Annotated in this window: 45 protein-coding genes and 1 riboswitch (2 of these 46 running past the window's edge); of the genes, 36 read left to right on the top strand and 9 right to left on the bottom strand. The window is 72.5% G+C overall.

Annotated features, from left to right (window positions below; genetic code table 11):
- Positions 1–1,028 carry the 3' portion of an AAA family ATPase gene (locus tag AB0K51_RS05965; protein ID WP_363450971.1) on the top strand. It extends 31 nt beyond the left edge of the window, so the window shows 1,028 of its 1,059 coding nt (coding positions 32–1,059); its start codon lies off the left edge, out of view; its stop codon occupies positions 1,026–1,028.
- 43 nt (positions 1,029–1,071) lie between these two features.
- On the opposite strand, the gene AB0K51_RS05960 is transcribed toward AB0K51_RS05965, so the two are convergent.
- The 3 genes from AB0K51_RS05960 to AB0K51_RS05950 form a co-directional block, all read right to left on the bottom strand.
- Positions 1,072–3,024, bottom strand: a complete 1,953-nt coding sequence (locus AB0K51_RS05960; protein WP_363450969.1) for a discoidin domain-containing protein — start codon at positions 3,022–3,024, stop codon at positions 1,072–1,074.
- A gap of 138 nt (positions 3,025–3,162) precedes the next feature.
- The gene (locus AB0K51_RS05955) at positions 3,163–4,995 is read right to left on the bottom strand and encodes an ABC transporter ATP-binding protein (protein WP_363450967.1); all 1,833 of its coding nucleotides are present in this window, start codon (positions 4,993–4,995) and stop codon (positions 3,163–3,165) included.
- Positions 4,992–6,839, bottom strand: a complete 1,848-nt coding sequence (locus tag AB0K51_RS05950) for an ABC transporter ATP-binding protein (protein ID WP_363450965.1) — start codon at positions 6,837–6,839, stop codon at positions 4,992–4,994. Before AB0K51_RS05950 ends, AB0K51_RS05955 begins: the two co-directional genes overlap by 4 nt.
- Positions 6,840–7,133: 294 nt before the next feature.
- Between AB0K51_RS05950 and AB0K51_RS05945 the strand changes: the two genes are divergently transcribed.
- On the top strand, positions 7,134–8,543 hold the full coding sequence (locus AB0K51_RS05945) for a family 2B encapsulin nanocompartment shell protein (RefSeq protein WP_363450963.1): 1,410 nt from the start codon (positions 7,134–7,136) through the stop codon (positions 8,541–8,543).
- A 43-nt stretch (positions 8,544–8,586) separates the two neighbouring features.
- Here AB0K51_RS05945 and glgX read toward each other — a convergent pair whose 3' ends face one another.
- A complete protein-coding gene (gene glgX / locus AB0K51_RS05940) occupies positions 8,587–10,785 on the bottom strand; it encodes a glycogen debranching protein GlgX (protein WP_363450961.1) in 2,199 nt (732 codons plus the stop codon).
- Positions 10,786–10,998: 213 nt separating this feature from the next.
- Between glgX and AB0K51_RS05935 the strand changes: the two genes are divergently transcribed.
- The 4 genes from AB0K51_RS05935 to AB0K51_RS05920 all read left to right on the top strand — a co-directional run bounded on the left by AB0K51_RS05935 (position 10,999) and on the right by AB0K51_RS05920 (position 15,722).
- Positions 10,999–12,228, top strand: a complete 1,230-nt coding sequence (locus AB0K51_RS05935; RefSeq protein WP_363450959.1) for an Ig-like domain-containing protein — start codon at positions 10,999–11,001, stop codon at positions 12,226–12,228.
- A gap of 182 nt (positions 12,229–12,410) precedes the next feature.
- Positions 12,411–13,652: an Ig-like domain-containing protein gene (locus tag AB0K51_RS05930; RefSeq protein ID WP_363450957.1), complete on the top strand. Its 1,242-nt coding sequence runs from the start codon at positions 12,411–12,413 to the stop codon at positions 13,650–13,652.
- Positions 13,653–13,829: 177 nt separating this feature from the next.
- The gene (locus AB0K51_RS05925) at positions 13,830–15,020 is read left to right on the top strand and encodes an Ig-like domain-containing protein (protein WP_363450954.1); all 1,191 of its coding nucleotides are present in this window, start codon (positions 13,830–13,832) and stop codon (positions 15,018–15,020) included.
- Positions 15,021–15,278: 258 nt separating this feature from the next.
- Entirely contained in the window at positions 15,279–15,722 is a 444-nt protein-coding gene (locus tag AB0K51_RS05920; protein ID WP_363451047.1) for an ATP-binding protein, read from the top strand.
- Positions 15,723–15,946: 224 nt separating this feature from the next.
- Here AB0K51_RS05920 and AB0K51_RS05915 read toward each other — a convergent pair whose 3' ends face one another.
- From AB0K51_RS05915 to gcvT, 4 genes are all read right to left on the bottom strand, one after another.
- Complete coding sequence (locus tag AB0K51_RS05915; RefSeq protein WP_363450952.1) at positions 15,947–17,314, bottom strand: L-serine ammonia-lyase; 1,368 nt, start codon at positions 17,312–17,314, stop codon at positions 15,947–15,949.
- A 148-nt stretch (positions 17,315–17,462) separates the two neighbouring features.
- Positions 17,463–18,731 (bottom strand): serine hydroxymethyltransferase, encoded by a 1,269-nt coding sequence (glyA, locus tag AB0K51_RS05910; RefSeq protein ID WP_363450950.1) that lies wholly within the window; start codon positions 18,729–18,731, stop codon positions 17,463–17,465.
- Positions 18,732–18,744: 13 nt separating this feature from the next.
- Positions 18,745–19,119, bottom strand: coding sequence for a glycine cleavage system protein GcvH (gene gcvH, locus AB0K51_RS05905; RefSeq protein ID WP_363450947.1), 375 nt, complete (start codon positions 19,117–19,119; stop codon positions 18,745–18,747).
- 101 nt (positions 19,120–19,220) lie between these two features.
- Positions 19,221–20,357: a glycine cleavage system aminomethyltransferase GcvT gene (gene gcvT / locus AB0K51_RS05900; protein WP_363450945.1), complete on the bottom strand. Its 1,137-nt coding sequence runs from the start codon at positions 20,355–20,357 to the stop codon at positions 19,221–19,223.
- A 133-nt stretch (positions 20,358–20,490) separates the two neighbouring features.
- Positions 20,491–20,591, bottom strand: a riboswitch (glycine riboswitch).
- A gap of 138 nt (positions 20,592–20,729) precedes the next feature.
- Here gcvT and AB0K51_RS05895 point away from each other — a divergent pair.
- From AB0K51_RS05895 to AB0K51_RS05845, 11 genes are all read left to right on the top strand, one after another.
- Positions 20,730–21,497 (top strand): enhanced serine sensitivity protein SseB, encoded by a 768-nt coding sequence (locus tag AB0K51_RS05895; RefSeq protein WP_363450942.1) that lies wholly within the window; start codon positions 20,730–20,732, stop codon positions 21,495–21,497.
- Positions 21,498–21,616: 119 nt separating this feature from the next.
- Positions 21,617–22,465, top strand: coding sequence for an enhanced serine sensitivity protein SseB C-terminal domain-containing protein (locus AB0K51_RS05890; RefSeq protein WP_363450939.1), 849 nt, complete (start codon positions 21,617–21,619; stop codon positions 22,463–22,465).
- Between the two features lie 537 nt (positions 22,466–23,002).
- Positions 23,003–24,001, top strand: coding sequence for an ABC transporter permease (locus tag AB0K51_RS05885; RefSeq protein ID WP_363450937.1), 999 nt, complete (start codon positions 23,003–23,005; stop codon positions 23,999–24,001).
- Positions 24,002–24,031: 30 nt separating this feature from the next.
- Positions 24,032–25,804, top strand: coding sequence for an ABC transporter substrate-binding protein (locus AB0K51_RS05880; protein ID WP_363450935.1), 1,773 nt, complete (start codon positions 24,032–24,034; stop codon positions 25,802–25,804).
- Positions 25,805–25,920: 116 nt separating this feature from the next.
- Positions 25,921–26,919, top strand: coding sequence for an ABC transporter permease (locus tag AB0K51_RS05875; RefSeq protein WP_363450932.1), 999 nt, complete (start codon positions 25,921–25,923; stop codon positions 26,917–26,919).
- Positions 26,916–27,962, top strand: coding sequence for an ABC transporter ATP-binding protein (locus AB0K51_RS05870; protein ID WP_363450930.1), 1,047 nt, complete (start codon positions 26,916–26,918; stop codon positions 27,960–27,962). Before AB0K51_RS05875 ends, AB0K51_RS05870 begins: the two co-directional genes overlap by 4 nt.
- Positions 27,963–27,990: 28 nt before the next feature.
- Positions 27,991–29,040 (top strand): dipeptide ABC transporter ATP-binding protein, encoded by a 1,050-nt coding sequence (locus AB0K51_RS05865; protein ID WP_363450928.1) that lies wholly within the window; start codon positions 27,991–27,993, stop codon positions 29,038–29,040.
- A gap of 129 nt (positions 29,041–29,169) precedes the next feature.
- On the top strand, positions 29,170–29,958 hold the full coding sequence (locus tag AB0K51_RS05860; protein ID WP_363450926.1) for a class I SAM-dependent methyltransferase: 789 nt from the start codon (positions 29,170–29,172) through the stop codon (positions 29,956–29,958).
- Between the two features lie 26 nt (positions 29,959–29,984).
- Positions 29,985–30,899 carry a hypothetical protein gene (locus AB0K51_RS05855; protein ID WP_363450924.1) on the top strand — a complete coding sequence of 305 codons (915 nt, stop codon included), beginning with the start codon at positions 29,985–29,987 and terminating at the stop codon, positions 30,897–30,899.
- A 121-nt stretch (positions 30,900–31,020) separates the two neighbouring features.
- Complete coding sequence (locus tag AB0K51_RS05850; protein ID WP_363450921.1) at positions 31,021–31,800, top strand: ferritin-like domain-containing protein; 780 nt, start codon at positions 31,021–31,023, stop codon at positions 31,798–31,800.
- A 45-nt stretch (positions 31,801–31,845) separates the two neighbouring features.
- Complete coding sequence (locus AB0K51_RS05845) at positions 31,846–32,505, top strand: trimeric intracellular cation channel family protein (protein WP_363450919.1); 660 nt, start codon at positions 31,846–31,848, stop codon at positions 32,503–32,505.
- Here AB0K51_RS05845 and AB0K51_RS05840 read toward each other — a convergent pair.
- Positions 32,441–33,262, bottom strand: a complete 822-nt coding sequence (locus tag AB0K51_RS05840; protein WP_363450917.1) for an IclR family transcriptional regulator — start codon at positions 33,260–33,262, stop codon at positions 32,441–32,443. The two genes, AB0K51_RS05845 and AB0K51_RS05840, sit on opposite strands and share 65 nt — an antisense overlap.
- A 107-nt stretch (positions 33,263–33,369) precedes the next feature.
- Here AB0K51_RS05840 and AB0K51_RS05835 point away from each other — a divergent pair, with 107 nt between their 5' ends.
- From AB0K51_RS05835 to ilvC, 19 genes are all read left to right on the top strand, one after another.
- Positions 33,370–34,551, top strand: a complete 1,182-nt coding sequence (locus AB0K51_RS05835; protein WP_363450915.1) for a cysteine desulfurase family protein — start codon at positions 33,370–33,372, stop codon at positions 34,549–34,551.
- Between the two features lie 45 nt (positions 34,552–34,596).
- Positions 34,597–35,085: a MarR family transcriptional regulator gene (locus AB0K51_RS05830; protein WP_363450913.1), complete on the top strand. Its 489-nt coding sequence runs from the start codon at positions 34,597–34,599 to the stop codon at positions 35,083–35,085.
- A 134-nt stretch (positions 35,086–35,219) separates the two neighbouring features.
- Positions 35,220–36,599 carry an MFS transporter gene (locus AB0K51_RS05825; protein ID WP_363450910.1) on the top strand — a complete coding sequence of 460 codons (1,380 nt, stop codon included), beginning with the start codon at positions 35,220–35,222 and terminating at the stop codon, positions 36,597–36,599.
- 133 nt (positions 36,600–36,732) lie between these two features.
- Positions 36,733–37,878 carry a tRNA 2-thiouridine(34) synthase MnmA gene (gene mnmA / locus AB0K51_RS05820; protein ID WP_363450908.1) on the top strand — a complete coding sequence of 382 codons (1,146 nt, stop codon included), beginning with the start codon at positions 36,733–36,735 and terminating at the stop codon, positions 37,876–37,878.
- Positions 37,879–37,931: 53 nt separating this feature from the next.
- Positions 37,932–38,465, top strand: a complete 534-nt coding sequence (locus AB0K51_RS05815; RefSeq protein ID WP_363450906.1) for a TIGR00730 family Rossman fold protein — start codon at positions 37,932–37,934, stop codon at positions 38,463–38,465.
- A gap of 12 nt (positions 38,466–38,477) precedes the next feature.
- Entirely contained in the window at positions 38,478–39,167 is a 690-nt protein-coding gene (locus tag AB0K51_RS05810; RefSeq protein WP_363450903.1) for an SDR family oxidoreductase, read from the top strand.
- Positions 39,168–39,198: 31 nt separating this feature from the next.
- Positions 39,199–40,227 (top strand): methionine synthase, encoded by a 1,029-nt coding sequence (locus AB0K51_RS05805; protein WP_363450901.1) that lies wholly within the window; start codon positions 39,199–39,201, stop codon positions 40,225–40,227.
- Entirely contained in the window at positions 40,224–42,500 is a 2,277-nt protein-coding gene (ligA, locus tag AB0K51_RS05800; protein ID WP_363450899.1) for an NAD-dependent DNA ligase LigA, read from the top strand. The genes AB0K51_RS05805 and ligA overlap by 4 nt, the downstream gene beginning before the upstream one ends.
- A gap of 289 nt (positions 42,501–42,789) precedes the next feature.
- Positions 42,790–44,379, top strand: coding sequence for a bifunctional diguanylate cyclase/phosphodiesterase (locus AB0K51_RS05795; RefSeq protein ID WP_363450897.1), 1,590 nt, complete (start codon positions 42,790–42,792; stop codon positions 44,377–44,379).
- Between the two features lie 126 nt (positions 44,380–44,505).
- Positions 44,506–44,802 carry an Asp-tRNA(Asn)/Glu-tRNA(Gln) amidotransferase subunit GatC gene (gene gatC, locus AB0K51_RS05790; protein ID WP_014138188.1) on the top strand — a complete coding sequence of 99 codons (297 nt, stop codon included), beginning with the start codon at positions 44,506–44,508 and terminating at the stop codon, positions 44,800–44,802.
- The gene (gene gatA, locus AB0K51_RS05785) at positions 44,799–46,301 is read left to right on the top strand and encodes an Asp-tRNA(Asn)/Glu-tRNA(Gln) amidotransferase subunit GatA (protein WP_363451045.1); all 1,503 of its coding nucleotides are present in this window, start codon (positions 44,799–44,801) and stop codon (positions 46,299–46,301) included. The genes gatC and gatA overlap by 4 nt, the downstream gene beginning before the upstream one ends.
- On the top strand, positions 46,298–46,537 hold the full coding sequence (locus AB0K51_RS05780) for a hypothetical protein (RefSeq protein WP_363450895.1): 240 nt from the start codon (positions 46,298–46,300) through the stop codon (positions 46,535–46,537). Before gatA ends, AB0K51_RS05780 begins: the two co-directional genes overlap by 4 nt.
- 30 nt (positions 46,538–46,567) lie before the next feature.
- A complete protein-coding gene (gene gatB, locus AB0K51_RS05775; protein WP_363450893.1) occupies positions 46,568–48,070 on the top strand; it encodes an Asp-tRNA(Asn)/Glu-tRNA(Gln) amidotransferase subunit GatB in 1,503 nt (500 codons plus the stop codon).
- A gap of 236 nt (positions 48,071–48,306) precedes the next feature.
- Positions 48,307–48,528 (top strand): hypothetical protein, encoded by a 222-nt coding sequence (locus AB0K51_RS05770; RefSeq protein ID WP_363450891.1) that lies wholly within the window; start codon positions 48,307–48,309, stop codon positions 48,526–48,528.
- 77 nt (positions 48,529–48,605) lie between these two features.
- Entirely contained in the window at positions 48,606–51,629 is a 3,024-nt protein-coding gene (locus AB0K51_RS05765) for an AAA family ATPase (RefSeq protein WP_363450889.1), read from the top strand.
- Positions 51,630–51,837: 208 nt separating this feature from the next.
- Positions 51,838–54,813 carry an EAL domain-containing protein gene (locus AB0K51_RS05760; RefSeq protein ID WP_363450887.1) on the top strand — a complete coding sequence of 992 codons (2,976 nt, stop codon included), beginning with the start codon at positions 51,838–51,840 and terminating at the stop codon, positions 54,811–54,813.
- A gap of 263 nt (positions 54,814–55,076) precedes the next feature.
- Positions 55,077–56,927: an acetolactate synthase large subunit gene (locus AB0K51_RS05755; RefSeq protein WP_363450885.1), complete on the top strand. Its 1,851-nt coding sequence runs from the start codon at positions 55,077–55,079 to the stop codon at positions 56,925–56,927.
- 23 nt (positions 56,928–56,950) lie between these two features.
- Positions 56,951–57,475, top strand: coding sequence for an acetolactate synthase small subunit (gene ilvN, locus AB0K51_RS05750; RefSeq protein ID WP_363451043.1), 525 nt, complete (start codon positions 56,951–56,953; stop codon positions 57,473–57,475).
- 100 nt (positions 57,476–57,575) lie between these two features.
- On the top strand, positions 57,576–57,671 hold the 5' portion of the coding sequence (gene ilvC / locus AB0K51_RS05745) for a ketol-acid reductoisomerase (protein ID WP_363450883.1). Its footprint extends 903 nt past the window's final position; the window shows 96 of its 999 coding nt (coding positions 1–96); it begins with the start codon at positions 57,576–57,578; its stop codon lies beyond the right edge, outside the window.

The following is a 57,671-nucleotide window of genomic DNA, read 5'->3' as shown; positions in this document are numbered from 1 at the left end:
GCAAGTTCTACCCGCCGCACGCCGGCCACCACTTCCTGATCCGCAGCGCCGCCGACGCCGCCGAGCAGGTCACCGTGGTGGTGATGGCCGCCGACGACGAGACCATCCCGCTCGCCGACCGGGTCGGCTGGATCCGCGAGGTCTGGCAGGGCGAGCCGCACGTCCGGGTGGCCGGCACCGTCGACAACATCCCGGTCGACTACGAGGACCCCGAGATCTGGGACGGCCACGTCGCACTGATGCGCGCCGCGCTGCGGCCCGGCGAGACGGTCGACGCGGTGTTCAGCTCCGAGGACTACGGGGTGGAGCTGGCCCGCCGGTTCGCCGCCGCGCCGGTGGTGCTGGACGTCGACCGGGCCACCTTCCCGGTCTCCGGCACCAAGGTGCGGGCCGACCCGGCCGGGCACTGGGCCGACCTGGAGCCCGCGGTACGGGCCGGGCTGGCCCGCCGGGTGGTGGTGGTCGGCGCCGAGTCCACCGGCACCACCACGCTCTCCCGCGACCTGGCCGCCGCCCTGCGCGGCCGCGGCGGGGTGCACGCACTGACCGGCTGGGTGGCCGAGTACGGCCGCGAGCTGACCGCCGCCAAGCTGGCGGTCGCCCGGGCGCACGCCGCGCCGGCCGGCCGGCCCGCCCCGACCGTCGACGAACTCGACTGGGACGAACGGGACTTCGCCCTGGTGCGGCGTCGGCAGGCGGAGGCCGAGGAACGCGCCGCGCGGGGCGGCGGCCCGGTGCTGGTCTGCGACACCGACCTGCTGGCCACCGCCGTCTGGGAGGAGCGCTACCTCGGCCGCACCGCCCCCGAGACCTGGGCCGCGGCCGCCGCCCAGCCGCCCCGCGCGCTGTACGTGCTCACCTCGGACCAGGGCGTCCCGTTCGAGGACGACGGTCTGCGGGACGGCGAGCACCTGCGCGGCTGGATGACCGGCCGGTTCCGCGAGGTGCTGGCGGCGAGCGGGCAGCCCTGGATCGAGGTGTCCGGCGACCGGGCCGCGCGGGTGGCCGCCGTGCTCGCCGCCCTGTGAGCGCACCCGGTACGGCCGGGGGGCCGCACCGGGTGACGGGCCGTCAGCTGCCGTACACCTGCAGCTCGGCGACCTGGCCGGCGGGCCAGCCGGTGTTGGCGGTGAAGACCAGCCGCAGGTAGCGCGCGCTCGCCGTGGCGGGGAGGGTGAGCGTGGCGGTGTTGCCGGTCGCCGGGTCGAACAGGTATCCGGCGGCCGCCAGCAACTGGGTGAACGTCCCGCCGTCGGTACTGCCCTGCACCGCCACCGTCTGGGTGCGCGCGCCCCAGGCGGTGGCCGGCGGCACCGACAGCACGATCCGGCGCACCCCGAGCGCCGCGCCCAGATCGGTCTGCAACCACTGCGGGAAGGCGTTGTTGACGCTCTCCCAGTAGCTGTTCGGGTCGCCGTCCACCGCGTTCCCGGAGCCGTACACCTGGGTGTGCCCGCTCTCCGAGGTCGGCTTGTGCAGCGCCAGGTTGCCGGACGGGGTCGTGGTGGTCGCGGAGACCTGGTTGGAGGCCGCCGAGACGTTGCCCGCCGCGTCCACCGCCAGCACGTCGAAGGTGTACGAGGTGGCCGGGCTCAGCCCCGTCGCGGTGAACGAGGTGCCGGACGCGGTGCCGATCTGGGTGGCGGTGCCGCCCGCCACCCGCCGGATCCGGTAGCCCGTCACCCCGACGTTGTCGGTGGCCGCGTCCCACGCCAGCGCCACCGTGGTGTCCCCCTGCCCGGTCACCCGAAGACCGCCCGGCGCGCTCGGCGGGGTGCCGTCCGGGCCCGACGCGACCGGCGGGGTCGGACGCGTCGCGGTCACCGGCGCCAGGCCCTTGAGCATCCGGCCGCCGTCGCCGGTCAGCCGCAGGTAGTAGTCGGACGAGCAGAAGGTGCCGTCCTCGTCCAGTGCCAGCAGCCCCGAGCCGGCCGGCACCCAGGCCTGCGTCTCGGCGGTCTTGGCGATCTGGTTGCCCTCGTTGTACTCGTCGAACATCGAGATGTAGACGCCGGCCACCCCCGCCCGCGCCATGTTGTAGAACTGCCGCCACATGAAGTCGCCGTGCGCCCGCTGCCGGTCGCCCACCCCGCCGGGCAGCACGCACGGCTGGTAGTCCACCCCGCGCGCGTTGCAGTCCGCGAGGTCCGGCACGGTCGCCACGTTGTAGAAGTTGTCGGCGTCCCCCGCGTTGCCGATCCGGCCGACCATCCACGGCGAGAGCATGTCGAAGGCGTGGTAGACGTCGGTGAAGCCCGGGCGGGAGTCGCGGTCACCGGTGCGCCACCAGGTCGGCACCCCGCCGATCACGTAACACCCCTGCGCCTTGAACCAGTTGACCACGTCCAGGCACGGACCCGGGGCGAACGGGCGCTGGTTGTCGTTGAAGCCGAAGCCCCAGATGCACACCACCGGCTTGCCGTTCTGCCGGGCGTAGGCGCTCGACGCGGTGTGCGCCCGCATCTTGTTCGTCCAGTCCGTCTTGATGTCCGCCTGCATGGTCGTCCAGTCGGAGACGTCGTACATGACGTAGAACTTCACGCCCTGGGACTCCGCCGCGCTGCGCACCTTGCCCGCCATCGCGTCGCGGGTCGGCCCCTCGCCGCCGGTCGGGTTGAAGCGCTGCAGGGCGGCCACGTCGACGCCGTACTGCTTCATCCAGCGGAAGTGCAGGTCGACCGTCGACTGGTCGTAGGACGAGAACAGCGCGGCCGGCTGACCGTTGTTCAGGTTCGCGAAGGCCGTCCGGTAGGTGGCCGGGTACTCGCGCAGGTCCGGCCAGGCCACGATCCCGCTGTTGGACGGTGACGGGGCCTGCCCCATGTTCCGGGCCCAGTGCCACCAGCCGTTGATCGGCGCCCCGTCACCCGCGCAGGCGAACCACCCCTGGTAGCCCACCGTCACCTTGCCCACCACGTCGCCCGGCGCACTCGCCGCCGCGGCCGGGCCCTCCCCGAGCCCGACCGCGCCGACCACGCCCGCCGCCGCGACGCCTTGCAGGAACACCCGCCGTGTGACACCCATCCCGGAGCCTCCGCCCAGTCAACGAATCCCAGCGACTCGGGAGCGTAACCAGGTTGACATGGCTCAGCAATAGAGCGAGCAAGATATGAAAATGTACGACTCTGGGTCCGCAAAACACGTACACGTCGGGCTCGGGGGTCAGACCAGGCTGTCGCGCCAGGTCTGGTGGAGGGTGGCGAAGCGGCCCTCGCCGGCGATCAGGGTGGCGGGGGTGCCGTCCTCGACGATGCGGCCCTGGTCCATGACGAGGACGCGGTCGGCGATCTCGACGGTGGAGAGGCGGTGGGCGATGATCACGGCGGTGCGGCCCTCCAGGACGGTTCGCATGGCGCGCTGGACGGCCTGTTCGCCGGGGACGTCGAGCGAGGAGGTGGCCTCGTCGAGGATCAGCACGGCGGGGTCGGCGAGCAGGGCGCGGGCGAAGGCGACGAGCTGGCGCTGGCCGGCGGAGATCCGGCCGCCGCGCTTGCGGACGTCGGTGTCGTAGCCGTCCGGCAGGGCGGTGATGAACTCGTGGGCGCCGATCGCGCGGGCGGCGGCCTCGATCTCGGCGCGGGTGGCGTCGGGCTTGCCGACCGCGATGTTCTCGGCGACCGTCCCGGAGAACAGGAAGGACTCCTGGGTGACCATCACGACGTTGGCGCGCAGGTCGGGGGTGGAGAGGGCGCGCAGGTCGACGCCGTCCAGGGTGACGGCGCCGGCGGTGGGGTCGTAGAAGCGGGCGAGCAGCTTGGCGAGGGTGGACTTGCCCGCGCCGGTCGCGCCGACCACGGCGGTGGTCTGCCCGGCGGGCAGCACCAGGTCGAAGGAGGGGAGGACCTGCTTGCCGTTGGCGTAGGCGAAGTCGGTGCCGCGGAAGGCGACCTCGCGGCCCTTGCCGTCCGCGGCGGGCAGTACGGCGGGCTCCGCGGGCTCGGGGACGCTGGGCTCGTGGGCGAGCAGGCCGGCCATCTTCTCCAGGGCGGCGGCCGCGGACTGGTAGCTGTTCAGGAACATCGCCAGCTGGTCGATCGGGTCGTAGAGCCGGCGCAGGTAGAGCACGAAGGCCGTGAGGACACCGAGTTCGAGGCTGCCGTCGGTGACCAGGAAGGCGCCGAGGACGACCACGCCGGTGATCCACACGTTGGCGGTCATCCGGGACAGGAAGACGTACCGGGCCATCTCCAGCAGGCCGTCCGCGGTGGCGGTGGCGGACTGCTTGTTGACGGCGCCGAAGGCCCGGTCGTTGGCGGCCTCGCGGCGGAAGGCCTGGACCGGGCGGATGCCGTTCATGGTCTCGGTGAAGCGGACGATCAGGGAGGCCACCGCGGTGCGGGAGCGGCGGTAGACCTGCTGGGAGCGGCGCCGGAACGACCTGATGATCAGGTACATCGGCAGGAAGGAGGCGAGCGCGGCGAGACCGAGCCGCCAGTCCATCAGGACCAGCACGACGGTGATGTAGCCGACCGACAGACAGACCATCAGGAGTTCCTGCAGGCCCTCGGCGAGCAGCTCGCGCAGGGTGTCCACGTCGCTGGTGGCGCGGGAGATGATCCGGCCGGAGGTGTAGCGCTCGTGGAAGTCCAGGCTGAGCCGCTGGGCGTGCCGGAAGATCCGGCCGCGCAGCTCCAGCAGGATGTCCTGGTTGATCCGGGCGGCGAGCCGGATGAACGCCCGCTGCAGCAGGGTGGCGAGCAGCGCGCAGCCCAGGTACGAGGCGGTGACCGCGATCAGCGGGCCGGCGTCGTGGTCGCGCAGGGCGGGGATGCCGCGGTCGATGGCGAAGGCCACCAGCAGCGGACCGGCCTGCAGGGCGGCCTGCTGGACGAGCAGCGCGAGGACGGCGACGGCGATCCGGCGGCGGTGCGGGGCGAGCAGCGAGCCGAGCAGCGCGCGCGGGGCGCCGGGCGGGACGGGGATGTCCTGGTCGTCGGCGGCCGGGGGCGGCAGCTCGTCCTCATCGACCGCGGGGTCGGCGACGGCGGTGGTCATCGGGCCAACGCCCCTTCCAGTTCTGACAGTTCGCCGGACATCAGGGCCCGGTAGGCGGGACAGGAGTGCAGCAGCTCCTGGTGGGTGCCGACCGCGGCGATCCGGCCGTCGGCGAGCAGGGCGACCCGGTCGGCGAGCAGCACGGTGGACGGGCGGTGGGCGACCACCAGGGCGGTGGTGCCGGCCAGCACCTGGCGCAGAGCCCGCTCGACCAGCGCCTCGGTGTGCACGTCGAGCGCGGAGAGCGGGTCGTCGAGGACCAGGAAGCGCGGGCGGCCGACCACGGCGCGGGCCAGCGCGAGGCGCTGGCGCTGGCCGCCGGACAGGCTCAGGCCCTGCTCGCCGACCTCGGTGTCCAGGCCCTCGGGGAGCTTGTCGACGAAGCCGGCCTGCGCGGTGGCGAGGGCGTCGGTGAGCCGCTGCTCGTCCGCGTCGGGGGCACCCATCAGGACGTTCTCGCGGACCGTGGCGGAGAACAGGGTGGGTTCCTCGAAGGCGACCGAGACCAGGCGGCGCAGCTCGGCCCGCGGCAGGTCGCGGATGTCGGTGCCGTCCAGGGTGATCGCGCCGCCGGTGGGCTCGTACAGCCGGGGGAGCAGCGCGGTCAGCGTGGTCTTGCCGCTGCCGGTGGCGCCGACCAGGGCGAGCGTCTCGCCGGGGCGGACGTGCAGGTCGATGCCGGACAGCAGGTCGGGGGTGCCGTCCGGGGCGTCGGGGTAGCGGAAGCGGACGCCGGTGAACCGGATGCCGCGGTCGTCCGACACCTCGTCGGCCGCCGGGAGGTCGGCCGGTTCCGGCTCGTCCATCACCTCGAAGTAGCGGTTGGCGGCGCTGGCGGCCTCGGCGGCGAAGCCGAGCAGCCAGCCCAGCGACTCGACCGGCCAGCGCAGGGCGAGCGCGGTGGAGAGGAAGGCGACCAGGGTGCCGGCCGAGAGCTGGTCGTGCGCGACCAGCACGGCGCCGGTGGCGAGGGCCGCGCCGAGGGCGAGTTCGGGCAGGCCGACGATGACCGCCCAGAGGTTGCCGAGCAGCCCGGCCTTGCGCAGCTCGGTGTCGCGCAGTTCGGCGCTGTGCCGGCGGAACTCCTCGGCCATCGAGCGGTGCCGGCCGAAGGCCTTGAGGATCCGGATGCCGAGCACCGACTCCTCGACCACGGTGGCCAGGTCGCCGTTCTGGTCCTGGGCGAGCCGGGAGGCGGCCGAGTACCCGCCCTCGAAGCGGCGGGTGTAGAGGATCAGCGGGACGGCGGGGACCAGAGTGATCAGGGCCAGCCGCCAGTCCAGGGCGAACATCAGCGCCGTACCGGTCAGGAAGACCGTGGAGTTGACGACCAGGAAGACCAGCGGGAAGGCCAGGAACAGGCGCAGCACGAACAGGTCCGAGGTGGCCCGGGAGAGCAGCTGGCCGGAGGGCCAGCGGTCGTGGAAGGAGACCGGGAGGCGCTGCAGCTTGGCGAACAGGTCGCCGCGGAGCCTGGTCTCGACCCGGGCCAGCGGGCGGGCCACGATCACCCGGCGGACGCCGAACAGCGCGGCTTCGGCCAGGCCGAGCAGCAGCAGGGCGGCGGCGAGCGGCCACAGGCCGGGAAGGTCGTGGTGGGCGACCGGGCCGTCGACGATCCGGCGGAGCACGAGCGGGACCGCCAGCACGCTGAGCGAGGCGAGTCCGGCGGCGCCCATCGAGCCGAAGATCCGCCAGCGGGCCTCGCGGGCGTAGGGCCACAGGCGCAGCAGCGAGCGCACCGCGGACCGGTGTACCGGTACGGGTGAAGTCCGGGGGCCGTCGGTTGACGGGCCGTCGGGGTCCGCGGGGGTGTGCGGAGCGGGGTTCTGGTTCTCGGCCATCGGCGAGAGGGTAGGCACAGCCGCTGACATTTCTCACCCGGTTTTTTGCCCCTGTCGGCGAGATCCGGCCAGGCCGGGGCACCCACCGCCGTCCCCCGAACGGCCGGTGGCGGTGGGCGGACGCGACCCGGGTGCGCCGGACCCGGGGAGCGTGCGCCGCCATCAGGGGCGCGCAGGCGCACAAACCTCCGAACTCCGCACCACCCGCGCTCTCTTGCAGGCCCCCGGTGCCGATGCGGTCTGATCTCGCGCAGAGAGTGATCGCGGTGGATCACCGGACCACAGGAGACCCGCATGTCGGTCGAGACCGAGCCCGCACCCGACGTCCAGGCACCGGCCCGGCAGAGCCTGAGCACCGAGGCGGCACGCAACCTCGCCACCACGACCAAGTCCCGGCCGCAGATGCAGGAGATCAGCTCCCGCTGGCTGCTGCGCAAGCTCCCCTGGGTGCACGTCTCGGCCGGCACCTACCGGGTCAACCGCCGGCTCAACTACGCCGTCGGCCGCGGCCGGGTGAGCTTCGTCAAGGCCGGCACCGAGGTCCGGGTGCTGCCGCCGACGCTGCGCGAGGTCCCGGTGCTGCGCGGCCTCGCCGACGACGCGGTGCTCGCCGCCCTCGCCGACCGCTTCGAGCAGCGCGAGTTCGCCCCCGGCGACGTGCTGGTCGAGCAGGGCGCCCCGCGCGCCGAGGTGTACCTGGTCGCGTACGGCAAGGTCGAGCGGATCGGCACCGGCAAGTACGGCGAGTCGACCCTGCTCGCGGTGCACGCCGACGGCGACCACATCGGCGACGAGGCGCTGGCCGCCGCCGACGGGCGCTGGCCGTACACCGTGCGGGCCGCCACCGCGGGAACCGCGCTGAGCCTGTCCCGGTCGGACTTCCGGGCGGTCCTGGAGCGCTCCCCGGAGCTGCGGGCGCGGATCGCCGCGCACCGGGCCGGGCACGCCGCCGCGCAGAACCCGCACGGTGAGGCCGAGATCGGCATGTCGGCCGGCCACGCCGGCGAGCACCAGTTGCCCACCGCCTTCGTGGACTACGAACTCTCCCCGCGCGAGTACGAGTTGAGCGTCGCGCAGACCGTGCTGCGGGTGCACAGCCGGGTCGCCGACCTCTACAACGAGCCGATGAACCAGACCGAGGAGCAGCTGAAGCTCACCATCGAGGCGCTGCGCGAGCGCCAGGAGTACGAGATCGTCAACAACCCCGAGTTCGGGCTGCTCTCCAACTGCGCCTTCGACCAGCGGATCCAGACCCACGCCGGGGCGCCCACCCCGGACGACCTGGACGAGCTGCTGGCGATGCGCCGCGACACCGACTACCTGTTCGCCCACCCGAAGGCGATCGCCGCCTTCGGCCGGGAGTGCAACCGGCGCGGCGTCTACTTCTCCACCGCCGACTTCGGCGGCCACCAGCTGCCCGCCTGGCGCGGGGTGCCGATCTTCCCGTGCGGCAAGATCCCGGTCCACGGCACCAGCACCTCGATCATCGCGATGCGCGCCGGCGAGGAGAACCAGGGCGTGGTCGGCCTCACCCAGGTCGGCATCCCCGACGAGGTCGAGCCCGGGCTGAACGTCCGCTTCATGGGCGTCGACGAGAAGGCCGTCGTCAACTACCTGGTCTCCGCCTACTACTCCGCCGCGATCCTGGTCCCCGACGCGCTCGGGGTGCTGGAGAACGTCGAGGTCTCCCACCCGCGCGGCTGAGCCCGCGCGCCGGTGACCCCGGGCCCCGCGAGGGGTCCGGGGTTCAGTGCGCCTGCAGCAGCATCGCGGAGCGGCCGGTGAGCAGCACCTCGCTCACCGCGGCCGGGTCCGGGGCGTCGGGCCGGGCGGTGTCGATCACCGGGGTGTGCGGGGCGGGCAGGGTGAAGTGCTGCGGATCGGGGGCGGCGTTGAGCAGCAGCAGGAAGCTCGCGTCGCGCAGCGGGCGGCCCTGCGGGTCGCGTTCGGACATCGCGCTGCCGGACAGCCGCAGGGCGAGCGCGTGGCTGGGGGAGAACCAGTCGGCCTCGGTCATCTCGTGTCCGGCCGGGGTGAGCCAGCTGAGGTCGCGCAGGCCGTCCGGGCCGGCCGGGCGGCCGGAGAAGAACGCCCGCTGGCGCAGCACCGGGTGGGCGCGGCGCAGGTGGACCAGCCGGGCGGTGAGCTCGGTGAGGGAGCGCCAGTCGGGGTCCTCCAGCAGCGACCAGTCCAGCCAGCTGGTCTCGTTGTCCTGGCAGTACGCGTTGTTGTTGCCGCCCTGGGTGCGGCCGAGCTCGTCGCCCGCGGTGAGCATCGGGACGCCGGTGGACAGCAGCAGCGTGGTGAGCAGGTTGCGCAGCTGACGCACCCTCAGTGAGCGCACCGCCGGGTCGTCGGTGTCGCCCTCGGCGCCGTGGTTCCAGGAGCGGTTGTCGTCGGTGCCGTCCCGGTTGTCCTCGCCGTTGGCCAGGTTGTGCTTGCGGTCGTAGGAGACCAGGTCGCGCAGGGTGAAGCCGTCGTGCGCGGTGATGTAGTTGACGGAGGCGTAGGGGCGTCTGCCGCCGCGCTGGTACAGGTCGGAGGAGCCGGAGAGCCGGGTGGCCAGCTCGCGGACGTCCGGGCGGGCGCCGCGCCAGAAGTCCCGGACGGTGTCCCGGTAGCGGTCGTTCCACTCGCCCCACAGCGGGGGGAAGCCGCCGACCTGGTAGCCGCCCGGGCCGACGTCCCACGGCTCGGCGATCAGCTTGACCCGGCTGAGCAGCGGGTCCTGGGAGACCGCGGCGAGGAACGGGTGGTGCATCTCCACCCCGTCGCTGCCGCGGGCCAGGGCGGCGGCCAGGTCGAAGCGGAAGCCGTCCACACCCATCTCGGAGACCCAGTACCGCAGCGAGTCGGTGACCAGCCGGATCACGTGCGGCTGGCGGGTGTCCAGGGTGTTGCCGCAGCCGGTGTAGTCGGCGTAGCCGCGGCGGGAGCGGTCGAGCCGGTAGTAGCCGCCGTTGTCGATGCCGCGGAAGGAGAGCGCCGGGCCCATCACCCCGGACTCGGCGGTGTGGTTGTACACCACGTCGAGGATCACCTCGATGCCCGCCGCGTGCAGCGCCCGCACCATCCGCTTGAACTCGCCGACCTGCTGGCCGCGGCTGCCGGAGGCCGCGTAGCCCGCGTGCGGGGCGAAGAAGCCGAGCGTGTTGTAGCCCCAGTAGTTGGCCAGCCCGCGCTGCTGCAGGTGGTCCTCGCTGACGTGGTGGTGGACCGGCAGCAGCTCGACCGCGGTGACGCCGAGCCGGGTCAGGTGCGCGATCGCCGCCGGGTGGGCCAGGCCCGCGTAGGTGCCGCGCAGCTGCGGCGGGATGTCGGGGTGGCGCATGGTGAAGCCGCGCACGTGCAGCTCGTACAGCACCGTCTCGGCCCACGGCGTCTTCGGGCGCAGGTCGTCGTACCAGTCGTCGGCGTCGTGCACCACCACCGCCTTGGGCACGTACGGCGCGGAGTCGCGGTCGTCCCGGACGGTGTCGGCGACGTCGCGCTCGGGCCAGCCCCGTACCGCGGCGCAGACCGCGTCGTGGCTGGTGTAATGCCCGTCGACGGCCCGGGCGTACGGGTCGAGCAGCAGCTTGGCCGGGTTGTAGCGGGCGCCCGTCCACGGGTCCCAGCGGCCGTGCACCCGGAAGCCGTAGCGGGTGCCGGGCAGCACGCCGGGGAGGTAGCCGTGCCAGGTCTGGTAGGTCTGCTCGGCCAGCCGGTACCGGGTCTCCCGGCCGTCGTCGTCGAACAGGCAGAGCTCGACGCCCTCCGCGTTCGGCGCCCAGAGCGCGAAGTTGGTGCCCCGGCCCTGCGCGTCGGTCCGGAACCGGGCGCCGAGCGGCTGCCAGCCGCCCGGCCAGGGCTGCTCGGGGGCCGGCCCGGGGGCGGAGCCGTTCAGCCGGGACGCGGCCCGCGCCCCCCGGGGCGTGCCCGTACCCAGCTCCTGCCACGCCGTCATGGCACCCTCCCAGCCACCCGGGGGCCCGTCCCCGTTCTTCCAGTTGTTCCCTGCACGGTGACCTCGTCACACCCGGTCGGGCGGCGTGACGGACCGTGATCATTCCTGTGCCCCGTGGAACCGGGTGGAGAAACCATTCGGTCGTGTCCGGTGGCCGGAATCCATCGTTATGACCGGCAAAGGGGTGGAATCGCACGACGTGGAGGACCTGGCATGCGGCCCGCAGTTCGGCACTGGGCACGGCGGGCGGCGGCGGTCGGGCTGGTGCTGCTGACCGGCTGCTCCGGCGGCGGCGCGCCGCCGCCGAGCGTCGACGCGGCGAGCCCCGCGGGCCCGGCGGCCGCCGTGAGCAGCCCGGCGGTCTCCCGCGCCCAGCTCGCGCTCACCCCCGCCGACGGCGCGCAGGAGGTCCCGGTGGACGGCGCGGTGCGGGTGACGGTGACTCAGGGGCGGCTGCTGTCGGTCCGGTTGGCCGACGACAGGGGCGCCGAGGTGCCCGGCACGCTCGCCGCCGACGGCACCGGCTGGACCCCCGCCGCCCGGCTCGACGGCGCCACCCCGTACACCCTGGACGCGGTCGCCGTGGACGCCGCCGGGCTGCGCGCCGTCCAGCACGCCGCCTTCGCCACCGAGGTCCCCGAGCACACCTTCGCCGCGTTCTTCACCCCGGAGGACGGCTCCGTGGTCGGCGTCGGGATGCCCGTCTCGCTGCGCTTCTCCCGGCCGATCGCCGACCGGGCGGCGGTGGAGCGGGCGCTCACCGTCACCGCCGACCCGCCCGTCCAGGTGGCCGGGCACTGGTTCGGCGACCAGCGGCTGGACTTCCGCCCGCGGGAGTACTGGACGGCCGGCACCCGGGTCACCCTGGCGCTGCGGCTCAAGGACGTCGCGGGCGGGCCCGGCTACCTCGGCACCCAGAGCAAGGACGTCCGGTTCACCGTCGGGCGCGCCGTGGTCTCCAGCGTCGACCTGGACGCGCACACCATGACGGTCCGGCAGGACGGCCGGGTGGTGCGCACCCTGCCGATCAGCGGCGGCAGCCCCGAGCACTCCACGTACCTGGGCGCGATGGTGGTCTCCGAGCGTTTCGAGACCACCCGGATGAACTCGCAGACCGTCGGCCTCGGCGACGAGTACGACATCAAGGACGTGCCGCACGCGCTGCGGCTGACCGCCTCCGGCACCTTCGTGCACGGCAACTACTGGGCGGACCCGGCGGTCTTCGGCGAGACCAACGCCAGCCACGGCTGCATCGGCCTGGCCGACGCCAAGGGCGGCGCGCCGGACTCGCCGGCCGGCTGGTTCTACGCGCACGTCCGGGTCGGCGACGTGGTGGAGGTGCGCGGCGCGCACGGCGACCGGGTGGCGCCGGACAACGGCCTGAACGGCTGGAACCTGGGCTGGGCGCAGTGGCTGCGCGGCAGTGCGCTGACAGTTCACTGAACGGGCACCCCGCTCCCGCCGAAGATTCACTCACGGACGCCGGTTATCCTGACCCCCGCGCGCGCCCGACCCCAGCCGGGCGGTGCCGAAATCGCAACCGTCCAGGTGAAACCGAGCCCGGGCGACACACGTGTATTCGTTGTGGATACCGGGAGGGGAGCAGCGCAGTGGAGGCGGTTCAGATGTCCGAGTCCGGGATACCGGCGCGCGGGCGCGGGCGAGTGGCGCGTCGGGCCTCGATGGCCCTGCTGATGGGCGGCGTGCTGATGCTCAGCGCGGCCTGCGGCGGCGGGGGCGGCAAGGGGGGTTCGACCGACGCCAAGGGCGGCGGCTCGGCCTCCGCGGCGGCGTCCGAGGCGGCGCCGAAGGTGTCGACGGCCCAGCTGACCGTCACCCCGGCGGACGGCGCGACCGACGTGGCGCCCAAGGACGGCCTGCAGGTGTCGGTGGCCAGTGGCAAGCTGACCAACGTCGAGGTGACCGACAAGAACGGCAAGGCGGTGGCCGGCCAGATCGCCGCGGACGGCCTGAGCTGGAAGCCCACCGAGCAGCTCGCGGTCGGCACCACCTACAAGGTCAACGTCCAGGCGGTGGACTCGGCCGGCCTGGTGGCCGCCTCGACCACCAGCTTCACCACGCTGACCCCGGCGAAGACGGTCGCCACCAACGACAACATCGCCGACAACGGCACCTACGGCGTCGGCATGATCGTCTCGGTGAACTTCAGCAAGGCGATCAAGAACAAGGACGCGGTGCTGGCCGGCATCACCGTCACGGGCTCCGACGGCACGGTGGCCAAGGGCCACTGGTTCAGCACCCAGCGGCTGGACTTCCGCCCGGAGAACTACTGGAAGGCCGGCACCAAGGTGACGGTCAAGTACCGGCTGAAGAACGTCGAGATCGCGCCCGGCGTCTACGGCGACGTGGACAAGGACGAGCCGTTCGTCATCGGCCGCTACCAGGTCTCGGTGGCCGACGCCTCGACCCACATGATGACGGTCACCAAGGGCGACGGCTCCACCCAGAAGATCCCGATCACGGCGGGCAACGACGACAACCCGTCCTGGAACGGCACCATGGTGATCTCCGGCAAGGAGAAGGTCACCCGGATGAACTCCGCCACCGTGGCCAACGTCAAGGGCGAGGAGTACGACGTCCCGGACGTGCCGCACGCGATGCGCCTCACCGACACCGGCACCTACGTGCACGGCAACTACTGGGGCAACGCCTTCGGCAAGTCCAACGCCAGCCACGGCTGCATCTCGATGCAGGACGCCAAGGGCGGCGACGACAACTCGACGGCCGGCAAGTTCTTCGCCGCCTCGATGATCGGCGACGTGGTCAAGATCCAGAACTCCAAGGGCCCGACCGTCTCGGGCGAGAACGGCCTGAGCGGCTGGACCATCCCGTGGAGCAAGTGGTAGGTCGCACGCGCTTCGAACGGACGGCCCGGTGGTTCCTCGGAACCGCCGGGCCGTCCGCGGTTCGTGACCGTACCGGAACACTCGGCCTGCAACGTTCACCCCCCTTGCGCCGTCATATCAGCAGAAAGACCTGTCAGCCGACAGGCGGGCGCGTGGGGAGAGCGGACAGTGAAGTCGATGCGAGGGCGATTCGCGGTGGGAGCGGTGGCGGGCGCCCTGGTGCTGATGGCCACGGCGGGGTGCAGCGGCGGTACGGCGACGGCGCAGAGCCCGACGGCCTCCGGCACGCCGAGCCCGGCCAAGCCGACCGTCTCGGCCGCAGCCATCGCGATCGAGCCCGCGGCCGGCGCCACCGACGTCAAGCCCGCCGGCGCGCTCAAGGTCTCCGCCACCGGCGGCAAGCTCACCACCGTCAAGGTCACCGGCCCGGACGGCACCGAGGTCCCCGGCACCCTCACCGCCGACGGCCTCGGCTGGACCCCCGGCGGCAACCTCCAGGTCTCCACCGCCTACACCGTCAACGCCCAGGCGGTGGACGCCCAGGGCGTCGCCACCACCGCCACCAGCTCCTTCACCACGCTCACCCCGACCAAGGACGCCGGCGCCCACGACAACGTCGACGACGACGCCACCTACGGCGTCGGCATGATCGTCTCGGTCCACTTCGGCAAGGACGTCAAGAACAAGGACGCGGTGCTGGCCGGCATCACCGTCACCGGCTCCGACGGCACGGTGGCCAAGGGCCACTGGTTCGGCGACGACCGCCTGGACTTCCGCCCGCAGGACTACTGGAAGTCCGGCACCAAGGTGACGGTGAAGTACCGGCTGAAGAGCGTGGAGACCGCGCCCGGCGTGTACGGCGGCGTGGACAAGGACGAGCCCTTCACCATCGGCCGCTCGCAGATCTCCACCGCCGACGTCGACACCCACCGGATGACCGTGGTCCGCGACGGCCAGGAGGTCGACTCGGTCGGCTTCACCGCCGGCAAGCCCGGCTTCGACACCTGGAACGGCACCATGGTGGTCGAGGCCAAGGAGGGCACCACCCGGATGACCTCCAACGGCGTCACCCCGGCCGGCTCCGGCGACGAGTACGACCTCGAGGTGCCGCACGCCATGCGGCTCACGGACTCCGGCACCTACGTGCACGGCAACTCCTGGAGCGGCAGCCTGATCGGCCGGGCCAACGCCAGCCACGGCTGCATCGGCGTCACCGACACCAAGGACGGCAGCCCCGACACGCCGGCCGGCAAGCTCTACGACTCGACCCTGGTCGGCGACGTGGTCAAGGTGCTCAACTCCAAGGGCGCCACGGTCTCCGCGGAGAACGGCCTGAGCGGCTGGAACGTGCCCTGGGGCCAGTGGTAGGACCCGCCGGGACGGGCGGCTCGGGCGCACGGCGCTCGGCCGCCCGTTCGGTTGCTGTGGGCATATGCCAACCGAATAGTGATCGTTTGCTCATTGTCCGTACGCGGCCGCTCGCGTTCCGCAATGATGGGGCGCATGGCGGGATGGGGCGAACCGGAGCAGGCATCACATCGACTGCCGGGCAGCCGGATTGACGAGCTGTCGGAACCCGGCATCGGCGTGGTGCTGGCCGACCTGGAACGGCTGACCGCCGAGGAGATGGAGCACACCTTTCTCGGCGTGCTCAGCGACCCGGACTCCGCGGAGGAGGTCCGGCTGCCCTCCCGCCCGGAATCCGCCGGGGTGGCGCGCAGGCTCGTGCTGTCGGTCTTACAGGCGTGGAAACTCCATCAGCTCCTGGAAGCCGGCGAACTGCTGACCGGTGAACTGGTCGCCAACGCCGTCCGACATGCCGGCGGTCGCATGATCGGCCTCAAGGTCGTCCGGCGGCCGGGATGGCTGCGGATCGAGGTCCGCGACTCCTCCCGCTCCCTGCCCTGCCTCATCCTCGCCCCCGAGACCGGCTACCAGAACGGCCACGGCCTGCGCCTCGTCGACGCCCTCGCCGACCGCTGGGGCGCCGATCTCCTGCCGCGCGGCAAGGGCGTCTGGTTCGAGATGAAGGTCCGCGACCGCGACCGCGTCGCCGCCACCCTCGCCTGACCGCCCCACCCCGGAAAACGATGCGGGGCCCCTGTCCGCGGTGTTCGCGGTCCCGGGGCCCCTGCGCGTCACCGGGCGGCCAAGGGGGTGCGTGCCACGCGGTGGAAGTTGTCAGGTCGATCCGCCCGACTTGTCGACTATCGCATGCCCTTGGGTGCCAAACAAAATCGATCCCAAGGCGTGTGCTTCACTTCACCTTCACTTCAACGGCGCGATGGGGAGCGTTAGCACTCGATGACGTTGACGGCCAGGCCGCCGCGCGAGGTCTCCTTGTACTTGATCTTCATGTCGGCGCCGGTCTCCTTCATCGTCTTGATCGCCTTGTCAAGGGAGACGTGGTGCCGGCCGTCACCCCTGAGGGCCATCCTCGCGGCGGTCACGGCCTTGACGGAGGCCATGCCGTTGCGCTCGATGCAGGGGATCTGGACCAGGCCGCCGACCGGGTCGCAGGTGAGGCCGAGGTTGTGCTCGATGCCGATCTCGGCGGCGTTCTCGACCTGCTCGGGGGAGCCGCCGAGGACCTCGGCGAGGCCGCCCGCGGCCATCGAGCAGGCGGAGCCGACCTCGCCCTGGCAGCCGACCTCGGCGCCGGAGATGGAGGCGTTCTCTTTGAAGAGCATGCCGATCGCGCCGGCGGCGAGCAGGAAGCGGACGATGCCCTCGTCGTCGGCGCCGGGGATGAAGTTGATGAAGTAGTGCAGGACGGCGGGGATGATCCCGGCGGCGCCGTTGGTGGGGGCGGTGACCACGCGGCGGCCGGAGGCGTTCTCCTCGTTGACGGCCATCGCGTAGAGGGTGACCCACTCCATGGCGTTGGCCGGGCCGATGCCCTCGGCGCGCAGGGCGCGGGCTCCGGCGGCGGCGCGGCGGCGGACCTTGAGGCCGCCGGGGAGGATGCCCTCGCGGGACATGCCCGCGGCGACGCACTCCTTCATGACGGCCCAGATCTCCAGCAGGCCGGCCCGGATCTCCGCCTCGCTGCGCCAGGCCTTCTCGTTCTCCAGCATCAGGCCGGAGATGGACAGCCCGGTCTCCCGGGTGAGGCGCAGCAGCTCCTCGCCGGTGCGGAACGGGTAGCGCAGCACGGTGTCGTCGGGCTTGACCCGGGCCTCGCCGATGGCGTCCTCGTCGACCACGAAGCCGCCGCCGACCGAGTAGTAGGTCTTCTCCAGCAGCACCTCGCCGGAGGCGTCGTAGGCCCACAGCGTCATGCCGTTGGCGTGGTACGGCAGGGCCTTGCGGCGGTGCAGGACCAGGTCGGAGTCCGGGTCGAAGGGGAGCTCGCGGCGGCCGAGCAGGTTGATCCGCTTGGTGGCGCGGATCCGCTCGACGTCGAGGTCGGCCTGGTCGACGTCGACCGTGCGCGGGGAGTGGTTCTCCAGGCCGAGCAGGACCGCCTTGGGGGTGCCGTGGCCGTGTCCGGTGGCGCCGAGCGAGCCGTACAGCTCGGCGCGCAGCGAGGCGACGTCGTCGAGCAGGCCCTCCGTGTTGAGGCGACGGGCGAACATCCGGGCGGCCCGCATCGGGCCGACGGTGTGCGAGGAGGACGGTCCGATGCCTACGGAGAAGAGGTCGAAGACGCTGATGGCCACGGGGTGACGTCCTTGTCTGGTCTCGTGGAGTGGTCCGTCTCGTGGACGGAGGGCGGGGCACGGAACGGGGCACCGCGCGCACTGTCCAGTGTGCGCGGTGCCCCGGTTTGTCCGGTGGCCGCCGGGTTGGGGCGGCCGGTCGGACGGGTTACAGCTCGGGGTAGAGCGGGTGCTTGGCGGCCAGGGCGGTGACCCGGGCCTTCAGCGCCTCGGCCTTGGCCTCGTCGAAGCCCGGCAGCAGCGCCTCGGCGATGACGTCCGCGACCTCGCGGAAGTCCTCGGCGTCGAAGCCGCGGGTGGCCAGCGCCGGGGTGCCGATCCGCAGGCCGGAGGTGACCATCGGCGGGCGCGGGTCGTTCGGGACGGCGTTGCGGTTGACCGTGATGCCGACCTCGTGCAGGCGGTCCTCGGCGTCCTGGCCGTTGAGCTCGCTGTTGCGCAGGTCGACCAGGACCAGGTGCACGTCGGTGCCGCCGGAGAGGACGGAGACGCCGGAGGCGGCCACGTCGTCCTGGAGCAGGCGCTCGGCGAGGATCTTCGCGCCCTCCAGGGTACGGCGCTGGCGCTCCTTGAACTCCTCCGTGGCGGCGACCTTGAAGGCCACCGCCTTGGCGGCGATCACGTGCTCCAGCGGGCCGCCCTGCTGGCCGGGGAAGACCGCGGAGTTGATCTTCTTGGCGTGCTCGGCCTTGGAGAGGATGACGCCGCCGCGCGGGCCGCCCAGGGTCTTGTGCGTGGTGGTGGTGACCACGTCCGCGTACGGCACCGGGGAGGGGTGCAGGCCCGCGGCGACCAGGCCGGCGAAGTGCGCCATGTCGACCATCAGCAGGGCGCCGACCTCGTCCGCCACGCGGCGGAAGGCGGCGAAGTCCAGCTGGCGGGGGTAGGCGGACCAGCCGGCGATGATCAGCTTCGGCTGGTGCTCCTTGGCGAGGCGCTCGACCTCGGCCATGTCGACCTGGCCGGTCTTCTCGTCCACGTGGTACGCGACCACGTTGTAGAGCTTGCCGGAGAAGTTGATCTTCATGCCGTGGGTCAGGTGACCGCCGTGGGCCAGGTTCAGGCCCAGGATGGTGTCACCCGGCTGGATCAGCGCGAACATCGCCGCGGCGTTCGCCTGCGCGCCGGAGTGCGGCTGCACGTTGGCGTGCTCGGCGCCGAACAGCTCCTTGATCCGGTCGATGGCGATCTGCTCGACCACGTCGACGTACTCGCAGCCGCCGTAGTAGCGGCGGCCCGGGTAGCCCTCGGCGTACTTGTTGGTGAGCACCGAGCCCTGGGCCTCCATGACCGCCACGGGGGCGAAGTTCTCGGAGGCGATCATTTCCAGGGTGGTCTGCTGGCGGTGCAGCTCGGCGTCGACCGCGGCGGCGATCTCCGGGTCGAGCGCGTGCAGGGACTGGTTGAGAACCGTCATGGGGGACTCCCGGTCAGGCGCCGGTGAAGGCGGAGTAGCCGTCGGCGTCGAGCAGCTCGTCGGTGGCCTCGACTCGGACCTTGAACAGCCAACCGCCCTCGAAGGGCTCCGAGTTGACCAGGGCCGGCTCGTCGATGACCGCCTGGTTGACCTCGGTGACCTCGCCGGTGGCGGGGGAGAAGAGGTCGCTGACCGACTTGGTGGACTCGAGCTCGCCACAGGTCTCACCCGCGGTCACGGTGTCGCCCACCGCGGGGAGCTGGACGTACACGATGTCGCCGAGGGCGTCGGCCGCGTGCGCGGTGATGCCGACCGTCGACACCCCGTCCACGGCGGCGGTCAGCCACTCGTGCTCCTTGGTGTACTGCAGGTGCGTGGGGTTGCTCATGACGTCATTCTCCAGGATCGCGTGAGGGGAGGGCGCAGCCGTCCGCTGGGCGGACGGACGGGAAAAGGTCTGCTGGAAGGGTGTGCGGGGCTGACGGGACGTCAGCGGGCGCGCTTGTAGAACGGCAGCGCGACGACCTGGACCGGCTCGGCCTTGCCGCGGACGTCCACCGCGACGGTGCCGCCCGGCTCGGCGTGCGCGGCGTCCACGTACGCGATGGCGATCGGCTTGCCGAGGGTCGGCGACGGCGAGCCCGAGGTGATCCGGCCGATCGGGGCGCCCTCGGCGTCCACCACGGTGTACTCGGCGCGCGGCACCCGCTTGCCCTCGGAGACCAGGCCGACCAGCTTGCGCGGGGGGTTGGCCTCGGCCTGGGCGGCGGCCTCCTCCAGCGCCTTGCGGCCGACGAACGCGCCGCCGTTGGTGGTCTTGTCGAACCGCACCACCCGGCCGAGGCCCGCGTCGAACGGGGTCAGCTCGGTGGACAGCTCGTGCCCGTACAGCGGCATGCCGGCCTCCAGGCGCAGCGTGTCGCGGCAGGACAGGCCGCACGGGATCAGGCCCTTGTCGGCGCCGGCCTCGGTGAGGGCGGTCCACAGGTGCTCGGCGTCGGCGGGGGCGCAGAAGATCTCGAAGCCGTCCTCGCCGGTGTAGCCGGTGCGGGCCAGCCAGACGTCCTTGCCGGCCACGGTGGCGGGCAGCAGGGCGTAGTACTTCAGGCCGGGCAGGTCGGCGTCGGTGACCGAGGCGAGGATGCCGTTCGCCTCCGGGCCCTGGACGGCGAGCAGCGCGTAGGCGTCGCGGTCGTCGCGGACGGTCGCGTCGAAGCCCTCGGCGCGCTCGGTCAGCGCGTCCAGCACCACCTGGGCGTTGGAGGCGTTGGCGACCACCAGGTACTCGTTCTCGGCGGTCCGGTAGACGATCAGGTCGTCCAGGATGCCGCCGTCCTCGCGGCAGATCATGGTGTAGCGGGCGCGCAGCACGCCGAGCGCGGAGATGAAGCCGACCAGGGCGTGGTCGAGCAGCTCGCCGGCCTGCGGGCCGGACACGGTGATCTCGCCCATGTGCGAGAGGTCGAAGAGACCGGCCTTGGTGCGGACGGCGAGGTGCTCCTCGCGCTCGCTGCCGTAGCGCAGCGGCATGTCCCAGCCCGCGAAGTCGGTCATGGTGGCGCCGAGCGAGCGGTGCAGTGCGTCGAGCGCGGTCAGGCGGAGGGACACGACAGGACTCCCGGTCATCTGGAAACGGGCATGCTGGGGCGGATCTCCCCGTCTGTCGTCAAACCTGAGAGCTTCACCGCCTCCTGAACAGGATGGCGGCTTGCACCGTGGGTGGGCGCACGGCGCGGCCGTGTCCACTTTCCAGATGTGCCTCGCCCGCGCGGTAGGGGGGCCTGAGAGATTCCGGGGAGGACTTGCTCCTTCGGCGCCGGTCGCGACCAGGGGTCGTTCCGGCTCTCCCGCGCGGGTTCGAGCGGCCGGTATGAAGTTTGGGCGCCGCCATCATGGCATGCCGGAGCCCCCTCGCGGGAGTGGGGTTCGCCGCCACGCGCCGCGGACGGACCGTGCGCGCCGCTAACCTGATCGCAACCGCGGATGTGGAGGGGCGAGATGGGGTTCCCGCTGGGGCAGGTTCCGGAGGGCGGGGGCTGGCCGGCCAACGAACTGGAGCAGGTGTTGACGGCCGCGCTCGGCGACCCCGGGGCGACGCCCCGGGTGATCGAGGTGCTGGCCCGCAGCCAGGTGTGGATCCCGCTGCCGTCGGGCGCCGACCCGCAGGGCGGCTCGCTCGACCTGCCGACCCTCGAACTGGCCGGGGCGCCCTACGTCCCGGTGTACTCCTCGCAGGAGCAGTTCCTCCAGCACTGCCCGGGCTTCCCGTTCGCGATCGCCCCGATGTGGGAGTTCGCCCGCGGCCTGCCGCTGGGCATCGGCATCGCGGTCAACCCCGAGGCGCCGGTGGGCATCCCGGTCCCGCCGGAGGGCGTCGGCGAGCTGCGCCGCGGCCCGCGCGGCGAGCAGTGGGAGGCGCAGGGCGTCGTCGAGGGCGCCCGGGTCGCGCTCAAGGAGCCCGAGCCGCACCTGGAGCCGTTCGCCTTCCTGGCCGCCGCGACCACCGAACTCGCCCACGTGCCGGGCGTGCTGACCGCCCGCCGGGCCCTGGCCCGGGTGGAGGGCGAGCCCACCCTGCTGTACGTCGGGGTGCAGCTGGACCCGGTCGCCCCCGCCGACCCCGCCGAGGTCAACCTGGCGCTCGGCCGGGCGCTGGGAACCGCCCCGCCGAGCTGGGGCGTCCACCTGGTGCTGCTCGACCTGGTCGCCGACCCGGTGGTGGACTGGCTGCTCGGCCGCGTCCAGCCCTTCTACGTCCGACCCTGACCATCCATCATGGGGTCCGCACGGGGGACGGCGGCATGACGGCTGTCGGGCCCGCCCCATAGGGTTGCCCCGGCACACCGGAGCGCGGTTGGCGGCGGACGACGGAAGAGGGCGACGACGTGACGGGAGCAGCCGGCGATCCGGGCGAGATCGAGCGTGCCCTCGCAGCGGTCGCGCCTGACCGCTGGGAGGCGTACGAGGGCCTGCTGCGCGCCCTGGCCGGCGGTCAGGTCTGGATGCTGCTGTGGCACGGCAGCCCCGGCAGCCCGGACGCCCAGTACGGGAACATGGAGATCGGCGGGCACGGCTACGCGCCGTGCGTGACCTCGCCCGGGCAGCTCGCGGCCAGCGGCTGGAGCCGCGGCCACGAGGTGGTGTCCGGGCTGGAGATCGCCGGCGCGCTCTACCGCACCCGCTGGGGACTCTGGCTGGACCCGCACCGCCCCGGCGGCGGCGTCGGCGTGCCCTGGGCCGACCTGCGGCGGATCGCGGTCGGCCTGGACCGGCTGCCCGCCGGGCCGCTGCGGATCTCCGAACCGTCCGTGCAGGCGCCGCAGTTCTTCGCCGTGCTGGAGCAGCAGGCGGGCGAGGTGCGGCCGCTGCGCTCGCTGCGCCGGGCCTGGGTGCAGCCGGTGCTCGGCGAGCCCTACCTGGCGGTCGGCCTGGACCTGTACGACACCTCCGCGCCGGCCGTCGAGGCGGCCCGGGCGCTGGTGCAGCGGGCGGCCGCGCACGCCCCCGAGGGGCTGGCGGTGTCCACGGTGATGATGGCCGACGAGTTCGACCCGGTGGCGATGTGGCTGTGGGCCCACGCCCGCCCGTTCTTCGACCGGCAGTCCGGGCAAGCCGGACAAGCCGCCCCGGCCCCGCAGCCCTACCCGACCGGCTTTGGTTACGCAGCGCCACCACCGGCCGGTCCCGCCGGGGCCTGGCCGCAGGCTCCGTGGCCGGGCTATCCGGGCCGATGACAATACCCTGACACCCGCTCAGAAAACCCCCGACGCGACCTTTACCGAGGTCGGCGGGGGTTTTTTGCCAGCCCATGATCTACGCGCGAAACCCCCCGCACCACCTGGCGTTTTCCCGCCACTGGCGGGGGAACGTCAGCATGCCCCTTGACGGACATGTAACACCTGTGTGAAGAGCGTTATGCGGCCGCAACGAATGTGCATGCCGACAGATCACAGTTAGGCATCCTTCGGGATGGGGGTCTTCCGCCGGGCGCGTCCCATGACAGAGAGTGCTGCGCAATGCGGAGTGCAGGACGAACCCCACGAAGGTGAACGCACCGCCGCCACAGCATGAACCGCACGATGCGCACCTCCGTGCGGCGGCACCATGCACTTCCGCATTACGCAGTACACGGCTTCATCCCGTATGACCTGCTTGCTCACGCACTTCTGCACCGCCGCATCGGCGTCCGGCACCACCGCAACCGCTCTGCATTCCGCACCAAACGCGACTCCGTGGGCCGGCCACCGTCGGCGAGGGGAACGAACTGACTCATGACCACACCCACCGAGACCTCCGGTCCGGCCGCCGGCTCGCAGCCTGACGCCGCGTCAATTCCGGAGCCTGCCAAGAAGATCGAGGGCCGATCGCCCGGGCGCATCGCCTGGGACCGCCTGAAGCGCGACAAGGTCGCGCTCGGGGGCGGCGCCGTCGTGGTCCTGCTGATCCTGGCGGCCGTCTTCGCACCGGTGCTCAGCGCGCTGTTCGGCCACCCGGTCGACGAGCCGCACCCGGACCAGATCAACCCCGACCTCGGCCTGCCCAATGGCGCCTTCGGCGGCATCAGCGGGGACTTCCTGCTCGGTGTCGACCCCGTCTTCGGCCGGGACGTGTTCTCCCGCATCCTCTACGGGGCCCAGATCTCGCTGCTCGTCGCGCTCGGCGCGGCCGCGGTGGCGATCCTCTTCGGTGTGGTGCTCGGCATCATGGCCGGCTACTTCGGCGGCTGGGTCGACAACGTGATCAGCCGGATCATGGACGTGCTGCTGGCCTTCCCGCAGCTCCTGTTCAGCATCGCCCTGGTGTCGGTGATCCCCAACTCGGTGCTCGGCCTGGGTGACACGACCGTTCGCGTGCTGGTGCTGATGATGGTGATCGGCTTCTTCGGCTGGCCCTACATCGGACGCATCGTCAGAGGCCAGGCGATGTCGCTGCGCGAACGCGAGTTCGTGGACGCCGCGCGCAGCCTCGGCGCCGGCCGCGCCCACATCCTGTTCCGTGAACTCCTGCCCAACCTGGTGGCCCCGATCCTGGTCTACACGACCCTGATCATCCCCACCAACATCTTGAACGAGGCGGCGCTCAGCTTCCTCGGGGCCGGTGTCCGGCCGCCCACCCCGTCCTGGGGGCAGATGCTCTCGGACGCGGTCGGGATCTACCAGGCGGACCCCACCTACATGGTGATTCCCGGCCTCGCCATCTTCATCACCGTGCTCGCCTTCAACCTCTTCGGTGACGGCCTGCGTGACGCGCTCGACCCCAAGGGCAACTGAGCCCGCCCAACTCTGGAGGTTCCCCCAACCATGAAGCGAAACAGGACGCTCGCGGCGGCCGCCCTCGTGGCCACCCTCGCCCTCACCACCGCGGCCTGCGGCGGCAGCAAGGGCGGCTCGGGCAGCGACAACGCCAGCGCCAAGTCCGGTGCGGCCGGCTTCAACGCGGCGGCCGACAAGGTGGTGAACCCGTCCGACAAGAAGGGCGGCACCCTCAACCTGTGGACCACCACCGACGTCGACTCCCTCGACCCGGGCCGCGCCTACTACGCCTCGGTGTGGAACTTCGAGCGCTTCTACGCCCGCACCCTGCTGGCCTTCGACGGCAAGCCGGGCAAGGACGGCCTGAACCTCGTCCCCGACCTGGCCTCGGCCAAGCCGGAGATCTCCGCGGACGGCAAGACCTACACCTTCAAGCTGAAGTCCGGCCTGAAGTTCGAGGACGGCTCGCCGATCACCTCGAAGGACATCAAGTACGGCATCGAGCGCGTCTTCGCGCAGGACGTCATCTCCGGCGGCCCGACCTACCTGATCAACGAGCTCGACCAGGGCCAGGACTACAAGGGCCCCTACACCGACACCGACCCGAACAAGCTGGGCCTGAAGTCGGTGCAGACCCCGGACGACTCGACCATCATCTTCAGCCTGGCGAAGCCGAACTCGGACTTCCCCTACCTGCTGGCGATGGGCTCGGCCGCCCCGGTCCCGCAGAAGCTGGACACCGGCGCCAAGTTCGGTGACAAGCCGGTCTCCTCCGGCCCGTACAAGTTCAAGTCGGCCGAGCCGGGCAAGGGCTACGAGCTGGTCCGCAACGAGAACTGGGACCCGGCCTCCGACCCGTTCCGCAAGGCGCTGCCGGACGTCGTCAAGCTGACCGTCACCACCAACGCCGACGACATGGACGCCCGCCTGCTCTCCGGCGACGCCGACCTCGACTGGGCGCAGACCGGTCTGTCCCAGGCCGCCCAGGTCAAGGTCCTCCAGGACCAGGCGCTGAAGGCCCACACCGACGACCCGTACAACGGCTTCATCCGCTACGTGACCATCGCCCCGTCGGTGGCCCCGTTCGACAACCAGCACTGCCGCAACGCGGTGCTGTACGCGGCCGACACCACCGCGCTGCAGACCGCCCGCGGCGGCTCCGTGGCCGGCTCGCTGTTCGGCTCGATGCTGCCCCCGAACATCCTCGGCTCCGACGACTACGACCCGTACGGCTTCACCAAGGGCAAGCCGAACGTGGACAAGGCGAAGGAGGAGCTGAAGGCCTGCGGCAAGCCGGACGGCTTCAAGACCACCATCGCGGTCCGCGGCAACAAGCCGAAGGAGGTCAACTCCGCGGTGGCGCTGCAGACGGCCCTCAAGGCGGTCGGCATCGACGTCACCGTCGACCAGTACGACGGCAAGCTGATCTCCTCGGTCATCGGTGCGCCCGACGTCGTCAAGACCAAGGGCTACGGCCTGATCGTGATGGGCTGGGGCGCCGACTACCCGACCGGCTCCGGCTACCTGCAGCCGCTGGTCGACGGCCGCTTCATCACCAGCAACGGCAACAACAACTACGCCGGCATCAACGACCCGGAGATCAACGGCTGGTTCGACCAGGCCGCGGCGTCGACCGACCCGGCGAAGGCCGCCGACTTCTACAAGAAGATCAACCACAAGGTGATCGACGGCGGCTACTACCTGCCCATCGTCGCCGACAAGGCCCTCAACTGGCGCAACCCGCGCCTGACCAACGTCTACATCACCGACGCCTTCGGCGAGGTGGACTTCCAGGCGCTCGGCGTCTCCGACGGCAAGTGACCTGACCCTCCCCGTAGTTCGCACCGCTAGTCCGAAGGGCAGGTGAAGGCCCTGCCCGGGTCGGCCGGGACTCCCCCACCGGGGAGCCCGGTCGGCCCGTGGCAGGGCCGACCGCAGTGCTCGTTTATCTCGTCAGGCGACTGGTCAACGTCGTCTTCATGCTGCTGGTGGTCGCCGCGGTGACTTTCGGCATCTTCTTCATGGTGCCCAAGCTCACCGGGACCGACCCCGCGATGCTCTACGTGGGCAAGATCGCGGACCACGCGGCCGTCGAGGGTATCCGCCACAAGATGGGCCTCGACAAGTCGATCGTCGAACAGTTCTGGCTGTTCCTCAAGGGCGTGTTCGTCGGCCGGGACTTCAACGCCGGCACCGACATCACCCACTGCGCGGCCCCCTGCCTGGGCTACTCGTTCAAGACCGAGCGGGAGGTGTGGCCGCTCCTGCTCGACCGGGTGGGCGTGGACTTCTCGCTCGCGGTCGGCGCCTCGCTGCTGTGGCTGGTCTTCGGCACCGCCACCGGCGTCATCTCGGCGCTCCGCCGGGGCACCGCCCTGGACCGCATCACCATGACCGTCGCGCTGGCCGGCGTCTCGCTGCCGATGTACTTCACCGGCCTGGTCGCCCTCGCGGTCTTCGTGCACCAGCTCGGCTGGTTCCCGAACAACTACACCGACTTCACCGACAACCCGGTCTCCTGGTTCCAGGGCCTGGTGCTGCCGTGGGTGACGCTGGCGTTCCTGTTCGCGGCCACCTACGCCCGACTCAGTCGCGCCACGCTGCTGGACGTCCTCGGCGAGGACTACATCCGCACCGCGCGCGCCAAGGGCCTCAAGGAGCCGGTGGTCATCGGCAAGCACGCCATGCGCGCCACCCTCACCCCGATCCTGACCATCTTCGGCATGGACCTCGGCGGCCTGCTCGGCGGTGCGGTGCTCACCGAGAAGACCTTCAACCTCCGCGGGCTCGGTTACGAGGCGGTCACCTCGATCGCCTCCAGCGACCTGCCGGTGATCATGGGTGTGACCCTCTTCGCGGCCTTCTTCATCATCCTGGCCAACCTCGCGGTTGACCTGCTGTACGCCGTCGTCGATCCTCGGGTGAGGCTGGCATGAGCAACACCGACAAGCCTTTCCTGTCCGTCCGCGACCTGAAGGTGCACTTCCCGACCGACGACGGACTGGTCAAGTCCGTCAACGGTCTGAGCTTCGACCTGGAGCGCGGCCAGACCCTCGGCATCGTCGGCGAGTCCGGTTCCGGAAAGTCCGTCACCTCGCTGTCGATCATGGGCCTGCACCGCACCGGCACCAAGCGCGGCGCCCCGCAGATCTCCGGTGAGATCTGGCTGGACGGCGAGGAGCTGGTCGCCGCCGGGCCGGACCGGGTGCGCAAGCTGCGCGGCCAGAAGATGGCGATGATCTTCCAGGACCCGCTGACCGCGATGCACCCGTACTACACGGTCGGCGCGCAGATCATTGAGGGCTACCGGGCGCACCACCCCGGCGCCTCCAAGAAGGAGGCCCGCACCCGCGCCATCGAGATGCTCGACCGGGTCGGCATCCCGCAGCCCGACAAGCGGGTCGACGGCTACCCGCACGAGTTCTCCGGCGGCATGCGCCAGCGCGCGATGATCGCGATGGCGCTGGTCAACGACCCGTCGCTGCTGATCGCCGACGAGCCGACCACCGCCCTCGACGTCACCGTCCAGGCGCAGATCCTCGACCTGATCCGCGACCTGCAGAAGGAGTTCGGCTCCGCCGTCATCATCATCACCCACGACCTGGGCGTGGTCGCCGAACTGGCCGACGACATCCTGGTCATGTACGGCGGCAAGCCGGTCGAGCGCGGCCCCGCCGCCACCCTGTTCGAATCCCCCGAGCACCCCTACACCTGGGGCCTGCTCGGCTCGATGCCCCGACTCGACCGGGAGCTCCAGGACCGGCTGATCCCGGTCAAGGGCACCCCGCCGAGCCTGATCAACGTGCCGTCCGGCTGCGCCTTCCACCCGCGCTGCCCGTACGCCGAGCTCACCGGCGGCCGCTCCACCAGCGAGGTGCCCGTGCTCGCCGAGGCCGCGCCCCGGCACCACGCCGCCTGCCACCTGCCGATCGCCGAACGCCACCGGATCTTCACCGAAGAGATCGCGCCCCGGCTGTGAGCACGTACCACCCACTTGGAGACAACCGATGACGGACAGCCAGACGGCGGCCCCGCAGGCCGTCAAGGTGCCCGCCCAGGCATCCGGCCCGGACCGCGAACCGCTGCTGCGGGTGACCGGGCTGACCCGGCACTTCCCGGTGACCAAGGGCCTGTTGAAGCGTCAGGTCGGCGCGGTGCGCGCGGTCGACGGCATCGACTTCGCGGTCAACGCCGGCGAGACCCTCGGCGTGGTCGGCGAGTCCGGCTGTGGCAAGTCGACCATGGGCCGCCTGGTCACCCGGCTCGACGAACCCACCTCCGGGAAGATCGAGTTCGAGGGTGCGGACATCACCCACCTGAGCGTCTCGGCGATGCGGCCCTACCGCCGCGACATCCAGATGATCTTCCAGGACCCGTACTCCTCGCTCAACCCGCGGCACACCATCGGCACCATCGTCGGCGCGCCGTTCCGGCTGCAGAAGGTGGCCACCGAGCACGGCGTCAAGCGGGCGGTCCAGGACCTGTTGGAGCTCTGCGGCCTCAGCCCCGAGCACTACAACCGGTACCCGCACGAGTTCTCCGGCGGCCAGCGCCAGCGCATCGGCATCGCCCGCGCGCTCGCCCTCAAGCCGAAGATGATCGTCGCCGACGAGCCGGTCTCCGCGCTGGACGTCTCCATCCAGGCGCAGGTGGTCAACCTGCTGGACGACCTCCAGAACGAGCTCGGGCTGACCTACCTGATCATCGCGCACGACCTCTCGGTGGTCCGGCACGTCTCCGACCGGGTCGCCGTGATGTACCTCGGCAAGGTGGTGGAGATCGCCGACCGCGACTCGCTCTACACCGCGCCGATGCACCCGTACACCAACGCGCTGATGTCCGCGGTGCCGGTGCCGGACCCCCGGCGCAAGGAGAACCGCGAGCGGATCCTGCTCACCGGTGACGTGCCCTCGCCGCTCAACCCGCCGTCGGGCTGCCGGTTCCGCACCCGGTGCTGGAAGGCGCAGGACATCTGCGCCAGCCAGGAACCGCCGCTCGCGGTCGCGAAGACGGGGCACCAGGTGGCGTGCCACTTCCCGGAGAACGCGACGGTCTGACGCACTGCCGGATCCGCCCAGGGTGGGGAGTTCCCCGCGCTGGGCGGATCTTGCCGTTCGGCCAGGGTTGCTCGCGCAGTTACTCGCGCCCCTGGCGGGGCGCGGATTCCAGGTATGGGGAGACGGTTCATGGAGTTCGCGGAGTTCGAGCGGCGGGGGTGGGCGACCCGTAGCGGGGGGTACGACGGCGGGTTCGGGGCGATGACCGCCGGGGTGCACGGGCGATTGCTGGAGGCGGCGGGGGTCGGTGCGGGGACCCGGTTGCTGGAGGTGGGCTGCGGGACGGGGCGGCTGGCGGCGCTCGCGCTGGGGCTCGGGGCCGAACTGACCGCGACGGACGCCGCGGTGGAGATGGTGCGGGCCACCGCGGCCGGGCTGCCCGGGGTGACGGTGTGCCAGGCGGTGCTGCCGGGGCTGCCGTTCAGGGCCGGGGAGTTCGAGGCGGCGGTCGGCGCGTTCGTGATCAACCACGTGCCGGACCCGGCGGGGGCCGTCGCCGACCTGCACCGCGTCCTGGAGCCGGGCGGCCGGGTCGTGCTCTCCTGCTGGGACACCCTGGCCGCCAACCGCGCCCAGGGGATCTTCTTCGACGCCTTCGAGCAGTCCGGCGCCGTCCGCCCGACCGGCCTGCCCAGCGCGCCGTTCGCGGCGCACGCCACCCCGGAGGGGCTGGCCGCGCTGCTCGCCGGCGCGGGCTTCGCGGAGGTCCGGGTCGAGCCCGTCCGGTGGCTGCACCGGGTCGACCCCGAGCAGTGGTGGCACGACGTGCGCTCCGGCACGGTGCTCACCTCCGCGCTGATCGAGGGTCAGCCGCCCGCCACCGTCGAGCGGATCCACGCCGCCTACCACCGGCTGGCCGCCGCCCACCCGGAGGGCTTCCCCGCGGCCGCGCTGGTCGCCACCGGCGTACGGCCCTGACAGTGCGGCCTGGCAGAGTACCGGCCATGCTGCCGATCACCGTCCGCACCGAGTCCGGCCCCCGCCGGCTGCGTCCCACCGACGACGAACTCGCCGCCGCCGTACGGGCGATGGGCTCCGACCCGCAACGGCACGTGGTGCTCGCGCGGATCCCCGACCTGCCGGAGGAGTTCGCCCAGAGCTGCCCGGTCGAGGGCGGTTGGACGGTCGAGCACCGGGCCGGCGGCCCGGACCGGCACTACGAGACCCTGGTCACCGACCTCGGCCGGGTCGCCGAACTGCTCACCGGCTGGGCCCGTGGCGAGGCCGGCTGGGACGCGGGCGTCGACTGGCAGCCGATGGACTTCGGCCCGGCGCCCGAACCCGCCCCGCTGACCCTCGGGCCCGAGGACGAGACCGTCCTGCTCGACGCGGTGCGGCTGCTGCTGGCCGGCGGGTACGCGACCCGCGCGGACGCCGCCGAACTGGCCGAGGAATACCTGGTCGACGGCGACCGCCGACCGGTCAGCCGGGCGCAGGCCGCGCAACTCGCCGACCAGCTCTGGCTGGAGCGGGTCGCCGAGCAGCGCAGCTGGCAGGGCGAGACCGACCCCGAGCGGCTGACCCGCGCCTTCGCCGCGCTGGACGCCCGCGGCATCACCGCCCGCGAGGACTTCACCTGCTGCCGCAGCTGCGGCCACGGCGAGATCTGGGCGGACGGCGAGCCGGATGCCCGCGGCTTCGTCTACTTCCACCGCCAGTGCACCGAGTCCGCCGCCCGCGGCGAGGACCTGATGCTGCTGTACGGGGGCTTCGACGACTCGGAGGCGACCACCACGGCGGTCGGCCACGAGGTGGCCGAGGCGCTCCGGGACATCGGTCTGACGGTCCGTTGGGACGGCGACCCGGGCCACGCGATCCGGGTGGTGGACCTGGACTGGCGCCGCCGGCTGATCGGCTAGCCCGACTGCGGCAAGGCCGTCCTTCGTCCGGCGCAGTGCGCGGCGTGAGCTGTTGCCCGGGCCGTGGGCGGTGCCTTGACTGGACCGGATGTCACCGGCTTCCCGTTCGAGGGGTGGTCCCATGCTGTCGGCCCGCAGTCTGTTCCAGGAGATCCACGACGACGACCAGGCGTTCCGGCTGTTCTGCTCCATCGCCGCCAAGGGCGAGGACCAGGGCGGCTGGGAGAACGGGCGGATCTCCCGACTGGTGCCCGACCGGGAGCTGGCCCCCAAGGTCGCCCGGCACGGCGCCGACGAGGACAAGCACGGACGGATCTTCAAGGCGCTGATGCACAAGCGCGGCCTCGACCCGGTCGACGTCCCCGACGACACCGACTACACGATGATCCTGGAGCGCCAGGGCATCGGCCTCGCGCACGCCCGGCTGCGCCGCGACGAGCCGCTCACCGAGCAGGACGTGATCACCTACCTCGTGCACAGCCGGGTCACCGAACAGCGGGCGTCCGAGCAGATGCTGATGCTGAAGAAGATCTTCGGCGACCACCCGGAGCTCGGCCGCGCCGTCCGGATGATCTCCAACGACGAGGACAACCACCTGGCGTTCTGCCACGAGGAGCTGCTGCGACTGGCCCACCGCGGCCACGGCCGGGCCATCCTGGACACCCTGCAGACCACCGCCCGCGCCGAGATCCGCACCTACCGGGACGTCAGCCTGGCGGTGATGGCGCACCTCGGCGAGCAACTGCGCTGGACGAAGGCGAAGTCGGCGGCGCTGGCCGCGGGCATCCACGCGGTGTACGCGTACGAGCGGGTCGGCGGCTGGCGGCGGATGACCACGCTGCGGATGCCGGCCAAGCTGAACGCCCTGGGCGGCCCCGCCCCGCACGAGACCTTCGCCTGACCGCCCGCCGACGGGCCGTCGGAGGCCGCCGTGGAGACTGACCCGGTGAGCTCCGAGATCTTCCCGCACACCGTCCAGCAGACCCTCGACCTGATCGGCATCTTCGTCTTCGCCCTCTCCGGCGGCCTGCTGGCGGTCCGCAAGAACATGGACATCTTCGGCATCTGCGTCCTCGCCGAGGCGACCGCCCTCGGCGGCGGCGTGCTGCGGGACCTGGTGATCGGCGCGCTCCCGGTGGCCGCGTTCACCAACCTCGGCTACTTCTCCACCCCGCTGGCCGCCGGGCTGGTGGTGTTCTTCCTGCACCCCGAGGTGGAGCGGATCAACCGCGCGGTGCAGACCCTGGACGCGGCCGGCCTGGGCCTGTTCTGCGTCACCGGCACCATCAAGGCGCACGACTACGGCCTCGGCTCGGTCTCCTCGGTCGCCTGCGGCATGCTGACCGCCGCGGGCGGCGGCGTGATCCGCGACCTGCTGGCGATGGAGCCGCCCTCGCTGCTGCGCTGGGACCGGGAGATCTACGCGGTGCCCGCGCTGGTCGGCTCGGCGATCGTCGCGGTGCTGATCGCCACCGGGGACCTGACCCCGCTGAGCGCCTCGGTGGCGGCCGTCGCCGCGTTCGTGATCCGGCTGCTGGCGCTCAGGTACGGCTGGCGCGCACCTCGTGCTTGGCACCGCAACGGTTCTCGCACCAGCGAGGAGTAGGGGAGCCGCCGTACGCCAGCGAGATCGCCTCCACCGTGCACAACAGCTCCGGCAGCAGCCGGCTCAGCTCGGTCACCGAGGCGACCCGGACCGGGGCGGAGATCGAGCAGGCGGCGATCGCGGTGCCCTCGGTGCCGGCGATCGGCGCGGCGATGCAGTTCACCGACTCCTGGTACTCGGCCTGGTCCACCGCCCAGCCGAGCCGCCGCACCTCGGCCAGTTCCGCGCGGAACGCCTCCGCACTGCGGATCGACTGCGGGGTGCGGGCCGGGAAGTCCTGCTCGTCGAGGAAGGTGCCGAGCCGGTCCGGCGGCAGGTCGGCCAGCAGCACCTTGCCCGCCGCGGTGGCCACCGCCGGGGCGCGCTTGCCGATCCGGCTGGCCTCGCCCAGCCAGGTGCGGGCCGACTCCGGGTAGCGGGCCTCCACCTTGTCCAGGTAGAGCACCTCGCCCTCCTCCAGCACCGACAGGTGCACGGTGTGCCCGTACCGCTCGTTCAGTACCGCCAGGTACGGCGCGGCCACCTGGCGGATGTCGATGCCCTCCAGCGCCTGGTGGGCCAGCGCGAACAGCCGCCCGCCGAGCCGGTAGCGCTGGTCGGACTGGCGGGTGACGAAACCGTGTTCCTGCAGCGTGCGCAGCAGCCGGAGCGCCGTGGACTTGTGCACCCCGATCCTGGCCGCGGCCTGTTCCAGCGAGGCGGGCCCCTCGCCCAGCGAGGCCAGGATGGTCAGCGCCCGGTCGACGGTCTGCGACACGGTTCCCACTCCCTTACACACCCGGATTGGCGGGAAGGCTAACGGCGCGTTGCACAGGGTGCAATGGCCAAATCGTGACTCGGCCGCCGCCTACACTTGGAGCCGCTATGGCTTACCTCGATCACGCCGCCACCACTCCGATGCTGCCCGAGGCGATCGCCGCGGTGACGGCGCACCTCGGGGCGGTCGGCAACGCCTCGTCCCTGCACACGGCCGGCCGGCGCGCCCGGCGCGCGGTCGAGGAGGCCCGGGAGTCACTGGCCGAGTCACTCGGCGCCCGCCCCAGCGAGATCGTCCTGACCGGCGGGGGCACCGAGTCCGACAACCTCGCCGTCAAGGGCCTCTACTGGGCCCGGCGGGACGCCGACCCGGCCCGCAGACGGGTGCTCAGCAGCCCGATCGAGCACCACGCCGTGCTGGACGCCCTGCACTGGCTGGCCGAGCACGAGGGCGCCGAGGTCGAGTACCTGCCGGTGGACGCCGTCGGCCGGATCCACCCCGAGGCGCTGCGGGCGGCCATCGAGCCGGACCCGGGGACGGTCGCCCTGGTCACCGTGATGTGGGCCAACAACGAGGTCGGCACCCTCCAGCCGGTCCGCGAACTCGCGGCCGTCGCCGCCGAGTTCGGCATCCCGATGCACTCCGACGCGGTGCAGGCGCTCGGCCAGGTGCCGGTCTCCTTCGCCGAGTCCGGGCTCACCGCGCTCACCGTCACCGGCCACAAGGTCGGCGGCCCCTACGGCGTCGGCGCGCTGCTGCTCTCCCGCTCCGCCGCGCCCGTCCCGCTGCTGCACGGCGGCGGACAGGAGCGCGACGTCCGCTCCGGCACCCTCGACGTGCCCGGCTCGGCGGGCTTCGCGGTCGCCGCCGCGCTCGCCGTCGAAGGCCAGCCCGGCTACGCGCAGCGGGTCGGCGCGCTGCGCGACCGGCTGGTCGAGGTGGTGCGCGCCGCCGCGCCCGACGCCGTGTTCAACGGCGACCCGGCGAGCTCCGGGCGGCTGCCCGCCAACGCGCACTTCTCCTTCCCCGGCTGCGAGGGCGACGCGCTGCTGATGCTGCTCGACGCGGCCGGCGTCGAGTGCTCCACCGGCTCGGCCTGCTCGGCCGGCGTCCCGCAGCCCAGCCACGTGCTGCTCGCGATGGGCGTCGCCCCCGAACTCGCCCGGGCCTCGCTGCGCTTCTCGCTCGGCCACACCTCCACCGAGGCGGACGTCGCCGAACTCGCCGCGGCGCTGCCCGGCGCGGTCGAGCGGGCCCGGCGGGCCGGACTGGTGCGCGCCTCGCGCTGATTCGTTCCTTGCGGGACGTTCTGCTGCCGGACGTATTCTGGGAGGATGAGCGCACCCGTCCCGCAGCGGACCGTCCGCGACCTCACCGAACTGCTGGTGCAGGCCGCCCACGCCATGAACACCCGGCTGTCGCTGGCCCTGGCCGAGATCGACAGCTCGCCGCGCATCCACTGCGTCCTGGTGCACGCCATGGAGGCCGAGCGCACCCAGTCCCAACTCGCCGCGCTGGCCGGGCTGGACAAGACCACGATGGTGGTCACCGCCGACGAGCTGGAGCGGGCGGGCCTGGCCGAACGCCGCCCGTCCGCGACCGACCGGCGAGTGCGCGTCATCGAGGTGACCCCGGCCGGCGAGGAGCTGGTCCGCCGCGGGGTGGTGATCGTCGACCGGGTGCACGCCGAGGCGCTGGACGAACTCTCGCCCGGGGAGCGGCAGGTGGTGGTGGACGCGCTCACCAAGCTGAAGCGGGAGCCGGAGGCGGGCGGGGAGGTGGGGGAGAAGGCGGTGCGGCGGCCGCGGCGGGCGCGGCAGTAGGTGGGGCCGGGGTCGGTCGGAGATAGTCCCGGGATCGTCCTGGATTAGATCGTCTATTACAAAACTATCTGCTACGGTCTCTCTTGTGAGGGGTCGCGCGTCCGTGCGCGGCCCGGAGGGAGGGGAGACCCGTCATGTCCGAAAACCCGACGCGCGCCCGCTGGCCGGCCCTCGCGGTGGTCTGCGCCGGCATGCTGATGGTGATCCTGGACGGCTCGATCACCACCGTCGCGCTGCCCGAGATCCAGCGGCAACTGCACTTCTCCCCGGCCGGGTTGGCCTGGGTGGTGGACGCCTACGTGGTCGCCTTCGGCGGACTGTTGCTGCTCGCCGGACGCCTCGGCGACCTGCTCGGACCGCGCCGGATCTACCTCGCCGGCCTCGCCGTCTTCACCGCCGCCTCGCTGCTCTGCGGCCTGGCCGGCACCCCCGCGATGCTGATCGCCGCCCGCTTCCTGCAGGGCGCCGGCGGTGCGATGGCCTCCGCCGTCGGCCTCGGCATGGTCGTCCCGCTCTTCCCCGAACCCGCCGAACGCGCCAAGGCCTTCGGCGCCGTCAGCTTCACCGGCGCGGCCGGCGCCTCGCTCGGCCAGGTCCTCGGCGGCGTCCTCACCGAAGGACTCGGCTGGCACTGGATCTTCTTCATCAACCTGCCGATCGGGGCCGCCGCGATCTTGGCGGGCCGCCGGCTGCTGCGACCTGACGAGGCGTCGGGCGGACGGGCGGCCGTCGACGCGGTCGGCGCGGCCCTGGTGACGTCCGGCCTGATGGTGGGGGTCTACGCGATCGTCGAGGCCGGCCCGCGAGGGTGGGCGTCCGCCCACACGCTGGGCTTCGGGGCAGCCGCGGTCCTGCTGCTGGGCGGGTTCGTGCTCCGGCAGACCCGGGCCGCGATGCCGCTGCTGCCGCTGCGGATGCTCGGCGAGCGGGTGGTCGCCCTGGCGAACGTGATCCAGATGCTGCTGCTGGCCGCGCTGTTCGGGTTCCAGGTGCTGATCGCGCTGTACCTCCAGGACGTCCAGCACTACGGCGCACTCGGGACCGGACTGGCCATGCTCCCCGCCGCCGTCACGATCGGCGTGGTGTCGCTGGCGGTCGCCGCCCGCGCCATCAACCACCTCGGCGAGCGCCGCACTCTGCTCATCGGCCTCGGCCTGCTCACCGTCGGCCTCGGCCTCCTCACCCGGCTCCCCTCCGGGCCGCTGCACTACGCGACCGACCTGCTCCCCACCATGCTCAGCGCCGCCGGCTTCGGCCTCGCCATCACCGCCCTCACCGCCCTCGGCATGGCCGACGCCCGCCCCGAGGACGCCGGCCTGCGCTCCGGACTGCTCTCCACCACCCAGCAGGTGGGCGCGGCACTGGGGGTGGCGGTGCTCACCATGCTCAGTGCTGCCGGCGGCTACCGGTTGGCGTTCGGGGTGGGGGCGGTGTTGCTGGTGGCGGCGATGGCGCTCACTGCTGCGCTGCCGCAGGTGTCTGGGGGCTCGGGGAACGGCGAGGCGAGTGCCTGACGGTCTGAAGCCGGCTGCAGGTCTTGGAGACCTCCACGCGACCAGACCTCGCAGCGCCCCGGAACCCCGACCGCCACGCACTCCCGCCGTTCCCCGGGCCCCTGAACCCGCCTTCTGTACTCTGGGAGGCATCATGACTGACTTCCCCGGCGCCCCGATTGCTCCGTCCACCGGCCGTCTGCGGGTGCTTGCCGCGATGTCCGGTGGTGTCGACTCCGCTGTTGCCGCTGCTCGTGCCGTGGAGGCGGGGCATGAGGTGACGGGTGTGCACCTGGCGTTGGCCAGTAATCCGCAGTCGTTCCGGACCGGGGCGCGGGGGTGTTGCACGCTGGAGGACTCGCGGGACGCCCGGCGGGCCGCCGACGTGATCGGGATCCCGTTCTACGTCTGGGACCTGGCCGAGCGGTTCCGCGAGGACGTCATCGAGGACTTCATCGCGGAGTACGCGGCGGGCCGCACGCCCAACCCGTGCCTGCGGTGCAACGAGAAGATCAAGTTCGCGGCGCTGCTGGACAAGGCCGTCGCGCTGGGCTTCGACGCGGTGTGCACCGGCCACTACGCCCGGATCGTCGACCTGCCGGACGGCGCCCGCGAGCTGCACCGGGCGGTGGACGCGGCGAAGGACCAGTCGTACGTGCTGGGCGTGCTGGACGCGGAGCAGCTCGCGCACTCGCTGTTCCCGCTCGGCGACACCACCAAGGACGTGATCCGCGAGGAGGCGGAGCGTCGCGGGCTGGCGGTGGCCAAGAAGCCGGACAGCCACGACATCTGCTTCATCACCGACGGCGACACCCAGGGCTTCCTGGCGGAGCGCCTCGGCACCGCCCCCGGCGACATCCTGGACACCGACGGGACCAAGCTGGGCGAGCACGACGGCGCGTACGGCTTCACCATCGGGCAGCGCAAGGGCCTGCGCCTGGGCCGGCCCGCCGCGGACGGCAAGCCGCGGTACGTGCTGGACATCTCGCCGGTGAACAACACCGTCACCGTGGGTCCGGTCAGCGGGCTCGACGTGCACGCGCTGACCGCGATCCGTCCGCGCTGGTGCGGCACCCCGGCGGTGGGGGAGGGACGCTACACCGCCCAGCTCCGGGCGCACGGCGAGGAGGTGCCGGTGACCGCGGTGCTCAGCGGCGACGAGATGCACGTCCGCCTGGACACTCCTGCCCGCGGCATCGCGCCGGGCCAGGCCGTGGTGCTCTACGACGGCACCCGCGTGGTCGGTTCGGCGACCATCGCCACCACCGAGCGGGCCGTGGAGCCGGCTCCGCAGAGCTGACGGGTATTCCGATTGACCTCTCCGGTGCGGCCGGTGATAGGACTGGTTGCACTATGAACATCACGGTCTTCTGCTCCGCGTACTCGCTCGACGCCACCTACTCCGCCCCGGCCGCCGAGTTCGCCCGGCTGCTGGGCGAGGGCGGGCACACGCTGGTGTGGGGCGGGTCGCACGCCGGGCTGATGGGGCTGCTCGCCGACGGGGTGAAGGAGGCCGGGGGGCGGCTGGTGGGGATCTCGGTGGAGCTCCTGCGGCACAAGTCGTACGAGGGCGCCGACGAGTTGGTGATGGCGCCGGACCTGGCCGCCCGGAAGGCCGAACTACTGGCGCGGGGGGATGCGCTGGTGGTGCTGGTCGGCGGGCTCGGGACGCTCGACGAGGTGACCGAGGTGCTGGAGCTGAAGAAGCACGCGCTGCACGACAAGCCGGTGGTCTTCCTGGACACCGAGGGGTTCTACACCGGGCTGCGGATGCAGCTCGAACGGATGGACGCGGAGGGGTTCCTGCCGCGTCCGTTGTCGGAGCTGGTCGGGTTCGCGCAGACCCCGGCCGAGGCTCTCGCCCACCTGACCGCCCACCAGTCGTAAAGGATCGCGCCCATGGGTGTCCATCTGTTGACCGGAGCCGGCTCCGGCATCGGCGCCGCCGTCGCCGACCGGCTCACCGCCCGCGGTGACGAGCTCTGGCTGCTCGCCCGCGACGCCCGCCGCGCCGCGCAGTTGCGCGAGCGCTACCCCGCCGCGCGGACCCTGGTGGGGGACCTGGAGGACCCGGCGAAACTGTCCTGGGCGTTCGGGCACCAGTCGGTGCCGGTCGAGCTGGACTCGCTGCTGCACGTGGCCGGCGTGGTCGAGCTGGGCACGGTCGGGGACACCCCGGTGAAGGCGTGGCAGTACCAGCTGAACGTCAACGCCGTCGCGCCCGCCGAGCTCACCCGGCTGCTGCTGCCCCAGCTGCGGCTGGCCCGCGGGCACGTGGTCTTCGTCAACTCCGGTGCGGGGCTGCGCGCCGACGCGACCTGGGGGTCGTACGCGGCGAGCAAGTTCGCGGTGCGGGCGCTGGCCGACGCGCTGCGGCAGGAGGAGCACGGCCACGGCGTGCGGGTGACCACGGTCTACCCGGGGCGGACGGCCACGCCGATGCAGCTGAAGGTCCATCAGCAGGAGGGCAAGGAGTACGACCCGGCGCGCTGGATCGCCCCCGAGTCGGTGGCCACCGCGATCGTCACCGCGCTCGACCTGCCGCGGGACGCGGAGATCACCGAGATCACGGTGCGGCCGGGGCAGTAGCGCCACCGCCCGGGCCCGTACGCTCTCCCACGTGACTGACACGAGCGTTTTCGCGGAACTCTCCGGTGCGGCGACCGGGATCGGGTCGATGCCGGGTGCGGACGTGCGGGAGGCGGTCCGGGCGGTGACGGGGGAGCTGGACCAGCTGCCCCACCTGCCGGAGCTGCCCGCGCGCGGGCCGGGTGCGGACATGATCGGTCGCGGGGCGGGGCTGCTGACCGAGCTGTTCGTGCAGACCGAGCCGAGCGGCTGGCGGTTCACCGACCGGCCCGGCCGGGACACCAAGCGCGCCGTCTCCTGGCTGGGCGAGGACCTGGACGCGCTGGAGGAGTTCACCCAGGGGTACACCGGGCTGCTCAAGCTGCAGGCGGTCGGCCCGTGGACGCTGGCCGGGTCGATCGAACTGAAGCACGGCGAGAAGGCGCTCAGCGACCCCGGCGCCTGCCGGGACCTGGCGGAGTCGCTCACCGAGGGCCTGCGCCGCCACCTCGCCGACGTCCGCCGCCGGGTCCCCGGCGCCACCCCCGTGCTGCAGCTGGACGAGCCGCTGCTGCCCGCCGCGCTGGCCGGCTCGGTGAAGACCGCCAGCGGCTTCCAGCGGCTGCGGGCGATCGACCGGCAGGTGGCCGAGCAGACCCTGCGCGAGGTGATCGGCGGGCTCGACGTGCCGGTGCTGGTGCACAGTTGCGCGCCCCGGGTGCCGATCCCGCTGCTGCGCCGCGCCGGGGTGGCGGGGGTCAGCCTGGACTTCTCGCTGCTGACCGAACGTGACGACGACGACCTCGGCGAGGCGATCGAGGGCGGCACGCTGATCCTCGCCGGTGTGGTGCCGTCCACCGACGCGGCCGCTCCTCAATCAAACGGCGTGTCAGACCCGGCCGGTAGTGTCCAGGGTGTCAGGACGTTGTGGCGCAGGCTCGGGCTGGATCCGGAGCTACTGGGTCGCCGGGTGGTGGTGACACCGACGTGTGGGCTGGCGGGGGCGTCCCCGGCGTACGCCCGCCGGGCGTTGTCACACACCGTGAAGGCGGCGCGGATCCTCGCGGACGACCCGGAGTGACGAACGAGGAGGCCCCGGTGGCGGTGGTGGAGGGCTGGGAGGACGTCCCGGCGGAGGTGCGGACCCGGCACGCCGAGCTGGCGACCGAGATCGAGGAGCACCGGGCCCGGTACTACGAGCAGGACGCGCCGACCGTCAGCGACGCCGAGTTCGACCGGCTGATGCGGGAGTTGGAGGCGCTGGAGGCCGAGCACCCGGCGCTGGTGACGCCGGACTCGCCGACCCAGCGGGTCGGCGGCGCGCCGACCGGGCAGTTCGCGCCGGTGGAGCACCGGGAGCGGCTGCTCAGCCTGGACAACGCGATGGACGACGAGGAGCTGGCCGCCTGGGCCGAGCGGGTCGCCGCCGAACTCGCCGGGATCGACTACCACTTCCTGTGCGAGCTGAAGGTCGACGGCCTGGCGGTCAACCTGACGTACGAGAACGGCGTGCTGGTGCAGGCCGCCACCCGCGGCGACGGCCGGGTCGGCGAGGACATCACCGCCAACGTCCGCACCATCAAGGGCGTCCCGCACCGGCTGACGGGCGAGAACCTCCCGGAGCTGGTCGAGGTCCGCGGCGAGGTGTTCTTCCCCAGCGCGGAGTTCGACGCGCTGAACGACTCCTTCGCCGCGGAGAACGAGCGCCGCCGGCTGGAGAACGAGGAGCGCGCCAAGGAGGGCAAGCGCCCCCGGGCGATGATCCGGCTGTTCATGAACCCGCGGAACGCCGCCGCCGGATCGCTCCGGCAGAAGGACCCGCTGGTCACCGCCTCCCGCGAGCTGCGGATGGTGGTGCACGGCATCGGCGCCCGGGTCGGCTTCGACATCGACAACCAGTCACACGCGTACCAGCTGTTGGAGGGCTGGGGCCTCCCCACCGCCAAGCACAACCGGGTGGTCGACGACCTCGACGGGGTGCGGGAGTTCGTCCGGTACTTCGGCGAGCAGCGGCACTCGGTCGAGCACGAGATCGACGGCGTGGTGGTGAAGGTCGACGAGATCGCCCTGCAGGGCCGGCTCGGCGCGACCTCCAAGTCGCCGCGCTGGGCGATCGCCTGGAAGTACCCGCCGGAGGAGGTCACCGGCAGGCTCGCCGAGATCAAGATCGGCATCGGCCGCACCGGCCGGGCCACCCCGTACGCGGTGCTGGCGGAGCCGGTCAAGGTGGCCAAGACGATGGTGCAGTACGCCACCCTGCACAACCAGCAGATCGTCAAGGCCAAGGACGTGCTGCTCGGCGACACCATCGTGCTGCGCAAGGCCGGCGACGTGATCCCGGAGATCCTCGGCCCGGTCTACGACCTGCGGGACGGCACCGAGCGCGAGTTCGTGATGCCCACGCACTGCCCGGAGTGCGGTACCGAGCTGCGCCCGATGTCCGAGGGCGACATCGACCTGCGCTGCCCCAACGCGCAGCACTGCCCGGCGCAGATCCGCGAGCGGATCGCCTTCCTCGGCGGCCGCAGCTGCCTGGACGTCGAGGGCCTCGGGTACGTCGCCGCCACCGCGCTCACCCAGCCGCTGGAGCCCGCCGACCCGCCCGTCAAGAACGAGGGGGACATCTTCGGCCTGACCCTGGACCAGCTGCTGCCGATCAAGGTGCTGGTGCGCGACCCGAAGACCGGCATGCCCAGGCTGGACGACCAGACCGGCGAGGAGAAGGAGGTGTTCTTCTTCGCCACCACCAGCGGTGCGCCGAAGAAGAACACCGGCGTCCTGCTGGAGAACCTGGCCGCCGCCCGGGACCGGCCGCTGTGGCGCTTCCTGAACGGCCTGTCGATCCGGCACGTCGGCCCGGTCGCCGCGCAGGAGCTGGCCCGCGAGTTCCGCGACCTGGACAAGGTGTTCGCCGCCGACGAGGCCGAGCTGGCCGCCGTCGAGGGCGTCGGCCCGACCATCGCCCGCTCCATCAAGGAGTGGTACGCGGAGGAGTGGCACCGCGAGGTGCTGGAGAAGTGGCGCGCCGCGGGCGTGGTCTTCACCGAGGAGGCCGGCGAGGAGGCGGGCGAGCGCCCGCTGGAGGGCCTGACCGTGGTGGTCACCGGCACCCTCGCCGGGCACACCCGGGACGGCGCCAAGGAGGCGCTGACCTCGCGCGGAGCCAAGGTCACCGGCTCGGTGTCGAAGAAGACCCACTTCGTGGTGGTCGGCGAGAACCCCGGCTCCAAGCACGACAAGGCGGTGCAGCTCGGCGTGCCGGTGCTGGACGACGCGGGCTTCGCGGTGCTGCTCGACCAGGGCGCCGACGCGGCCCGGGAGTACCTCGGGCTGGAGCCCGCAGGCGAGTCCTGACGGGTCGTTATCGTCCTGATGCCGCGTCACCCGGGTGTTCGAGAGCGAAATCGGGCATTGTGTCACTGAGCAGCGCGCGGATATGACGTTGCGCTCAGGAGTGACCGAAAGTGCGCCCTCCCGGCGGACACCGGCATACCCTGGGCGCTACGAACTGTCAGCAGGAGTGTGTGGCCCCGGTTTTGGCCTGGGCCGCGGGGACACGCCCCGTCTGACGTCCACCGGCACCGGAGCGGTGCCACACCGTGAGGCGGCCCGGCGGGGGCGGGCCCGACGGAGGACTGGGCTTATGGATCGTTCGACCGGCGGCGCGCCCACACGCCCGCCGCAGGGGGTGGCAGGGGCGGTCCTGCTGCTCGGCGTGCTGCTGGCCGGCGCCGCGCCGCTCATCCCGTTGGCCGTCCTGGTGTACCGCTACGAACCCGAACTGCTGCCGCTGTTCGCGGTCCCGCTGGCGGTGCTGGTCGCCGCCTGGCGGATCGCCCGCGACCGGGCCCGCGACCAGCTCACCGATCCGCTCACCGACCTGCCCAACCGGCAGGCGCTGCTGATCGCCGCGCAGGAGGCGCTGGCCCGGCACGAGAGCGAGCCCGGGTACAGCGTCGGGCTGGTCCTGCTCGACCTGGACCGGTTCCGCTCGCTCAACGACGCGCTCGGCCACACCGCCGGCGACCGGCTGCTGGTGCACATCGCCCGCCGCCTGCACCGCGCGCTGCGCTCCGGCACCAGCCACCCCAAGGACGGCGAGGACGGCAACGTGCTGCCCCCGCCGGTACGCCGCGGCGAACGCCCGGTGGTGGCCCGGATGGGCGGCGACGAGTTCGCCGTGCTGCTGCCCGGCGTCGGCAGCCCCGAGGTGCTTGAAGGGGTGGCCAAGGCGCTGATCGCCGAACTCGCCGCGCCGATCCGCCTCGACGGTCTGCTGCTCGTCCTGGAGGCCAGCGCCGGCGTCTGCGTCTACCCGACGCACGCCCAGGACGCGGAGTCACTGCTGCGCCGCGCCGACGTCGCGATGGGCCACGCCCAGCGCAGCCGCAGCGGCGTCGAGAGCTACGACGAGGCCCGCGACATCGACACCCCGTACCGGATCGGCCTGCTCGGCGACCTGCGGCGGGCGCTGGAGATGAACGAGGTCCACCTGCACTACCAGCCCAAGGTCGCCTTCGACGGCCGGGTGGTCGGCCTGGAGGCACTGGTCCGCTGGGACCGGGCCGGCCAGGGCCGGGTCCCGCCCGACGAGTTCATCAGCCTCGCCGAGTCCTCCGGCCTGATGCCGCGGCTCACCGACTACGTGCTGGAGAGCGCCGTCGGCCAGCTCGCCCGCTGGCGCCACCAGGGACTGATGGTGCCGGTCGCCGTCAACGTCTCGCCGCGCGACGTCCTCAACCCGGGCTTCGCCGCCCGGGTCGCCGGACACCTCACCCGCCACCAGGTGCCCGCCGACGCGCTCCAGTTGGAGATCACCGAGCGGCTGCTGCTGGACGACTCCCGACGCGCCGCCGACACCCTCGCCGAGCTGCGCCGCTACGGCGTGCGGATGTCGCTGGACGACTTCGGCACCGGGCACTCCTCGCTGGTGCGCCTGCGCAGCCTGCCGGTCGGCGAGTTGAAGATCGACCGGTCCTTCGTCTCGCGGATGGTCGCCGACGACCACGACGCCGCGGTGGTCCGCTGCTCGGTCGAACTCGCCCACTCCCTGGGCCTCACCGTCGTCGCCGAGGGCGTCGAGGACGACGAGACCTGGGAGCGACTGCACGACCTCGGGGTCGACGCCGTCCAGGGCTGGCTGGTCTCCGCCGCCCTCCCCGCCGACCAGGCCACCGCGTGGCTGCTGGTGCACCGCACGGACGCCCCGCCGGTGGAGACGCTGCCGCGCTGAGCCGCACTGGGGAGGTTGCCCGCAGTGAGCAACCCCTTCCGCCCCATAGGATGGGTCCCCAGACCGAAAGGACGGGTGCGCCCAGGGCCGCCCGGTCTCCCAGAACTCACCCTTGAGGATCGCTGCATGCCTGGCATCACGCGCGAGGAGGTCGCCCACCTCGCCCGGCTGTCGCGTCTGGAGTTGCAGGCGGAGGAGTTGGACCACTTCGCCGAGCAGCTCGACGTGATCATCGGCGCGGTCGCCCGCGTTTCCGAGGTCGCGGGACAGGACGTCCCGCCGACCTCCCACCCGCTCCCGCTGACCAACGTGATGCGGGCGGACGAGGTGCGACCGTCGCTGACCCCGGAGCAGGCGCTCTCCGGCGCGCCCGCCAGCGAGGACCAGCGTTTCCGCGTGCCGCAGATCCTCGGGGAGGACTGACCGAGATGACCGAGCTGATCAAGTACACGGCGGCCGAGACGGCTGCCGCGATCGCCACCGGCGAGGTCTCGGCGGTCGAGGTCGCCCAGGCCCACCTGGACCGCATCCACGCGGTCGACAAGAAGGTCAACGCCTTCCTGCACGTCGACGCCGAGGGCGCGCTGGCCGCCGCCCGCGCGGTGGACGACAAGCGCGCCGCCGGCGCCGAGCTCGGCCCGCTCGCGGGCGTGCCGCTGGCGCTGAAGGACGTGTTCACCACCAAGGGGATGCCGACCACCTGCGGGTCGAAGATCCTCGAGGGCTGGATCCCGCCGTACGACGCCACCCTGACGCGGCGTCTGAAGGACGCGGACGTGGTGATCCTCGGCAAGACCAACATGGACGAGTTCGCGATGGGCTCCTCCACCGAGAACTCGGCGTACGGCCCGACCGGCAACCCGTGGGACCTGACCCGGATCCCGGGCGGCTCCGGCGGCGGCTCCTCGGCGGCGCTGGCCGCGTTCGAGGCACCGCTGGCGATCGGCACCGACACCGGCGGCTCGATCCGCCAGCCCGGCGCGGTCACCGGCACGGTCGGCGTCAAGCCGACCTACGGCTCGGTCTCCCGCTACGGCCTGGTGGCGTTCTCCTCCTCCCTCGACCAGGGCGGCCCGTGCGCCCGCACCGTGCTCGACACGGCGCTGCTGCACGAGGCGATCGCCGGGTACGACCCGCTGGACTCCACCTCCATCGACGCGCCGGTCCCGGCGGTCGTCGCGGCGGCGAAGATGCGCGACATCCGCGGCATGCGGGTCGGCGTGGTCAAGGAGTTCGCCGGCGAGGGCTACCAGGCCGGCGTGATGCAGCGGTTCAACGAGGCCGTCGAGCTGCTGCGCGAGCTGGGCGCCGAGGTGGTCGAGGTGTCCTGCCCGTCGTTCACCCTGGCGCTGCCCGCGTACTACCTGATCGCGCCGTCCGAGGCCTCCTCCAACCTGGCCCGGTTCGACGCCATGCGCTACGGCCTGCGGGTCGGCGACGACGGCACCCGCTCCGCCGAGCAGGTCACCGCGCTCACCCGCGAGGCCGGCTTCGGCCCCGAGGTCAAGCGCCGCATCATCCTCGGCACCTACGCGCTGTCGTCCGGCTACTACGACGCCTACTACGGCTCGGCGCAGAAGGTCCGCACGCTGATCTCCCGGGACTTCGACGCCGCCTTCGCCGGCGTGGACGTGCTGGTCTCCCCGACCACGCCGACCACCGCCTTCCCGATCGGCGAGCGCGCCGACGACCCGATGGCGATGTACCTGGCCGACCTGTGCACCATTCCCTCGAACCTGGCGGGCAACGCGGCCATGTCGCTGCCCTGCGGGCTCGCCCCGGAGGACAATCTCCCGGTCGGCCTGCAGATCATCGCCCCCGCGATGGCGGACGACCGCCTGTACCGCGTGGGCGGCGCCGTGGAGGCCGCGCTCAACGACAAGTGGGGACACCCCCTGCTGGAGGAGGCACCGGCACTGTGAGCAAGATCGAGAAGGCCAAGGGCTGGAAGCACTCGAAGCCGGGCCTGTGGCTGTCCATCGGGACCAGCGCCTTCGGCGTGATCTCGATCGTCAGGGACGTGCGCAGCGCCCGAGACGACGACGACACCCTCAAGCTGGTCAACGCCCTGGTCGGCGCCGCCGCCCTGATCACCGGCACCGCGCTCCTCGTCCGTGAGCTCAAGCGGCTCGGCGACGACGACGTGCTGCTCGGCTGACGGACCTCCAAGACTGAAGAAGGGGACGCTGTGAGCGTCATGAGCCTGGTCTCCTACGAGGAGGCACTGGCCTCGTACGACCCGGTGATGGGCCTTGAGGTCCACGTCGAGCTGGGTACCAAGACCAAGATGTTCTGCGGCTGCTCGACCGAGCTGGGCGCGGAGCCGAACTCGCAGACCTGCCCGACCTGCCTCGGCCTGCCCGGCTCGCTGCCGGTGGTCAACGCGGTCGGCGTGGAGTCGGCGATCCGGATCGGTCTCGCGCTGAACTGCGAGATCGCCGAGTGGTGCCGGTTCGCCCGGAAGAACTACTTCTACCCGGACATGCCGAAGAACTTCCAGACCAGCCAGTACGACGAGCCGATCGCCTTCAACGGCTACCTCGACGTGCAGCTGGAGGACGGCGAGGTCTTCCGGGTGGAGATCGAGCGCGCCCACATGGAGGAGGACACCGGCAAGTCCACCCACGTCGGCGGCGCGACCGGTCGCATCCACGGCGCCGAGTACTCGCTGCTGGACTACAACCGGGCCGGCATCCCGCTGATCGAGATCGTCACCAAGCCGATCGAGGGCGCGGGCAGCCGCGCCCCCGAGGTGGCGAAGGCGTACGTCGCCGAACTGCGCGAGCTGATCAAGGCGCTGGGCGTCTCCGAGGCCCGGATGGACAAGGGCCAGATGCGCTGCGACGTCAACCTGTCGCTGCGCCCCAACGGCACCTCGACGTTCGGCACCCGCAGCGAGACCAAGAACGTCAACTCGCTGCGCAGCGTGGAGCGGGCCGCCCGGTTCGAGATCCAGCGGCACGCCACGGTGCTCACCGACGGCGGGACGATCGTCCAGGAGACCCGGCACTTCCACGAGGAGGACGGCTCCACCACGGCCGGCCGGATCAAGGACAACGCCGAGGACTACCGGTACTTCCCGGAGCCCGACCTGGTGCCCGTCGCCCCGTCCCGGGACTGGGTCGAGGAGCTGCGGGCCGGTCTGCCGGAGCTGCCCCGGGTCCGCCGGGCCCGGCTGCAGGCCGAGTGGGGCCTGTCCGACAAGGACATGCAGTCGGTGCTCAACGCCGGTGCGGTGGAGCCGATCTCGGAGACCATCGCGGCCGGCGCCCCCGCCGACCAGGCCCGCAAGTGGTGGATGGGCGAGCTGGCGCGGCGCGCCAACGAGACCGGCACCGAGCTGTCCGAGCAGCCGATCACCCCGGCCCAGGTGGCCCGGGTGTGCGCGCTGGTCGCCGAGGGCAAGCTGAACGACAAGCTGGCCCGCCAGGTCATCGAGGGCGTCCTCGCGGGCGAGGGCGAGCCGGACCAGGTCGTCGAGAAGCGCGGCCTGGCCGTGGTCTCCGACGACTCGGCGCTCGGCGCGGCCGTCGACCAGGCGATCGCCGACAACCCGGACGTCGCCGCGAAGATCCGCGACGGCAAGGTGCAGGCGGTCGGCGCGCTGGTCGGCGCGGTCATGAAGACCACCCGCGGCCAGGCCGACGCGGCCCGGGTCAAGGACCTGATCCTGGAGCGGCTTGCCGGGTAAGGACCATCAGGCGCAGCCTGGAGCGGCTCGCCTAAGTAGGTCTGCGGGCGGCTAAGGCCCCGCCTTAGTCGCATCCGCCAGGTGCCCGTCCCCGTCAGGGGGCGGGCACCGGTGTTTTCCCCCACGGGCCCGCGCGGCCCAGGGTGCTGACGGTCCGCAGGATCAGGCAAGCTCCCGATGTGGCGACCCCCACTGGCAGCGGAGATTGGTACCAGCACACGACGAGGGGAACCACGATGATCGAGTACGAGCTGTTCCGGGCCCACGAACGGGACCTCCACGCCCGCGCCGCCGCCGAGCGGCTGGCCCGGGAGGCCGCGGCGGTCCGCCGCGCCACCACCGGCGGGCCGCTGCAGCGCCTGGCCCGCACCCTGCGCACCGCCCGCACCGCCGCCACCGCGAAGGACGGCTCCCGCTCCGCCCACGGGCGTTCGGAAGCCGCCGCCGGCTGCGCCTGATGCCCCGTCAAGCCGCCCCGTCGACCAGCCGGGATAACCGGTCGGACCCGGCCGACGGCTATGGCATGCTCGCGGGCATGGAGCAGATATCGGTCAGCCCGGTCTTCGTCGGACGGGGCCGCGAGACCGGCCTCCTGACCGCCGCACTGCGGCGGGCCGAGGCGGGGGAGCCGCAGGCGCTGCTGGTCGGCGGCGAGGCGGGGGTCGGCAAGACCAGACTGGTCGAGGAGTTCCTCGACCGCGCGTGCGGCCCCCGGGTCGCCACCACCCTCGGCGCCTGCCTGGAGGTCGGCGCCGAGGGACTGCCGTACGGGCCGCTGGCCGGGGCGCTGCGCCGGCTGCACCGGCAGCTCGGGCCGGAGCTGGAGCGGGCGGCGGCCGGGATGGAGGGTCACCTCGCCCGGCTGCTGCCCGACTTCGGCGAGGCCGACGGCGCACCCAACGACGAGTACGGGCGGGCCCGGCTGTTCGAGCACACCGCCCGGCTGTTCGAGCGGCTCAGCACCGAGCGGACCCTGGTGCTGGCCATCGAGGACCTGCACTGGTCCGACCGCTCCACCCGCGAACTGCTCGCCTACCTGATCCGCACCCTGCACCGCTCCCGGGTGCTGATCGTCGCCACCTACCGCACCGACGACCTGCACCGCCGTCACCCGCTGCGGCCCTTCCTCGCCGAACTGGAGCGGCTGCGCAGCGTCCAGCGGCTCGAACTGGAGCGCCTCGACCGGCCCGAGGTGGCCGCCCAACTGGCCGGCATCCTGGGCACCGACACCCTCGACCGGGAGCTGGTCGAGCGGATCCACCGCCGCTCCGAGGGCAACCCGTTCTTCGTCGAGGAACTCGCCACCGCCCACCAGAACGGCTGCCTGACCGGCCTCACCGAACCACTGCGCGACATCCTGCTGGTCCGGGTCGAGGCGCTGCCCGACGACGCCCAGCGGATCGTCCGGATCGCCGCCGAGGGCGGCTCCCGGATCGAGCACGCGCTGCTCGCCGCGGTCGCCGTGGACGGCCAGGCGGTACCCGGCGAGGATGCGCTGATCGCCGCGCTGCGCACCGCCGTCGGCGCCAACATCCTGCGCCCCGACACCGACGGCGAGGGCTACCGGTTCCGGCACGCCCTGGTCCGCGAGGCGGTCTCCGACGACCTGCTGCCCGGCGAGCGGCACGGCATCAACCGCCGCTTCGCCACCGCCCTGGAGGCCGACCCCGAGCTGGTCGACGCCGAGGTGCGGGCCGCCCGGCTCGCCAACTACTGGTACCACGCCCACCACCCGGCCCGGGCGCTGCCCACCGCCCTGGACGCCGCCCGCGCCGCCCGCCGCCGCAACGCCTTCGCCGAACAGCTGAAGATGCTCGAACGCGCGCTGGAACTCTGGGACTCGGTCTCCGCCGAGGTGCTCGCCACCACCCTGCGCCCCTACGACTGGGCCGACACCTACCCGCCGTGCGCCTGCGACCCCGGCGAGCACGACGGCTGCGACCGCCTGCAGATCGTCGACGTGCTCGCCGAAGCCGTGGTCGCCGCCCGCCGGGCCAGCGACCGCGACCGCGGCCAGAGCCTCGCCCGCCGCGCCCTCGCCCTGGTCGACGAGCGGTCCAACCCGGCCCGCGCCGCCTGGTTCCGGCTGCAGCGCGCCCGGATGCTCGGCCACCTCCAGCGCCCCGGCGGCATCGACGAGATCCAGTACGCGCACCGCCTGCTGGCCGACCTCGGCCCGTCCGCGATCCAGGCCGAGGCACTCGCCCTGGACGCCGCGCACGGCATGCTGCGCACCCCCGTGCCCGAACTCATCGCCACCGCCGAACGCGCGGTGGAGATCGCCCGCGAGGTCGGCGCGACCTCCGTCGAGGTGCACGCCCGCACCACGCTGGCCGGACTGCTCGGCGACTTCGGCCAGGGCGAGCGCGCCGTCGCCATGCTCACCGAGGCCCTCGACCGCTCCGGCCAGCTCGGCGACGTCTACCTGCGCGGCCTCAACAACCTGGCCAGCCTGCTGCTCTCGCTCGGCCGCGCCGAGGAGGCCGTCACCGCCGCCCGCAACGGCCTGGACACCGCCCGCGGCAACGGCCTGCTGCTCAACAGCGGCCCGATCCTCACCGGCAACCTCGCCGAGGCGCTGCTCGCCACCGGCCGCACCGCCGAGGCGGCCGGCGTCCTCGGCGACTGGGAACAGCACGCCGGTGACGTGCACCGCGACTACCTCGACCGGCTGCGCGGCCAACTCGCCCTGCTGCGCGGCGAGTCGGCCGAGGCCGAACGCTACTGGTCGGCCGCCCGGTGCAGCAGCGCCGACGGCGACCAGCCGCAGCACGCGCTGCCCACCGCCCAGCTCGGCCTGCAGATCGCCGCCGCCCAGGGCCGGATCGACCTGGCCCGCGAGCGCCTCGCCGCCGTCCTCGACGGCGTCACCCCGGCCGGCAAGCAGGCCCTGCTGCTGCCGCTGCTCGCGCACGCCGCCGGCGCCGAGGCCGACCTGCGCCACCTCCCCGCCGCCGCCGACGGCCGCGCCGCCGTCCTCGCCCGGATCGCCGCCCGCGCCGCCGACCTCACCGCGTACGAGCCGCTCGACCGCGGCTGGGCCGCGCTGCTCGACGGCGAACTCGCCCGCGCCGAGGGCCGCCCCGGCGCCGCGCACTGGGAGCGGGCGATCACCGAACTGCGCGCCACCGCGCTGCCCCACCCGCTCGACCTGGCCCTGCTGCGCGCCGCCGAGGAGCAGGCCGCCACCGACCGCGAGGCCGCCGCCGAACTGCTTCGCGAGTCCGCCGTGCTGGCCCGCGAGCGGGCCGACCAGCCGCTGGCCCGGCAGGCCGAACTGCTGGCCGGACGGCTCGGCCTGGCCCTGGACGCCCCGCGCCGGACCACCGCCGACGAGGCGGGCTTCGGCCTCACCCCGCGCGAGCGCGACGTCCTGGGGCTGCTGGCACTCGGCCGCACCAACCGGCAGATCGCCGAGCAGCTGTTCATCTCCCCGAAGACCGCCAGCGTGCACGTCTCCAACATCCTGGCCAAGCTCGCGGTCTCCTCCCGCGGTGAGGCCGCCGCCCTCGCCCACCGCCTCAGACTCCTCCCGGAGGCCGAACCGGCGCTCGGCTGACCCGGCTTCAGCCCTTTGCAGCGGAAGGCAGCTGACGGCCCATCGGGTGGGATCGCTGAGCCGATCGGGCGATCCCGGCCGCATCCGGCTGCGCGCCACCTGCGGGTCATTACTCTAAGTTGAGTATGCGTGCCGTTGCGTGACCGCAGTGGTGTAGGGTCCGAAGCGGAACACCGGTACGGCCGTCGGCCGGAGGGGGAGATGTCGATTGAACTCCACCGAGTCGGTGCTGCCTCGACGTTCCTCCCCGCGCCAGCTGGTCGGAGGGCTGCTGACGGTGGTCTGCGCGGCCTACGCGGTGGGCGCCGCACTCGGCTGGGGATCCAGTGAACTCGCGCTGGTGATGGGGGACTTCGGTCTCGCCGGGGCGGCCCTCGCGGCCGCCCTTTCGTGTCTGACGCACGGCCTCGCGGTCGGCGGGTACACCCGGCCGGCGTGGCTGCTGTTCGGCCTCTCCTCCGCCATGGTGGCCTTCGGGAACGGCGCCTGGGGCTGGTACGAGGTGGTGCTGCGGGCCCCGCTGCCGCCCGACTCCTACGCCGACTACGCCTTCCTGCTGTTCGCCCCGCTGGCCATCACCGGACTGCTGGTGCTCGCCCAGCGCCCGCGCACCCCCGCCGGCTGGCTCTGCCTGCTGCTGGACGGCTGGCTGGTGGCCGGCTCGCTGTTCACGCTCAGCTGGAGCCTGGCGCTCGGCCGGGTCGCGGCCGGCGACGGCGACGACCCGCTGAAGCTGGCCCTCGGCCTCGGCTACCCGGTGCTCGACATCCTGCTGGTCAGCCTGGTGGTCGGCCTGCGCTTCCGCAGCCGGGACGGCAACCGCGCCGCCGTGCACACCGCGATGATCGGCCTCGCCCTCACCGTGGTCTGCGACGCGCTGTTCACCACCCCGCAGTTCCACAGCGACTACCACTCCGGCGAACTCCTCGACGCCGGCTGGTTCGCCGGCTCGCTGCTGCTCGCCTGGGCGCCCTGGTCGCACAGCCGCCGCCCGAGCCGCGAACACCCCTCCACCCAGGGCCTGCCGCGCCGCCGGGTCGCCTCCACCTTCAGCGCCCTCACCCCGTACGCCGCCGCCGCGGTCTGCACCGCGGCCATCACTTACAACGCGCTGGGCGGCCGCTCGATCGACCGGGTGATGCTCGCCGCGGCCAGCACCGTCGGCCTGGCGCTGATCATCCGGCAGGGCGTGATGCTGCTGGACAACCTCTCGCTGGCGCAGGAACTCTCCACCAAGGAGGCGCACTTCCGCTCCCTGGTGCAGGGTTCCAGCGACGTCATCATGATCGCCGGACCGTCCGGGGCACTGTCCTACGTCAGTCCGGCCGCGCTGCGGGTCTACGGGCGCGACCCGCGGGAGCTGGTCGACGGCAACCTGCTCAACCTGGTGCACCCCGAGGACGTCGACCGGGTGCTGTCCGAGGTGCGCCGGATCCTGGCCCGCGCCAAGTCCCCCGGCCGGTTCACCAGCAGCGAGCCCTCGGCCCGGGTGGAGTGCCGGATCCGTTCCGGCGACGGCGGCTGGCTGCACGTCGAGTCGACCGTCAACCCGTACCGCGACGGGCTGATCCTGAACAGCCGCGACATCACCGAACGGGTGCGCCTGCAGGCCCAGTTGCAGCACAACGCGTTCCACGACCCGCTCACCGACCTGCCCAACCGGGCACTGTTCGCGCACCGGGTGCGGGCCGCGCTCTCCGCCCAGGGCCCGGTCGGCACCGCCGTCGCGGTGCTCTTCCTCGACCTGGACGGCTTCAAGGCGGTCAACGACACCGCGGGCCACCAGGTCGGCGACGAACTGCTGGTGCAGGCCGCCCGACGGCTGCAGTCCGCGGTGCGCGCGGAGGACACCGTCGCCCGCTTCGGCGGCGACGAGTTCGCGGTGCTGGTGCGCGGCCGGCTCGGCCACCCGCAGGTGCGCGACCTCGCCGAACGGATCCGCGGCGCGCTCTCCGAGCCGTACTGGATCGGCGGCACCGAACTCGGCGTGGCCGCCTCGATCGGCATCGCCTTCGGCCCGGACGTCGCGGTGCCGGTCCCCGAACCCGCGCCCGCCGACGACCGCGCCGGCGGCCCGGAGTGCGGTGGCAGCCGTTCCGACAGCGCCGCCGACGAACTGCTGCGCAACGCCGACCTGGCGATGTACCAGGCCAAGTCCCGCGGCAAGGGCCGGGTGGTGCTCTACTCCCCGGCGATGCGCGCCGAACTCGACCGGCGCAGCGAACTCGAGGAACGGCTGCGCGCCGCCGTCCGGGAGGGCTCGTTCACGCTGCTGCACCAGCCCGTGGTGGAACTCGCCGGCGGCCGGCTGACCGGCATCGAGGCGCAGGCCCGCTGGCGCTCCGCCGAGGGACTGCTGCTCACCCCCGCCGAGTTCCTGCGCACCGCCGACACCGGGGACGCCGCCACCCGCTTCGCCCGCTGGCTGCTGCAGGAGGCGGTCGCCGCGGCCGCCCGCCGCCGCGCCGACGGCCCGGCCGCCCCGCCCGTCCCGGTCACCGTGCGGCTCGCCGCCGAGCGGCTCTGCGCGCCCGGCATGTACGAGACGCTGGCCGGGGCGCTGCGCGACACCGGGCTGCCGCCCGAACTGCTGGTCCTGGAGGTGGCGCGGACCGGGCCGGACGCGCTGGCCGACGAACTCGGCCGCCGGCTGGCCGCGTTCCGCCGCCTCGGGGTGTCCACCGCGCTGGCCGGGTTCGGGGCCGGCGGCGGCTCGCTCGGGGCGCTGGCCCGGCTGCCGTTCGACGCGCTGAAGCTGGACCGCAGCCTGGTGCAGGACCTCGCCGACTCCACGCTGACCCGGGCGCTGGCCGGGCACGCGCTGCGCCTGGGCCGCGACCTCGGACTGGTCACCGGCGCGGACGGGGTGGACCACCCGCGGCAGGTCGCGGTGCTCCAGGAACTCGGCTGCCGGCACGGCCAGGGCCTGGCCTTCGACCGGCCGCTGGACGAACTGCGGCTGCGCCGCGCCCTGCTGCGCCGCGGCTACCCGGTGCCGCGGCCGGGTCCGGGCCTGTCCGGCCGCCGCTCGCTGATCCCGCCGGACGCTCGATCGGGTGGCCGAACGGACCCCGCGCCGGGCCGCGCCGGGCACCTCCACACCCCCCTCGACCTGCCGCAACGGCACACCGTGGGGGGTCCGAGCGGGGGCCCGCATGGTGAGACGGCGGTCCCACCAGCTTGACACCCCCCACTGCGTGGGAGGAAGGTCGGTGCCATGCGCACCCGAATTCTCGTACTTGGCGGGCGCGTCGGCTGAAGCAGCCCGACGCGCCTCCCCCTCGCATGCCTCGTGGCTCGAGGGGTTTTTTGTTGCACGAACGCTGTTCGATCACCGCGAGACCACTGGCCTCAACCACCTGAAATCCGGACGATTGAGGCAGAGCCGGAGACCGGTCCAGGACCCTCCGCCGCCCGGGCCGGCAGAACCCGAGAAGAGACAGGCAGATGACTGAGCACGCCGCAACCCCCCGCCGCGGGGACCACCCGGCCGCGCACGCTCCGGGTCCGCAGACCATCGAGACCATGACCGGCGCGCAGTCGCTCATCCGCTCGCTTGAGGCCGTAGGGGCCGACACGGTCTTCGGCATCCCCGGTGGCGCGATCCTCCCCGCCTACGACCCGCTGATGGACTCCACCAAGGTCCGGCACATCCTGGTCCGCCACGAGCAGGGCGCGGGCCACGCCGCCACCGGCTACGCGCAGGCCACCGGGCGGGTCGGCGTCTGCATGGCCACCTCGGGCCCCGGCGCCACCAACCTGGTCACGCCGATCGCCGACGCCTACATGGACTCGGTGCCGCTGGTGGCGATCACCGGCCAGGTCGCCACCAAGGCGATCGGCACGGACGCCTTCCAGGAGGCGGACATCTGCGGCATCACCATGCCGATCACCAAGCACAACTACCTGGTCACCGACCCGGCCGAGATCCCCCGGGTGATCGCCGAGGCGTTCCACATCGCCGCCACCGGCCGCCCCGGCCCGGTCCTGGTCGACATCGCCAAGGACGCGCTGCAGGCCACCACGGTCTTCCGCTGGCCGGTCGAGGCCTCGCTGCCCGGCTACCGCCCGGTGACCAAGCCGCACGCCAAGCAGATCCGCGAGGCCGCCAAGCTGCTGGTGAACGCCAAGCGCCCGGTGCTGTACGTCGGCGGCGGCGTGCTCAAGGCGCAGGCCAGCACCGAGCTGCGGATCCTCGCCGAGCTGACCGGCGCGCCGGTGGTCACCACCCTGATGGCGATCGGCGTCTTCCCGGACAGCCACCCGCAGCACCTGGGCATGCCCGGCATGCACGGCAGCGTCCCCGCGGTCACCGCGCTGCAGAAGACCGACCTGCTGTTCACCCTGGGCGCCCGCTTCGACGACCGGGTCACCGGCAAGCTGGACTCGTTCGCCCCGGGTGCCAAGGTCGTGCACGCCGACATCGACCCGGCCGAGATCGGCAAGAACCGCCCGGCGGACGTCCCGATCGTCGGCGACGCCCGCGAGGTGATCGCCGACCTGATCGTCGCCGTCCAGGCCGAGTACGACGCCGGCCACCGCGGCGACTACACGGACTGGTGGACCAAGCTCAACGACTGGAAGAAGACCTACCCGCTGGGCTACGAGCCCGCCCCCGCCGGCGAGTTGTCGCCGCAGCAGGTGATCGAGCGGATCGGCCAGCTGGTCGGCCCGGACGCGATCTACGCGGCGGGCGTCGGCCAGCACCAGATGTGGGCCAGCCAGTTCATCCGGTTCGAGAAGCCGGCCACCTGGCTGAACTCGGGCGGCGCCGGGACCATGGGCTACGCCGTCCCGGCCGCGATGGGCGCCAAGGCGGGCAAGCCGGACGTCCCGGTCTGGGCGATCGACGGCGACGGCTGCTTCCAGATGACCAACCAGGAACTGGTCACCTGCGCGCTCAACAACATCCCGATCAAGGTCGCGGTCATCAACAACGGCTCGCTGGGCATGGTCCGGCAGTGGCAGACCCTGTTCTACAACCAGCGGTACTCCAACACCGTGCTGCACGCCGGTCCCGACCACGACGGCATCGAGCCGCCGGCGCAGGGCACCCGGATCCCCGACTTCGTGCTGCTCGCCGAGGCGATGGGCTGCGTCGGCCTGCGCTGCGAGCGCCCCGAGGACCTGGACGACGTGATCAAGCAGGCCATGGAGATCAACGACCGCCCGGTGGTCATCGACTTCATCGTGCACCAGGACGCCATGGTCTGGCCGATGGTCGCGGCCGGCACCAGCAACGACGAGATCCTGTTCGCCCGGGGCGTGCGCCCCGACTTCGGCGACGACCTGGACTGACGGACTAGAAAGCGATGACCACCATGTCCAAGCACACCCTGTCCGTCCTGGTCGAGAACAAGCCCGGCGTGCTCGCCCGGATCGCCTCGCTGTTCTCCCGTCGCGGCTTCAACATCGACTCGCTCGCGGTCGGCCCGACCGAGCACCCGGACATCTCCCGGATGACCATCGTGGTCAACGTGGAGGACCTCCCGCTGGAGCAGGTCACCAAGCAGCTCAACAAGCTGGTCAACGTGATCAAGATCGTCGAGCTGGACCAGTCCCAGGCGGTCCAGCGCGAGCTGGTCCTGGTGAAGGTCCGCGCCGACGCCGAGACCCGCTCCCAGGTGGTCGAGATCGTCCAGCTGTTCCGCGCGAAGACGGTGGACGTCTCGCCGGACGCGGTGACCATCGAGGCGACCGGCTCCTCGGACAAGCTGGAGGCCATGCTGAAGATGCTGGAGCCTTACGGCATCAAGGAGTTGGTCCAGTCCGGCCTGGTCGCGATCGGTCGCGGCGCCCGTTCGATCACCGACCGCTCGCTGCGCGCCCTCGACCGTTCCGCCTGACGCGCGCGTCTTACAACCTGAGCACTGCCGCCGAACCCCCGCCGGGTGGCCCTACGGTAGGAACCCCCGGCACCACCACCACGCAAGGAGATGTGCCCCCGTGGCCGAGCTGTTCTACGAAGACGACGCCGACCTCTCCATCATCCAGGGCCGCAAGGTCGCGGTCATCGGCTACGGCAGCCAGGGCCACGCCCAC

It is taken from the genome of Kitasatospora sp. NPDC049285, from assembly GCF_040678815.1.
GTDB lineage: Bacteria > Actinomycetota > Actinomycetes > Streptomycetales > Streptomycetaceae > Kitasatospora.
The sequence above is the reverse complement of the archived record's forward strand: the minus strand, read 5'-3'. Positions and strand labels throughout refer to the sequence as shown.

Excerpts from the sequence above, each read along its gene's own strand:
- AB0K51_RS05960 (WP_363450969.1), bottom strand. The coding sequence starts at position 3,024 with ATGGGTGTCACACGGCGGGTGTTCCTGCAAGGCGTCGCGGCGGCGGGC.
- AB0K51_RS05955 (WP_363450967.1), bottom strand. The coding sequence starts at position 4,995 with ATGACCACCGCCGTCGCCGACCCCGCGGTCGATGAGGACGAGCTGCCG.
- AB0K51_RS05950 (WP_363450965.1), bottom strand. The coding sequence starts at position 6,839 with ATGGCCGAGAACCAGAACCCCGCTCCGCACACCCCCGCGGACCCCGAC.
- AB0K51_RS05945 (WP_363450963.1), top strand. The coding sequence starts at position 7,134 with ATGTCGGTCGAGACCGAGCCCGCACCCGACGTCCAGGCACCGGCCCGG.
- glgX (WP_363450961.1), bottom strand. The coding sequence starts at position 10,785 with ATGACGGCGTGGCAGGAGCTGGGTACGGGCACGCCCCGGGGGGCGCGG.
- AB0K51_RS05935 (WP_363450959.1), top strand. The coding sequence starts at position 10,999 with ATGCGGCCCGCAGTTCGGCACTGGGCACGGCGGGCGGCGGCGGTCGGG.
- AB0K51_RS05930 (WP_363450957.1), top strand. The coding sequence starts at position 12,411 with ATGTCCGAGTCCGGGATACCGGCGCGCGGGCGCGGGCGAGTGGCGCGT.
- AB0K51_RS05925 (WP_363450954.1), top strand. The coding sequence starts at position 13,830 with ATGCGAGGGCGATTCGCGGTGGGAGCGGTGGCGGGCGCCCTGGTGCTG.
- AB0K51_RS05920 (WP_363451047.1), top strand. The coding sequence starts at position 15,279 with ATGGAGCACACCTTTCTCGGCGTGCTCAGCGACCCGGACTCCGCGGAG.
- glyA (WP_363450950.1), bottom strand. The coding sequence starts at position 18,731 with ATGACGGTTCTCAACCAGTCCCTGCACGCGCTCGACCCGGAGATCGCC.
- gcvH (WP_363450947.1), bottom strand. The coding sequence starts at position 19,119 with ATGAGCAACCCCACGCACCTGCAGTACACCAAGGAGCACGAGTGGCTG.
- gcvT (WP_363450945.1), bottom strand. The coding sequence starts at position 20,357 with ATGACCGGGAGTCCTGTCGTGTCCCTCCGCCTGACCGCGCTCGACGCA.
- AB0K51_RS05895 (WP_363450942.1), top strand. The coding sequence starts at position 20,730 with ATGGGGTTCCCGCTGGGGCAGGTTCCGGAGGGCGGGGGCTGGCCGGCC.
- AB0K51_RS05885 (WP_363450937.1), top strand. The coding sequence starts at position 23,003 with ATGACCACACCCACCGAGACCTCCGGTCCGGCCGCCGGCTCGCAGCCT.
- AB0K51_RS05880 (WP_363450935.1), top strand. The coding sequence starts at position 24,032 with ATGAAGCGAAACAGGACGCTCGCGGCGGCCGCCCTCGTGGCCACCCTC.
- AB0K51_RS05870 (WP_363450930.1), top strand. The coding sequence starts at position 26,916 with ATGAGCAACACCGACAAGCCTTTCCTGTCCGTCCGCGACCTGAAGGTG.
- AB0K51_RS05865 (WP_363450928.1), top strand. The coding sequence starts at position 27,991 with ATGACGGACAGCCAGACGGCGGCCCCGCAGGCCGTCAAGGTGCCCGCC.
- AB0K51_RS05860 (WP_363450926.1), top strand. The coding sequence starts at position 29,170 with ATGGAGTTCGCGGAGTTCGAGCGGCGGGGGTGGGCGACCCGTAGCGGG.
- AB0K51_RS05855 (WP_363450924.1), top strand. The coding sequence starts at position 29,985 with ATGCTGCCGATCACCGTCCGCACCGAGTCCGGCCCCCGCCGGCTGCGT.
- AB0K51_RS05850 (WP_363450921.1), top strand. The coding sequence starts at position 31,021 with ATGCTGTCGGCCCGCAGTCTGTTCCAGGAGATCCACGACGACGACCAG.
- AB0K51_RS05835 (WP_363450915.1), top strand. The coding sequence starts at position 33,370 with ATGGCTTACCTCGATCACGCCGCCACCACTCCGATGCTGCCCGAGGCG.
- AB0K51_RS05830 (WP_363450913.1), top strand. The coding sequence starts at position 34,597 with ATGAGCGCACCCGTCCCGCAGCGGACCGTCCGCGACCTCACCGAACTG.
- AB0K51_RS05825 (WP_363450910.1), top strand. The coding sequence starts at position 35,220 with ATGTCCGAAAACCCGACGCGCGCCCGCTGGCCGGCCCTCGCGGTGGTC.
- mnmA (WP_363450908.1), top strand. The coding sequence starts at position 36,733 with ATGACTGACTTCCCCGGCGCCCCGATTGCTCCGTCCACCGGCCGTCTG.
- AB0K51_RS05815 (WP_363450906.1), top strand. The coding sequence starts at position 37,932 with ATGAACATCACGGTCTTCTGCTCCGCGTACTCGCTCGACGCCACCTAC.
- AB0K51_RS05810 (WP_363450903.1), top strand. The coding sequence starts at position 38,478 with ATGGGTGTCCATCTGTTGACCGGAGCCGGCTCCGGCATCGGCGCCGCC.
- AB0K51_RS05795 (WP_363450897.1), top strand. The coding sequence starts at position 42,790 with ATGGATCGTTCGACCGGCGGCGCGCCCACACGCCCGCCGCAGGGGGTG.
- gatC (WP_014138188.1), top strand. The coding sequence starts at position 44,506 with ATGCCTGGCATCACGCGCGAGGAGGTCGCCCACCTCGCCCGGCTGTCG.
- AB0K51_RS05770 (WP_363450891.1), top strand. The coding sequence starts at position 48,307 with ATGATCGAGTACGAGCTGTTCCGGGCCCACGAACGGGACCTCCACGCC.
- AB0K51_RS05765 (WP_363450889.1), top strand. The coding sequence starts at position 48,606 with ATGGAGCAGATATCGGTCAGCCCGGTCTTCGTCGGACGGGGCCGCGAG.
- AB0K51_RS05755 (WP_363450885.1), top strand. The coding sequence starts at position 55,077 with ATGACTGAGCACGCCGCAACCCCCCGCCGCGGGGACCACCCGGCCGCG.
- ilvN (WP_363451043.1), top strand. The coding sequence starts at position 56,951 with ATGTCCAAGCACACCCTGTCCGTCCTGGTCGAGAACAAGCCCGGCGTG.